Origin of the sequence: Mycobacterium sp. 852002-10029_SCH5224772 (genome assembly GCF_001667315.1) — a bacterium.
Lineage (GTDB): Bacteria > Actinomycetota > Actinomycetes > Mycobacteriales > Mycobacteriaceae > Mycobacterium.
In genome coordinates, this window is the sequence record NZ_LZHT01000123.1 from 1 (window position 1) to 48,655 (window position 48,655).

Here is a 48,655-nt window from a genome sequence, read left to right on the forward strand (position 1 = left end):
CCGGGGGGGGGCGCGGGGCGGGGCCCAGCTGGCCCTACGGGGGGGCGTCCGAGGGGCGGGGGGGGGGGGGGCGGCCCCCCCCCGCCGAGGGGGCGGCCCGGCCCGCGCGCGAGACGTGCGAAAACGAGCTGTCGGCCGCGCTGGCCGCCGTCGACCCGGCGTCGTTGCCGACCGGGCTGATCGCCGAGCTTGCCGACGCCGAGGCCCGGGTGGTGCTCGCCCGCCGCTTCCACAACGACGCGGTGCGCGACACCCTGGCGCTGGCCGAGCGGCCCCTGGTGCGGCTGTTCCACCTCGGCGGGACCGCCGCGCTGCCCAGCTATTTCGAGATCGTCGAGCGCCCGCACGCGCTGGCGCACGGCGATCACGGCGTGCTCAACCACCGCACGTCGGCGCGCGTCGTGCTGCTCGACGAGGGCGGGTCGGTGCTGCTGCTGCGCGGGTCGGATCCGGCGCTGGCCGGCCAGGACGCGCCCAAGTGGTGGATCACGGTCGGCGGTGAAGTGCAGCAGGGGGAGCGGCTGGCCGAGGCCGCCGCCCGCGAGCTCGCCGAGGAGACCGGCCTGCGGGTCGCGCCGGCCGACATGGTCGGGCCCGTGTGGCGCCGCGACCAGGTCTTCGAGTTCAACGGCAAGCTGATCGACAGCGAGGAGTTCTATTTCGTCCACCGCACCCGCCGGTTCGAGCCGTCGCGCGCGGGCCACACCGACCTGGAACGCAGCTACATCCACGGCCACCGCTGGTGTGACGCTGCCGACATCGCCCAACTCGTCGCCGCGGGGGAGACGGTGTACCCCATGCAACTATCCGGACTGCTCACCGACGCGGCCGCGCTGGCCGGCGGCCGGGCATCCGGCCCGCTGCTGTCCATCCGCTGACTCCGTCGTCAACGCGGGCCAAAGGGCCTCATTAGACTGGATCGACAACGGTTGAAGGAGATCAAGCAGTGACTAGCGCCCACCCACCGGACGGCAACGGGCGAACCGGAACCGCGCGCGTCAAGCGCGGCATGGCCGAGATGCTCAAGGGCGGCGTCATCATGGACGTCGTCACCCCCGAGCAGGCCAAGATCGCCGAGGGCGCCGGCGCCGTCGCGGTGATGGCGCTCGAGCGGGTGCCCGCCGACATCCGCGCCCAGGGCGGGGTGTCGCGGATGAGCGATCCGGACATGATCGAGGGCATCGTCGCCGCGGTGACCATCCCGGTGATGGCCAAGGCCCGCATCGGGCACTTCGTCGAGGCGCAGATCCTGCAGAGCCTCGGCGTGGACTACGTCGACGAGTCGGAGGTGCTCACCCCCGCCGACTACACCCACCACATCGACAAGTGGAAGTTCACCGTGCCGTTCGTGTGCGGGGCGACCAACCTCGGTGAGGCGCTGCGCCGCATCAACGAGGGCGCGGCCATGATCCGCTCCAAGGGCGAAGCCGGCACCGGGGACGTCTCCAACGCGACCACGCACATGCGGGCCATCGGCGGCGAGATCCGCCGCCTGACGTCGCTGTCCGAAGACGAATTGTATGTCGCCGCAAAGGAATTGCAGGCACCGTATGACCTCGTCGTCGAGGTGGCGCGAGCGGGCAAGCTGCCGGTCACCATGTTCACCGCGGGCGGTATCGCCACCCCCGCCGACGCGGCGATGATGATGCAACTCGGCGCCGAGGGTGTCTTCGTGGGCTCGGGCATCTTCAAGTCCGGCGACCCCGCGCAGCGCGCCGCCGCGATCGTCAAGGCCACCACCTTCTACGACGATCCCGACGTGCTGGCCAAGGTCTCGCGCGGGCTGGGCGAGGCGATGGTCGGCATCAACGTCGAGCAGATCGCGCAGCCCCATCGACTGGCTGAACGCGGCTGGTGACACGGGCGATGAGCGCTTGCGCGAAGAGCAGACAGTTATAGCGTGGCGATCGTAGAGATCCTCGATCTCGAGCAACTCGAGGTCAACATCTACCGCGGCAGCATCTTCAGCCCGGAATCGGGATTCCTTCAGCGCACCTTCGGCGGCCATGTGGCCGGCCAGTCGCTGGTGTCGGCGGTGCGCACCGTCGACCCGCGCTACCAGGTCCACTCGCTGCACGGATACTTCCTGCGGCCCGGGGACGCCAAGGAGCGCACGGTGTTCATCGTGGAGCGCACCCGCGACGGCGGCTCGTTTGCCACCCGGCGCGTCAACGCCATCCAGCACGGCGAAATCATCTTCAGCATGGGTGCGTCCTTTCAAAGCGAGCAGGAGGGCATCCACCACCAGGACCCCATGCCCGCCGCTCCGCCGCCCGACGGACTGCCCGGGCTGGACTCGATCAAGGTCTTCGACGACGCCGGGTTCAAGCAGTTCGAGGAGTGGGACGTCTGCATCGTGCCGCGCGAGCGCCTGCAGCTGTTGCCGGGCAAGGCCGCCCAGCAGCAGGTGTGGTTCCGCCACCGCGACCCGCTGCCCGACGACCCGGTGCTGCACATCTGCGCGCTGGCCTACATGAGCGACCTGACGCTGCTGGGATCGGCGCAGGTCACCCACCTCGACGTGCGGGAGCACCTGCAGGTGGCGTCGCTGGACCACGCGATGTGGTTCATGCGGGCGTTCCGGGCCGACGAATGGCTGCTGTACGACCAGTCCTCGCCGTCGGCCAACGGCGGTCGCGCGCTGTGCCAGGGCAAGATCTTCACCCAATCCGGTGAGATGGTCGCCGCGGTCATGCAGGAGGGGCTGACCCGCTTCAAGCGCGGCCACCAGCCGACCAACCAGTGAGCGCCCCCCGGATCGGGGTCCTCGCGCTGCAGGGCGATACCCGCGAGCACCTGGCGGCCCTGCGCGAAGCCGGGGCCGAGTCGATGCCGGTGCGCCGGCGCGGTGAGCTCGAGGCGGTCGACGGGCTGGTCATTCCCGGAGGGGAGTCCACCACCATGAGCCACCTGCTGGGAGACCTCGGCCTGCTGGAGCCGCTGCGTGGCCTCTTGGCCGACGGGCTGCCCGCCTACGGCGCGTGCGCCGGCATGATCCTGCTGGCCAGTGAAATCCTCGACGCCGGAATGGGGGGGCGCGAGGCGCTGCCCCTGAGTGCGATCGATATGACGGTGCGGCGCAACGCCTTTGGGCGCCAGGTCGATTCGTTCGAAGGGGACATCGCGTTCGCCGGGCTGGCGGACCCGGTGCGCGCGGTGTTCATCCGCGCGCCCTGGGTCGAGCGCGCCGGTGAGGGCGTGGAGGTGCTGGCCAGCGCCGCCGGTCACGTCGTCGCGGTGCGCCAGGGCCGCAAGCTGGCGACGGCGTTTCACCCCGAGGTGACCGGCGACCGGCGCATTCACCACATGTTCGTCGACCTCGTCATCGGCTGAGGTCCTTGCTCGGCGGCGTTCGAGGCGGAAGCGGGCGCCCACGTAGACTCGTCTGGCCACAAAAACAAGAGGACTTCCAGATAGGACACCGATGAGCGGCCATTCCAAGTGGGCCACCACCAAACACCAGAAGGCCGTCAAAGACGCGCGCCGTGGCAAGGAATTCGCCCGGCTGATCAAGAACATCGAAGTCGCCGCCCGCACCGGCGGTGGCGACCCGGCGGGCAACCCGACGCTTTACGACGCCATCCAGAAGGCGAAGAAGACCTCGGTGCCCAACGACAACATCGAGCGCGCGCGCAAGCGGGGCGCGGGCGAGGAAGCCGGCGGCGCGGAATACCAGACGATCATGTACGAGGGCTACGGACCCAACGGCGTCGCGGTGCTGATCGAATGTCTGACGGACAACCGCAACCGCGCGGCCGGTGAGGTCCGGGTGGCGGTGACCCGTAACGGCGGCAACATGGCCGACCCCGGCTCGGTGTCCTACCTGTTCACCCGCAAGGGCGTCGTCACGTTGGAGAAGAACGGCCTGACCGAGGACGACGTGCTGACCGCCGTGCTCGACGCCGGCGCCGAGGACGTCAACGACCTCGGTGAGAGCTTCGAGGTCATCTCCGAGCCGACCGACCTGGTCGCGGTGCGGACCGCGCTGCAGGACGCAGGCATCGACTACGCGTCGGCCGAGGCGAGTTTCCAGCCGTCGGTCAGCGTGCCGGTCGACGTCGACGGCGCCCGCAAGGTGTTCAAGCTGGTGGATGCGCTGGAAGACAGCGACGACGTGCAGAACGTCTGGACCAACGTCGACCTGTCGGATGAGGTGCTGGCCGCCCTCGACGAGGAATAGTTCGCTTTCGCCGAGCGTGCACTGGGGGCGAGATTTCGGCCGATTTTTCGCCATCAGTGCACGCTCGGCGCAAGCAAGCCATGTCAGGGACTAGTCGTACCCGTGCCGCATGTCCTCGACGATGCGCGGATTGTCCAGGGTCGACGGCTCCACGGGCCGCGGCGCGATGTCGCCGGAGAACACGCCGGCGGCCTCGAGCACCTGCTGGTTGAGAAAGCGCAGCGGCGGCGCGTCGGGCGGCAGCGTCGGCAGGGGCGCAACGGCGCCGCGCTGCGCCAGCGCGAATCCCCAGTCACCGAACGTCGGCACGTGCACGTGATACGGCGTGACCGCATAGCCCGCCGCCCGGATCGTCGACACCGTGCGCCAGTAGGCCGTCGGGGTGGAAAAGGGGCTGCCCGCCTGCACCGCCAGCAGCCCGCCGGGGGCCAGCGCGCGGGCGGCCAGCGTGTAGAACTCGGTCGAATACAGCCGGCCCAGCACGGGGGTGTCGGGATCGGGAAGGTCGACGATGATCGCGTCGAACCGGTCAATGTTGGCCCCGCGCAACCAATTCATCGCGTCCTCGGTCACCACGCTCACCCGCGGGTTGTCCAACGAACCGCCGTTGGCGCCGCGCAGCGTGGTGCGCGCGATGTCGATCACCGCGGGGTCGAGCTCGACCTGCACGATCTTGGAAATACCGGGCTGGCGCAGCAATTCGCGGGCCACCAGGCCGTCGCCACCGCCGAGCACCAGCACCGAATGCGCGCCTTTCCCAAGCGCGGGATAGACGAGGCTTTCGGTGTAGCGGTATTCGTCCCGGGTGGAGAATTGCAGCCCGCCGTCGAGGTACAGGCGGGTGTCGTTGCCGCGCCGGGTCACGACGATCTCCTGGTAGGGCGTATGCCGGTAGGTGATGATCGGATCGGCGTAAAGCCTTTGCCTGCTTGTGGTTTCGACGTCGGCCGAACGCAGCAAGAGGGTGGCGAGCAGCCCCAGCGCGGCAGCCAGCGCGCACAGCGCCGCGAGCAGTTGCCGTGTCGAAACCACCTGGCGCAGCAGGAATATCGCGACGATGGCCGCGGCGGCCAGGTTGATCATGCCGGTGGCCGCGGCGCCCCGAATCATCCCGAGCTGGGGCAGCAGCAGGAACGGCCAGACCAGCCCACCCAGCAGCGCGCCGAGGTAATCGGCGGCGTTGAGGTTGGCCAGCGTGCGCCCGGCATCGGCGGCTGGATTTTGTGCGGCCACACGCCCGCTTTGCAGCAGCGTCATTAACAGCGGTACCTCGGCGCCGACCAGGGCGCCGATCAGCGCGGTGCCCACCGCCAGCACCCACGTCGAACCGACCGAGCCGTCCAGAAACGCGAACACCACGTATAGCGCCGCCGCGGACAGCCCGCCGATGACGCCGAGGGCCGCCTCGACGCTGATGAAGGTGATCGCGGCGTGCGCGAGCAGCGGCTTGACCAGCAGGGCACCGACGCCCAGCGCGGCGATGTAGCCCGCGACGATCAGCGAGGTGGCGACGATGCCGCCGCCGTCGAGGCTGGCCGACAGCGTCAGCAACGCGAGTTCATAGATGATGCCGCAGGCCGCGCACGCCGCCACGGCGGCCAGCAGCAGCGCCCGCCACCGCCCCGTCGACGCCGCGGACGGCGGCGCCGGGGGCGTGGCCACGTCGACGGAGCTCATGACACCGCCGCGGCGGTCACCCCTCCCACGGCGAGCAGTATCAGCGCCACCGCGAACGATCCGGGATGCAGCACCTGCTCGTCGATGTGCTCGTGGAAACTGCCCGGTATCAGCAGATGCATGGTGAGCAGCGCTATCCCGAGCAGGATCACACCCATCAACCCGTACACCGCCACGCCGAGGAGCCCCTGGCCCAGCTTGCTGTAGCTGTTGGCGATGGCGGTGATGATCACGACGGTCAGCGCGATGTACATCGCGCCCGCGACGGCGTTGGGGCGGCGGTCGATGAACACCAGCTGGCGCAGCTTCCCCGGGGTCAGCACGTCGACCACGTAGAACCCGACGAGCAGGACGGCCATGCCGACCACGAAGTACAGGATCGTCGCAACTGCGCCTTTCAGGACGGGATTGACGTCGACGCTTCCGATCTCGACGGCGAGGTACATGGTTTTCTCCTTTGCGGTGGTGCCATCACTTGGTTCCGCCGGGGCCGCCCGGGCTGCCTCCGGAGCCGCCCGACGGGGAGCCGGGTGTGAATCCGGGGCCGAGGAAGATGAACGCGCCGTGGCTGTATCCGGCGCTCAGCGACTCGACGCGGATGCTGCACGGGTAAGTGCCGTCGGGGCCGACGATCACGATGTTGTTGCTGTAACGCAGGTACTCGCTGTTGCCGTTGTCGGCCCGCGCCTCGGGTCGTGCGTACCCGGCGAGCGCGTCGGCGGTCTGCCGTGGTGAACCGGTGCACTGGTATCGCGTGCCGTTCACGTCGTGGGCGTACTCGTGATAGTGGCTCGCGACATACGACGCGATGTTCTTCTGCAGCAAGATGATTCCGACCAACAGGCAGAGGACGGCGGCGGCCGCCAACAGGCCGGCGATCACGAACAGGCGGGTTCGGCTCACGGATGCCACCGGCTCGCCGTGTGAACCACGGTCCCGCCGGAGCCCGCCGGCTGCCCCGGATACAGATGCCATGTCTGCCAACGCCATCCGGGGCCGTCGGGTTCGGCGGCCAGCACGGTCAGCGCGGCGTCGTCGCCGGGGAACGTGCCGCCGAGCCAGCCCGCCTGGCGTGCGCAACGGCCGCGCAGGTCGTGCGCGAGGCGGCGAAAGGCCGGCTCGTCGCGGGTGTCGGTGACCGATTGCAGGCAGTAGCCGGGCGCGTCGGTGCGCGCGGGCAGGTCGGCCCCGTGGCTGCGGGCGGTGCAGGAGACCTGCTCGGAGAACCCGCCCGCGGCGTGCTCGACCGCGACGACGTGCGACGCCCCGAGCACCCCGAGCAGCAGCGCGCCCACGCCGTCAGGGTGGTCCAAGCGGCAGGTGGCCAGCGGTGGGGGGACGGGCGCGTTGAGCGCGAGGCCCAGCCTCTCCCCGGATACGTCGGCCGGGGTCACGGCGAGTCGATGAAGGGGCACCGGCCTGACCTCGTGCGCTAGGCCGGGCTGGGCGGCGGCGCCGCGTACACGATGAGTTCGCCGGGTGACACCGGCTTGCCCGTCGACACCTCCCAGGGCATGTCCGCGGCCCAGCGCTCGAAGGAGAGCAGGACCGTCTCGTCTTCGTTGGTGCAGTCGACGAATTCCATCTCGCCGCCGGCGGGCAGGCCGGTGTTGCCCTCGGTCGTGTAGGAGGCGCGGCCGCGCTCGGATTCGTGGAACATCACGCCGTCGACGACGTACGGGTCGCCGGGCCGCAGCGGCAGGTCCTTGCGGGTGACCCACATCGCCAGCTCCAGGCGGCCGTCGTCTTCTTCCACGCTGAACCAGATCGGCTGGTCGCCGCCTTCGAGCAGGTGTTCCCACCAGACGAACGGGCCCTCGCGGAAGGTCACCGACCCGCGCACGATGTAGTCGGTGCCGCCGTAGCTGACGATGGCGCCGGGGCCGAGCTGGCGGGGCCCGAACTGCGGCATCGCGTCCGACGCGAGCGGATCGGGCCGCCCGCTTCGCTGGGCCGGCTGCTTGGGCCGCCGCAAAGCGATGACGAGCACCACGATGGACGCGATGAACAGCACGATCGCGAGCATGACCAGCAGAGATCCCATGCGAACCCTCCCGTTGCCACAATGCTTGAGCGAACGTGGGCTAAAGCTAACAGCTTTTTCGCGGGTTCGGCGCGGTAACCCCGCGGCCCGGGAATCGGCCCGGAATCGGGGTAGCCGCCGCGTGTCGCACCCGGGCCCGTCGGTGCCGGCCGCTAGGGTATCGAACAGCTGTTCTACTAGGTGGGAGCGGGTAATGCGGGTGATGGGCGTCGACCCCGGCCTGACCCGGTGCGGGCTGTCGGTCGTCGAAAGCGGGCGCGGGCGCACCGTCGTCGCGCTGGACGTCGACGTGGTGCGCACGCCGTCGGACGCGCCGCTCGCCGAGCGGCTGCTGATGATCAGCGACGCGGTCGAGCACTGGCTGACCACCCACCAGCCGGACGTCGTGGCCGTCGAGCGGGTGTTCTCCCAGCTGAACGTGTCGACCGTGATGGGCACCGCCCAGGCCGGCGGTGTGGTCGCGTTGGCGGCGGCCAAGCGCGGCATCGACGTGCACTTCCACACCCCCAGCGAGGTCAAGGCCGCGGTCACCGGCAACGGTGCGGCCAACAAGGCGCAGGTCACCGCGATGGTCACCAGAATCCTTGCGCTGCAAGCCAAACCGACGCCGGCCGACGCCGCCGACGCGCTCGCATTGGCGATCTGTCATTGCTGGCGGGCGCCGATGATCGCCCGCATGGCGGCGGCCGAGGCGCTGGCCGCCGAGCAGCGGCAGAAGTACCAGGCCAAGCTGAAGGCCGCCCGATGATCGCCGCGGTGCGCGGGGAGGTGCTCGAGGTGGCGCTCGATCATGTGGTGATCGAGGCCGCGGGCGTCGGCTACCGGGTGAACGCGACACCGTCGACGCTGTCCACGCTGCGGACCGGGACGGAGGCGCGGCTGATCACCGCGATGATCGTCCGCGAGGATTCGATGACGCTGTACGGCTTCACCGACACCGACACCCGCGACCTGTTCCTGACCCTGCTGTCGGTGTCGGGCGTCGGGCCCCGGCTGGCGATGGCGACGCTGGCCGTGCACGACGCCGGCGCGCTCCGTCAAGCGCTGCATGACAGCGATGTCGCCGCGCTGACCCGGGTGCCCGGGATCGGCAAACGCAGCGCCGAACGGATGGTCTTGGAGCTGCGCGACAAGGTGGGCGTCGCTGCGGCGGGCGGGGGCCCGACCGCCGGCGCCGCGCTGAACGGCCACGCGATCCGCGGGCCGGTGGTGGAGGCCCTGGTCGGCCTCGGCTTCGCCGTCAAGCAGGCCGAAGAAGCCACCGACAAGGTGCTGGCCGCCGAACAGGACGCGACCACCTCCGGCGCGCTGCGCGCGGCCCTGTCGCTGCTGGGCAAGTCGCGATGACCCGCGCCGGTGACGATGCAGAGCGCAGCGATGAGGAGGAGCGGCGCCGATGACCCACGCCGGCGACGATGCAGAGCGCAGCGATGAGGAGGAGCGGCGCCGATGACCCACGCCGGCGACGACTGGTCCGACCGCGACGTCTCCGCCGCGCTGGCGCCCGGCGAAGGTGACATCGACGTCAGCCTGCGGCCGCGCACGCTGCGCGAATTCATCGGCCAGCCGCGGGTGCGCGAGCAGCTGCAGCTCGTCATCGAGGGGGCCAAAAACCGCGGCGGCACACCGGATCACATTCTGCTGTCCGGGCCGCCGGGGCTGGGCAAGACGTCGCTGGCCATGATCATCGCGGCCGAGCTCGGATCCTCGCTGCGGCTGACGTCCGGGCCCGCCCTGGAACGCGCCGGGGATCTGGCGGCGATGCTGTCCAATCTGGTCGAGCACGACGTGTTGTTCATCGACGAGATCCACCGCATCGCGCGGCCCGCCGAGGAAATGCTCTACCTGGCGATGGAGGACTTCCGGGTGGACGTCGTGGTCGGCAAGGGGCCGGGTGCAACGTCGATTCCCCTGGAGGTGGCGCCGTTCACCCTGGTCGGCGCGACCACCCGCTCGGGCGCGCTGACCGGCCCGCTGCGGGATCGATTCGGCTTCACCGCGCACATGGACTTCTACGAGCCCCCCGAGCTGGAGCGGGTGCTGGCCCGCTCCGCCGGAATTCTGGGCATCGAACTCGGCGCCGATGCGGCTGCGGAGATCGCCCGTCGCTCGCGCGGCACGCCGCGGATCGCCAACCGGCTGTTGCGCCGGGTGCGGGACTTCGCCGAGGTGCGCGCCGACGGCGTGATCACCCGCGACGTCGCCAAGGCCGCGCTGGCGGTCTACGACGTCGACGAACTGGGTCTGGACCGGCTGGACCGGGCGGTGCTCTCGGCGCTGACCCGCAGCTTCGGTGGCGGCCCGGTCGGGGTGTCGACGCTGGCTGTGGCGGTGGGCGAGGAGGCCACCACCGTCGAGGAAGTGTGTGAGCCGTTCCTGGTCCGCGCCGGCATGATGGCGCGGACACCGCGAGGCCGGGTGGCCACCGCCCAGGCCTGGACGCACCTGGGCATGGCGCCGCCGGCCGGGGCCGCCGGGCTCGGGCAGCCCGGCCTGTTCGAGTAACCACAGCAAACAATCGGCCGGTCCCCATCGGGTTACTTTGCCGCGCCGTGGGTAACCAACCTCACAGCAGCAACACCTCGTGAAGGAGACTGACGATGAGGAACAGGCGCCACGATGACGAACGCCCTCGCGCTCTGGACATGCCACGTACCCGCGGCGCGCTGACCGGGCTACTCCTGATTCTTTTGGGTGCTTGGGGCGCCTTGATCCCGTTCTTCGGACCCAACATCGACTGGGCATACGGCGCGGACCCGGCATGGACGTGGACCGCGGCCAAGGGCTGGCTGGAGGTCCTTCCTGGGGTGGCCGCGGCGGTGGGCGGCTTGCTGGTGCTCCTCTCCGGCAATCGCGCCAACGCCGTGCTCGGGGGCTGGCTGGCGGTCCTGGGCGGCGCCTGGTTCGTGGTGGGTCGCGCGTTCGCGCCGACGCTGGGTATCGGGGACGTCGGGCAACCGGCGGCGACCTCAACCGCAGCGGACCTGAAACGAGCCCTGCTCGAGATCACCTACTTCAGCGGTCTGGGTGCCCTGATCGTGTTCCTGGGCGGCGCGGCCGTGGCGCGCCTGGCGGTTCGGCATGCGCGCGACGTCGTGGCGACGCAACCGGCGCCCGTGGCAGAGGACGCGGTGCCTGCGGGCCAACCGGCCATGTACGACGAGACGGGCGGCCTGGCGCGGGCCCGGACGGACGCGGTGGCGGCCGAGCCGGAGCCTCGCGGGCGCACCGGGGGCGGCTTGTTCCGCCGGCGCACCGGCGGCGGCCTCTTCCGCCGGCATCACCACGCCGCTTAGCCGAGAACCGACAACCCGAAAGGCGCCGGTAGCCCTGGGCTATCGGCGCCTTCGCCGGGGTGGCCCGGGCACCCGCCGGTCGGTAAAGTTCACCGGCGCCAAGGCATGGACCGGGCAGACCGGGCGCCCCGACCGCGCAGGCCTCGCCCGGCGAGGAGGACGCGATGATCACGACCGCACTGGTGTTCGCCGCGCTGGCGGCGTTACTGCACGTCTACATCTTCGTGATGGAATCGTTGACCTGGACCTCGCCGCGCACCCGCGCCACCTTCGGCACCACCGCCGAGGAAGCCGAAACCACCACGCTGCTCGCCTTCAACCAAGGCTTCTACAACTTGTTCCTGGCCATCGTCACCGGCATCGGCATCGCCGCAATTGCTTTGGGGCACAGGGGCGTTGGGGCGGCACTCATTTTCGCCGGCGTCGGATCGATGGCCGCGGCCGCGGTGGTGCTGCTGGTGTCCGCGCCCGACAAGGCGCGCGCGGCGCTCACCCAGGGCACCTTCCCGGCGATGGCGATCGTGCTGTTGTTGCTGGGCCTTCAGTAGTAACACCAGTCTCACCAGCCTCAATAATCACGGCCAGCGGTTGGCTTTCGTTTTGCCGCGTGGGTTACTAGTAGAAGTCGCCGGGTACCCATCTCGAGCCGGAAATAGGCCCGGTATTCAACGAGGGGATGTCATGAAATACGCAGAAGACGGCCGAACCCGCGGGCTGAGCATGCCGCGCTCGCGAGGCGCGGTCAGCGGATTGCTCCTGGTCATTCTGGGAGCCTGGGGGGCGTTGATACCGTTTGTCGGTCCACACTTCAACTTCGCCTACACGCCGGACCGAAACTGGGCATGGAGTTCGGCCCGCGGCTGGCTGGAAGTCGCACCGGGAGCGGCCACCGCGCTAGGCGGCCTACTTTTGATCGTGGCCGGCAACCGCGTCGCCGCGATGCTCGGCGGGTGGCTGGCCGTGCTGGCCGGGGCCTGGTTCGTCGTGGGTGGCGAGGTCGCGCCGCTGCTGGGCATTGGCTCAGCCGGCGACCCGATCGCCGCAACCGACCGCAAGCGCGCGGTGCTCGAGGTCACCTATTTCTCGGGCCTGGGTGCACTGATCATCTTCGTGGGGGGTGTCGTGTTGGCCCGCACCGCCGCGCGCCTGGCGCGCGACGTGGCGCCGTTGGCGCCGGCAGCCTCGGGAGCACCGGCCGTCGAGCCGTATCGGGATTCGGTGTACGAGCAGCCGGCCGAGGTCTCCTCGGGTGCGCTGACCAAGCCGCGCACGTCGTCTGACCCCGAACCAAAGCGGGGATGGCGCCGCCAGCGGGCAGGTTCGGGGTCAGGGGGCAACGCCGCGTACTTGCGTTGGCCGCACCCGCAGCAGTAGTCAGCACACCAACAACAAGTCGCCCAGCCCCAAAAAGGGCTGGGCGACTTGTTGTTTGACTGAACTCAGAGCAGTCCGAGTAACTCCAGGTTAGTGATGTACTTGACGATCACCGGTGCCGACACATGCGGGATGTCTTTGTCAGGGCCGATTTTCGCTTCCTGCACCGCCGCACGGAACCGGTCGGTCGGTGCCATTGACCCGTTGATCGGCGTGTCCGGTGTCTGGTAGTTGTGCAGCAGCGGCAGCAGCGAGTACTGACGCTGCCGGTCCGGCAGGGCCCGCAGCGACGTCTCGAACCGCCGCAGCCACTCGGAGTAATCGGCGATGCGCTCGATCGAATACCCGGCCTCGACCAGCCAATCGATGTACTCGTCCAGGCCGATGCCGTCGTCGTACGGGTTCATCACGTGGTACGTCTGGAATCCGGTGTCGCTGTCCAGGATTCGGGTCCCCAGCGTCGAGATCGCCGCGGCGATGAACTCGACCGGCAGGCCGTCGTAGTGCGACCGCTGCCGGTTGCCGTCGGCGTCGAGCTCGTAGAACGAACCGGGCGCGATGCCGGTGGCGACCACGCTCAGCATCAGCCGGGTGAACATGTCCGGGAGGTTGAGCTGTCCGGCATAGGTGGTGTCGGCCAGGATCATGTCGCAGCGGAACACCGAGACCGGCAGGCCGCACAGGTCGTGCGCCTCACGCAGCAACACCTCGCCGGCCCACTTGCTGTTGCCGTAGCCGTTGGCGTAGTTGTCGTTGATCTCGCGGGTCGCGCTGATCGTCCGGACGTCGACGTCCTCGACGAACGTGCCCGGCCGGATCTGGTCACCGACGCCGATCGTCGACACGTACGTGTACGGCTTTTGCTTGGACGTCAACGCGATTCGGATCAGCTCCGCGGTGCCCACGGCGTTCGGCCCGAACAGCTCGCTGTACGGCAGCACGTGGTTGACCAGCGCGGCGGGGTCGACGATGACGTCGACGGTGTCGGCCAGTCGCTGCCAGGTCGCGTCGTCCAGGCCGAGGTTGGCCTCACCCTTGTCGCCCGCGATGACCTCCAGGTGGTCGGCAGCCAGCTGCTGGTAGTGCGCCAGCAGTGTGGGGTCGCCGCTGTCGAAGGTCTTGTCCAGACGACTCCTCGCCTCTTCATCTGTGCGGGCCCGCACCAGGGCGATGACCTTGCCGTCCACCATGTCCATGCGCTCGAGCCACTCCAGCGCCAGGTAGCGGCCCAAAAAGCCGGTGGCGCCGGTCAACAGCACCGTGCGCACCTCGGTGGCCGGCTTGGGCAGGCTCGGCGCGGCGGCCAGGGTCGCCTCGTCGAGGAACTTGTCCAGCGTGAGGTCGCTGGCGCGCACCGTCGTTGCGCCGCGCCCGTGCACGGCGGCGAACGTCGGTCGCTTGGAGCCCTGCCGTTCGGCCTCGATGTAGCCGGCGATGGCCGCCAGGTCGTTGGCCGGGCTGACGATGACACCCACCGGCACGTCGACGTCGAAGATCTCGCGCAACAGATTGCCGAAGGTCAACGCCGACAACGAGTCTCCACCCAGATCGGTGAAATGGGCGTCACCGGCCAGGTCGCGGGTCGAGGTCCCCAGCATGGCGGCCGCGGCCCGGCTCACGGTCTGCAGCACCGGCGCGTCGGCCCCGCTGCGACGCAGTTCGGCCAACTCGTTGGCCTGTCCGGCGGCCAGGTCGGCGTAGATCTGCTCGAGCTGTTCCCCGTAGTGCGCCTTGAGCTTTGGCCACGCCAGCTTGCGGATCCCGGTCAGCAGGCCGTTTTCCAGAGTGAACGGCGTGGTCTCGATGATGAAGTCGCGAGGCACCTCGTAGGACTGCAGGCCGGTCTCCTTCGCGACATGCTGCAGCGAGTCGGCGATCTTCGGCTTGAGCGAGTCAAGATCGTTGTCCGCCAAGGCTTCTTCGGTCGGCACGATGACCGCCAGCAGGTAGGGCTGCGCGCTGTTGCCGTAGACGTAGATCTGGCGGATCAGCGGGCTGTTGCCGAACAACGCCTCCAGCTTCGCCAGGGTCACGAACTCGCCCTGCGCGAGCTTGAGCACGTTGTTGCGGCGGTCGACGTACACGAGCCGGTCCGGGGCGATCTCGGCGAACACGTCACCGGTGCGGTAGTAGCCGTCGTCGTCGAAGACGTTGGCGGTGGTCTCGGCGCGCTTGTAGTAGCCGGGAAACATGTTCTCGGTCCGCAGTAGCAGTTCACCGCGCGGATGCGGGCGGTCGGTGCTGAAGTAGCCCAGATCCGGAACGTCGACCAGCTTGTAATCGATGACCGGCGGACGCTGAATTTCCCCGTCGAACAACACCATTCCGGCCTCGGTGGAGCCGTAGCCGTCCAACAGGTGCATCTGCAGCAGCGACTCGGCCCACTTCTTCAGCTCCGGCGAGGTGGGTGCGGAGCCCGTCATCGCGAAGATGAATCGCCCGCCCAGCAGGTACTGGCGCTGTTCGGCCAGCACCTCCTTCTCAATGGCCTCGCGGCCGGCGCGATCTCCGCCATCGGCCAGCCGCCGCTCGACCTGGCGCTGGAATTCGCCGAACAGCGTCTCCCAGATGCGGGGGACGAAGTTCATCTCGGTGGGCCGCACCAACTCGAGGTCCTCGAGCAGGGTGGACAGGTCGCTGCGGGCGGCGAAGTAGGCGGTGCCGCCATTGCCCAACGTGCCGTAGAGGATTCCGCGCCCCATGACGTGGCTCATCGGCATGAAATTGAGGGTGATCGACGCGGCGCTCTCGCCGAACCAGTTCTTGCTGCCGCGCCGCCACATCTTGCCGACGTTGCTCTGCGGGTACATCGCGCCCTTGGGGGCGCCGGTGCTGCCGGAGGTGTAGATCAGCAGGGCCAGTGAGTCCTCGTCGCTTTCCTGCTCCGCAACGGCCGGCAGCTCCTTGCCGTGCTGCAGCACGTCGGCGAGTGTCTCGACCACGACGCCGGCGTCGGCCAACCGCGCGGCGGCGCTTTCCACGGCCTCGCGCTGGTCGTCGACCTGGGGGTGGTAGTCGAACACGACGAGCTTGGCGGGCAGGTGGTCGCCGCTGAGGATCAACTCCACGGCGTCGGGCAGTTGGTTGACGCTCGAGGCGATCAGGCTGGGCTCGGTCTCGGCGACGATCGGCTGCAGCGACGAGGTCGCCGCGCTGGTCTGCAGCGGCACCGACACGGCGCCGATGGTGCCCAGCGCGATGTCGATGGTGGCGTAGTCGACGCTGTTGAAGCCGAGCACGCAGACGCGATCGCCGGGGTGCACCGAGTCACTGGCCCAGGCGCGGCCGAGGGCCGAAACTCGTTCGCCGAGTTCGCCATACGTCACGGTCTCGAAGCGGGGGAGCAACTCGGCCGACGTCCGTCCGGTTCTGGCGTCGGTGACGAACTCCACGACGCGCTGCGCCAGCGCCGGCCGGTCGGCATAGCCGTCCAGCACGGTCCGGATGATCTGCGGCAGTCGCAGCCCGGGCTGTTCGGTGGCGGCGGTGATCGACGGGTCGGGTTGGGCGGCGGCGAACTGGGGGTCGTTGGCGATGAGTTCCTCGATGCGACGGTCGAGGTGTTCGTCATGGATGGCAGTCGACATAAACACGTCCCTTGCGAATGAAAGATAGCGGGTCAATAGGCGCGTCGGCGCTGACACATAGAACGTTAGCTAAAGTAACGGTATTCCACCATGATACCGCCCCGGGCGTGCCTGTGACATTGCCCACGAGGACCGGTTTCTTACAGGTCGCGCAACAGCCCGCTCAGGATGTCGATGCCTTCGGCCAGCAGCTCGTCGCCGATGGTCAGCGGCGGCAACAACCGGATGACGTTGCCGAACATGCCGCAGGTCAGGACGATGACGCCGGCCGCCTGGGCGGCGACGGTCAGCTTCTGGGTGAGCTCCTTGTCCGGCTCGGCGGTCCCCGACTTCACCAACTCGATGGCGATCATCGCGCCCCGGCCGCGGACGTCGCCGATCCGGTCGTCGCCGGCCTGCAGCCGCAGCAGTGGTTCGGTGATCAGGCGTTCGAGCTGCTGGGCGCGTTCGACGAGCCCGTCGCTCTCGATCGTCTCGATGGTGGCCAGCGCGGCCGCGCAGGCCAGAGGGTTTCCGCCGAAGGTGCCCCCAAGGCCGCCGACCTGCGGTGCGTCCATGATCTGGGCCCGGCCGGTGACCGCCGACAGGGGCAGCCCGTCCGCGATGGCCTTTGCGGTGCAGATCAGGTCGGGCTCCAGACCGTCCGGGCCTTCGTGTTCGCAGGCGAACATGGCGCCCGAGCGCGCGAAACCGGTTTGCACCTCGTCGGCGATGAACACCACGTCGTTATTGCGGCACCAGTTCAGCAGGGCGGGCAGGAATCCCTCGGCGGGGACGATGAAGCCGCCTTCGCCCTGGATCGGCTCGATGAGGAGGGCGGCCAGGTTGTCGGCGCCGATCTGGCTGTCGATGACCTTGATGGCCCGTGCGGCGGCCTTTTCCCCGTCGGTGGCCAGTTCCTTGTCGATCAGGCCGTCTCGATACGGGTAGGACAGCGGCGCCCGGTAGACCTCCGGCGCGAACGGGCCGAAACCCGCCTTATAGGGCATCGACTTCGCGGTCAGCGCCATCGTGAGATTGGTGCGGCCGTGGTAGGCGTGGTTGAACGCCACGACTGCGGACTTGCGCGTGTAGGAGCGCGCGATCTTGACGGCGTTCTCGACGGCCTCAGCGCCGGAATTGAACAGCGCCGAGCGCTTCTCGCCGGAACCCGGCGTGATCCGGTTGAGCGTTTCGGCGACGGCGACGTAGGACTCGTACGGCGTCACCATGAAGCAGGTGTGGGTGAATTCGGCCACCTGCGCGCGTACCGCGTCGACCACCCGGGGCGCCGAGTTGCCGATGGTCGTCACCGCGATGCCGGAACCGAGGTCGATGAGCCGGTTGCCGTCGACGTCCTCGATGATGCCGCCGCCGGCGCGCGCCACGAAGACCGGGACGGAGACGTTCACCGCGTGCGACACCGCCGCCGCCCGCCGTTTGCTCAGTTCCAGCGATGCCGGACCGGGGATCTCGGTGACCAATTGGCGAGTCTGCTCGAGGCTGGCCACCACTTACTCCTCCCCGCGGCGCGCGTGTCACGTCGCGCTGAAAGCCTATCGAGCTTGCCGCCCGTGGGCACTCCGCGCACCGCGGGGGCCGGCGACGACCCGCTACCTGCCAGACTGAACGGGCACACTGGACCGTTATGAGGTGCGCGACGCTCGAGTCGGCCCGGCACCCACCCCCGAAATCGCAAGAAAGAAAGACACAGGCGCGCCCATGGAGAGTTTGATCCTGTTCCTGCCGTTCCTGCTCATCATGGGCGGGTTCATGTACTTCGCATCGCGGCGCCAGAAGCGCGCGATGCAGGCCACCATCGATCTGCACGAATCATTGAGCCCGGGCGACCACGTGTACACCACGTCGGGCCTGCAGGCCACCGTCGTCGCGATCGCCGAAGACACCGTGGACCTCGAGATCGCGGACGGCGTGGTGACCACCTGGATGAAGCTGGCGATTCGCGACCGGATCCTGCCCGAGGACGACGATGACCTGGTCGATGGCGACGAGTCCGCCGACCAGAGCTCGGTCACCAAGGATTCCTGACGCCAAATACTCCGGGGGAGGACCGCTTGCACGACGGGCTCCTCGGGGCCACGTAGGCTTTTCTAGGCTCTGTCCGGGCTAAGTAACCGATTCGCAAGGAGATAGAAGGAACGTGGCATCGTCTTCGGCGCCGGTGCACCCTGCCCGCTACCTGTCGGTCTTCTTGGTATTGCTCATCGGCGTCTACCTGCTGGTGTTCCTCACTGGCGACAAGCGGCCCGCCGCCAAGCTCGGGATCGATCTTCAGGGCGGCACCCGCGTCACGTTGACCGCGCGCACCCCGGACGGTTCGCGCCCCAGCCGTGAGGCGTTGGCGCAGGCGCAGCAGATCATCGGTTCCCGGGTCAACGGCCTTGGCGTTTCCGGTTCGGAGGTCGTGGTCGACGGCGACAACCTGATCATCACGGTCCCCGGGAACGACGGCAACGAGGCCCGCAACCTGGGCCAGACGGCCCGGCTCTACATCCGCCCGGTGCTCAACTCGATGCCGGCCCAGATCGCCGAGCCCAAGCCCGCGCCGCGCCAGCCCGCCCCCGGCCAGCCCGCTCCGGGCCAGCTGGCGCCGAACGGTCAACCCGCGCCCGGTGAACCGGCTCCAGGTCAACCGGCTCCGCCACCGGCGGGACAGCCGGCGCCGGGCGGCAAGCCGGGCGCCCAGCCCCGGCCCTACCCGCAAGAACCGCCGCCGACGCCCAGCCCCGCACCGGCGCCCGTGCCCGCCGCCCCGGCGCCCGCGCCCGGCGCACCGGCTGGGGAGGCGCCGCCCGCCGAGCAGCCCGCGTCGCCGGATCCGCGCAAGGACCTCGCCGATCGCATCGCCGACGAGAAGAAGTGGCGGCAAAGCACCCGGCAGGGCATTCAATTCCTGGCCCTACAGTTCCAGGCGACGCGCTGCGACAAAGAAGACATCCTGGCCGGCAACGACGACCCCGCCCAGCCACTGATCACCTGCTCGACCGACCACAAGGTGGCCTATCTGTTGGGCCCGTCGATCATCAGCGGTGACCAGATCCAGGACGCCACCTCGAGCCAGAACCAGCGCGGTATCGGCTACGTCGTCGACCTTCAGTTCAAGTCCGCCGCGGCGAACACCTGGGCGGACTTCACCGCGGCCCACATCGGTACCCAGACCGCGTTCACGCTGGACTCCCAGGTCGTCAGCGCACCGATGATCCAAGAGGCCATCCCCGGTGGCCGCACCCAGATCAGTGGTGGCGACCCGCCATTCACCGCGGCTACCGCCAAGCAGCTGGCCAACGTTCTGAAATACGGTTCGCTGCCGCTGTCGTTCGAAGCTTCGGAGGCCCAAACCGTCTCGGCGACACTGGGATTGACCTCGCTGCGGGCGGGGCTGATCGCCGGTGCGATCGGCTTGGTCCTGGTCCTGCTCTATTCGTTGCTCTACTACCGGGTGCTGGGACTGCTGACGGCGCTGTCGCTAGGCGCTTCCGGCGCAATGGTTTTCGCGATCCTGGTGATCTTGGGCCGGCAGATCAACTACACCCTCGACCTGGCGGGCATCGCGGGTTTGATCATCGGTATCGGTACCACCGCCGACTCGTTCGTCGTGTTCTTCGAGCGCATCAAAGACGAGATCCGCGAGGGGCGTTCGTTCCGGTCGGCGGTGCCTCGAGGCTGGGGGCGGGCGCGTAAGACGATCGTCTCGGGCAACGCGGTTACCTTCCTGGCCGCCGCGGTGCTGTACGCGCTGGCGATCGGCCAGGTGAAGGGCTTCGCATTCACGTTGGGGCTCACCACAATCCTTGACGTGGTAGTGGTGTTCCTGGTGACCTGGCCGCTGGTCTACCTGGCCTCCAAGTCGCCGACGTTGGCGAAACCCGCATACAACGGCCTGGGCGCGATCCAGCAGGTCGCCCGCGAACGCCGGGGTTCGTCGCAGGTCAAGACGGGACGGGGATAGCGTGATGGCCTCTAAAGACGCGACCGAGATCACCGAAACCTCGGAGGGCACAACCGAATTGACTGACAGCGCTGCCAGCACGGCCGAAGCGCCGCGCCACAGCTTCCTGTCGCGGCTCTACACCGGCACCGGTGCGTTCGAGGTGGTCGGACGGCGGCGGTTGTGGTTCGGCATCAGCGGCGGGATCGTCGCTGTCGCGCTCCTGTCGATCGCGTTGCGGGGCTTCAGTTTCGGCATCGACTTCAACGGTGGCACCACGGTGTCGATGCCCGCCGACGGGGCGAACGGCACGGTGCACACCTCCCAGGTCCAAGACGTGTTCCGCAAGACGCTGGGCAATGATCCCGAAACGGTGGTCGTCGTCGGCAACGGTGCCGCGGCGACCGTGCAGATTCGCTCCGAGACGCTGTCCAACGACGAGACGGCCAAGCTGCGCGACGCGTTGTTCGACGCGTTCGGGCCCAAAGGCCCCGACGGCAAGCCCAGCAAGCAGGCCATCAGCGACTCGGCGGTCTCCGAGACCTGGGGTGACCAGATCACCATGAAGGCGCTGATCGCCTTGGTGGTGTTCTTGGCGCTGGTCGGCGTGTACATCACGGTCCGCTACGAGCGGTACATGACCCTGGCTGCGATCGCGGCGATGTTCTTCGACCTCGCCGTGACGGCCGGTGTGTACTCGCTGGTGGGTTTCGAGGTCACCCCGGCCACCGTCATCGGCTTGCTGACGATCCTCGGTTTCTCCCTCTACGACACCGTCATCGTGTTCGACAAGGTCGAGGAGAACACCCACGGCTTCCAGCACAAACCCAAGCGCACCTTCGCCGAAGAGGCCAACCTGGCGATCAACCAGACGTTCATGCGCTCCATCAACACCAGCCTCATCGGTGTGCTGCCGGTGCTGGCGCTGATGGTGGTGGCGGTGTGGCTGCTGGGTGTGGGCACCCTGAAGGATCTGGCGCTGGTGCAGCTGATCGGCATCATCGTGGGCACCTACTCGTCGATCTTCTTCGCCACGCCGCTGCTGGTCAGCATGCGGGAGCGCACCGAGTTGGTGCGCACCCACACCCGCCGCGTGATGAGGCGGCGCACCGGCGGTTCGCGCGCCGGCGCCGAGAACGCCTCTGACACCAACGACGCTGACGACCAGGCCGCCGAGGACGCCAAGGCGACCGCCGGCGAATCGGCGTCGGCGCCGCCAGGGCCGTCCAAGCCGGCACCGAGCAAGCCCGCCCCCGGCGCCCGTCCCGTGCGGCCGACCGGGACGCGGCGTCCCACCGGCAAGCGGAACGTCGGCCGGCGGTAGACACCATGGCCACCAGGTACCGGGGAACTGGGGCCGATCGTGGAGTGCTAACCAGCCGGCGGAACATCGCGCTGTGGATCAGCGTCGGGCTGGCGGTGGTGCTGGCCGCGGCCTTCACGGTGACCGCGTGCGCCGGTAGCGCCGCCTCCGAGGTCGATTACGTGGTCGACGGCCCGCTGACCACCTACAACACCAACACCGTCGTCGGCGCCGCCTCGGCCGGGGCACAGGCCTTCGCCCGCACGCTCACGGGGTTCAGCTATCACGGCCCCGACGGGCAAATCGTCGCCGACCGCGACTTCGGCACCGTTTCGGTGGTCGGCGGCACACCCCTGGTGCTGGACTATCAGATCGCCGACAACGCCGTCTACTCCGATGGCAAGCCGTTGACCTGCGACGACATCGTCCTCGCCTGGGCGGCCCAGTCCGGTCGCTTCCCGGAATTCCATGCGGCCACCCAGGGCGGCTATATCGACATCGCCAACGTCGAGTGCATACCCGGGCAAAAGAAGGCGCGGGTGTCGTTCGTCCCGGACCGCGGCATCGTCGACTACGTGCAGCTGTTCACCGCGACCTCCCTGATGCCGTCGCACGTCATCGCCGACCAACTCAACGTCGACGTGACCGCGGCGCTGCTCAGCCGCAACGCGCCGCTGGTGCAACAGATCGCGAAGCTGTGGAACACCATCTGGGACCTCAAACCCGGGCTGCCCAAAGACGTGCTCGACAAGCGATTCCCGTCGTCGGGGCCCTACAAAATCGGCTCCGTCCTGGAAGGTGGGGCGGTGGTGCTCGTCGCCAACGACCGGTGGTGGGGGCCCAAGGCCATCACCAAGCGGATCACGGTGTGGCCGCAGGGGCCCGACATCCAGGACCGGGTCAACAACCGCACCGTCGACGTGGTCGACGTCGCCGCCGGTTCCTCGGGAACGCTGGCCACACCCGACAATTACGAGCGCTCCGACGCGCCGTCGGACGGCATCGAGCAGCTGATCTTCGCCCCGCAGGGACCGCTCTCCGCGCCCACGGCCCGCCGGGCGGTCGCGCTGTGCACGCCGCGCGACGCGTTGGCCCACGACGCGGGCACACCGATCGCCAATTCACGTCTGAGCCCGGCCGGCGATGACGCCGTGACGGCGGCCGACGGGGCCGCCGAGGCCGGCCCGTTCAGCAAGGCGGATCCGGTCGCCGCGCGCAACGCGCTGGGCGGTGCGCCGCTGACGGTACGGATCGGCTACCAGGGGCCTAACGCGCGGCTCGCGGTCAACGTCGGGGTCATCACCAAGTCGTGCGCCGCGGCCGGGATCACGGTCTCCGGCGTCACCCTGGACGTCCCGGGCCCGCAGGCGCTCCGGGACGGGAAGATCGACGTGCTGCTGGCCAGCACCGGCGGCGCCACCGGCAGCGGTTCGACGGGGTCCTCGGCGCTGGATGCCTACGCCCTGCACACCGGCAACGGCAACAACCTGTCCGGATACACGAATCCGCAGGTCGACAGCGCGATCGGGGCGCTGGCGGTGTCCGCCGACGCCGCCGAGCGAGTCAGGCTGCTGGCCGAAACCGCCCCGGTACTGTGGGGCGACATGCCCACCCTGCCCCTGTATCGGCAGCAGCGCACGTTGTTGATGTCCAAGAAGATGTACGCGGTGAGCAAGAACCCGACCCGTTGGGGCGTCGGCTGGAACATGGACCGATGGGCCCTGGTGCAGTGACGAGTGTCGGCGGGCGGACACCGGTGGCGGGGCTCATCGCGTCGCTGACGCGCAAGGTGCCCGACTTTCCCAAGCCGGGGATCCAGTTCAAGGACCTCACCCCGGTGTTCGCCGACGCGACGGCGATGACGGCGATCACCGGCGCGGTGGCCGAACTCGCGTCCGGCGCCGATCTGGTGGCCGGCATCGAAGCCCGGGGATTTCTGGTGGCCGCGGCTGTCGCCGACCGGCTGCACACCGGGGTGTTGGCCGTCCGCAAGGCCGGGAAATTGCCGCCACCCGTGCACGCCGAGCAGTACGACCTGGAATACGGCACCGCGACGTTGGAGATCCCCGCCGAGGGCATCAACCTGCGCGGACGCAACGTTGTGATCATCGACGACGTGCTGGCCACCGGCGGCACCCTGGCCGCGTCGGCGCGCCTGCTCGCGCGCGCCGGGGCGAACGTGGTGGCTGCGGTGGTGTTGTTCGAACTCGGCGGGCTGGGCGGCCGCGAAACGGTCGCGCCCGTACCGGTGCACAGCCTGATGTGCGAGTAACCCACCTGCCTCCGGCGACGATGCGCGCCGCGGAGCGGCGTGAGGAGGAGCCGGGTAATCGAATCCAGAGGAGATATCCTCGGAATCGGAGGTGACTAAACGTGGCGGATGACAACAGCGCGGCGCAAGCGCTCGACGCGCCCACTCAAGTCACAGAGTCGCCGGCCATCACGCAGCCGATGGAGGTTCCGGAGCCGCCGGCCGAATCCCTGAAGACGTCCAGCAGCGCGTCGCGGCGGGTCCGGGCCCGGCTGGCCAGGCGGATGACCGCGCAGCGCAGCACGCTCAACCCGGTGCTGGAACCGCTGGTGGCGGTGCACCGGGAGATCTACCCGAAGGCGAACGTGTCGCTGCTGCAGCGCGCCTTCGAGGTCGCCGACCAGCGCCACGCCACCCAGTTGCGTCACTCCGGGGACCCCTACATCACCCACCCGCTGGCCGTCGCCACCATTCTGGCCGAATTGGGCATGGACACCACGACTTTGGTGGCCGCGCTGTTGCACGACACCGTCGAGGACACCGGGTACACCCTGGACGCTTTGAGCGAAGAATTCGGTGAAGAGGTGGGCCATCTGGTCGATGGCGTCACCAAGCTGGACCGGGTGGTGCTGGGCAGCGCCGCCGAGGGCGAGACGATCCGCAAAATGATCACCGCGATGGCCCGGGACCCGCGGGTGCTGGTGATCAAGGTGGCCGACCGGCTGCACAACATGCGCACCATGCGGTTCCTGCCGCCGGAGAAGCAGGCGCGCAAGGCCCGCGAGACGCTGGAAGTCATTGCACCCCTTGCGCATCGGCTGGGTATGGCCAGTGTCAAGTGGGAGCTCGAAGACCTGTCGTTCGCGATCCTGCATCCCAAGAAATACGAGGAGATTGTCCGGCTGGTCGCCGGGCGCGCCCCGTCGCGGGACACCTACCTGGCCAAGGTTCGCGCCGAGATCGTCAACACCCTGGGCGCGTCGAAGATCAAGGCGACCGTGGAGGGCCGCCCCAAGCACTACTGGTCGATCTACCAGAAGATGATCGTCAAGGGCCGCGACTTCGACGACATCCACGACCTCGTCGGCATCCGCATCCTGTGCGACGAGATCCGGGACTGCTATGCCGCTGTGGGCGTGGTGCATTCGCTGTGGCAGCCGATGGCCGGGCGGTTCAAGGACTACATCGCCCAGCCCCGATACGGGGTCTACCAATCGTTGCACACCACCGTCGTCGGGCCCGAGGGCAAGCCGCTGGAAATCCAGATCCGCACCCGCGACATGCACCGCACCGCTGAATACGGTATCGCCGCGCACTGGCGCTACAAGGAAACCAAGGGCCGCAACGGCGTTCCGCATCCCCACAACACCGCCGAGATCGACGACATGGCCTGGATGCGCCAGCTGCTCGACTGGCAACGGGAGGCCGCCGACCCGGGTGAATTCCTCGAGTCGCTGCGGTATGACCTTGCGGTACAAGAAATCTTCGTCTTCACCCCCAAGGGTGATGTCATCACCCTGCCGACCGGCTCCACGCCGGTGGACTTCGCCTACGCGGTGCACACCGAGGTCGGCCACCGTTGCATCGGCGCGCGGGTCAACGGGCGGCTGGTGGCGCTGGAACGCAAGCTCGAAAACGGGGAAGTCGTCGAGGTTTTCACGTCCAAGGCGGCCAATGCCGGGCCGTCGCGGGACTGGCAGCAGTTCGTCGTCTCACCGCGCGCCAAGGCAAAGATCCGGCAGTGGTTTGCCAAGGAGCGCCGCGAGGAGGCTCTCGACTCCGGCAAGGACGCCATGGCCCGCGAGGTACGTCGCGGCGGACTTCCGTTGCAGCGCTTGGTCAATGGCGAGACCCTGGCCGCGGTGGCCCGCGAGCTGCACTACACCGACGTGTCCGCCCTCTACACCGCGATCGGTGAGGGGCACGTATCGGCTCGGCACGTCGTGCAGCGGCTGCTGGCCGAACTCGGCGGCATCGACCAGGCCGAAGAGGACCTCGCCGAGCGGTCCACCCCGACGACCATGCTGCGGCGCCCCCGCAGCAGCGACGACGTCGGGGTCTCGGTCCCCGGCGCCCCGGGTGTGCTGACCAAGCTGGCGAAATGCTGCACACCGGTGCCCGGCGACCAGATCATGGGATTCGTCACCCGCGGCGGCGGAGTCAGCGTGCACCGCACCGACTGCACCAACGCCGCGTCGTTGCAGCAGCAGTCCGAGCGCATCATCGAGGTGCATTGGGCGCCGTCGCCGTCGTCGGTGTTCCTGGTGGCCATTCAGGTCGAGGCGCTCGACCGGCACCGGCTGCTGTCGGACGTCACGCGAGTGCTGGCCGACGAGAAGGTCGACATCCTGTCCGCGTCGGTGACCACCTCTGGCGACCGAGTTGCCATCAGCCGGTTCACCTTTGAGATGGGTGATCCCAAGCACCTCGGTCATCTTCTGAACGTGGTGCGCAACGTCGAGGGCGTCTACGACGTCTACCGCGTGACGTCCGCGGCCTGAGGGGCCTGAGTCAGTCGAGCAGCACCGAGGTGATGGTGACCTCAGTGGCGGGTGCCCCGTCCTCGCCGCCGCCGGCGACGCCGGCCTTGGCGATCTTGTCCAGGGTGGCCAGTCCGTCGGGCTGAATCGTGCCGAAGACGGTGTATTGCGGCGGCAGCTGGGAGTCCTTGTAGACCATGAAGAATTGGCTGCCGTTGGTGCCGGGCCCGGCATTGGCCATGGCCAGGGTGCCGCGCGGGTAGAGGACGGGCTCCCGCGCCTTGGGGTCATTCGGCGGGTACTGGTCGGTCGGGTATTCGTTGGCGAATTGATAGCCCGGGCCACCCGTGCCCTCACCCTTGGGGTCACCACACTGCAACACGCCCAGCCCCGGCGAGGTGGTCAGCCGGTGGCACTTGGTGTTGTCGAAGTACTTCTGGCCGATCAGGCTCGCGAAACTGTTGACCGTGCAAGGTGATTGGTTGTTGGCCAGCATCAGACCGATGTGGCCCTCGTTGGTCACCATGCTGACACTGACCTGAGCCGGATCGGTCGGCACTTTGCCGGTCCGGGGCGGCTTGACCTCCTTGGCCGCCGGCTCGGGCGACGGCGGATACTGACAGTTGGCACCCACCTCGGCCGACGGCTTGAACGCGGGCAACGGCGGCGCGGACGGCGCCGGCCCGGCGGGCGTCGTGGACTCCGGGGACCCGCTGGCGGCTGTCGTGCTGCTCGTCGCCGCGGTGTTGCTCTTCTGTTCGTTCTTGGTGTTGACGATCGTCAGGACCACCGCCACGACCACGGCCACGGCCACGATCGAGGCGGCCGCGATCAGCACGATCCGGCGCGTCTTGGCTTGCTTCGCGCGGCGCTCCAGCTGGCGTTCGAGCTTGCGTTTGGCGTTGGCACGTCGTTGTTCGTTGGTCGGCACGGCCGCTCTGCCTCCATGCTTGGTGAAGTCGGAGTTCCCTGAACCCGTGGGGTGGCCAGCTCAGGCTAATGTGGGCGCCGCGACTCGTGTCAAGTGGGCCCCGTGGGAAAATGGGAGCCGTGTTGATCACCGGATTTCCCGCGGGCATGTTGCAGTGCAACTGCTACGTGCTGGCCGAGCGGCCCGGAACAGACGCCGTCATCGTGGATCCGGGACAGCGGGTGATGGCCCCGCTGCGGCGCATCCTGGACGAGAACCGGCTGACGCCGGCCGCGGTGCTGCTGACCCACGGGCACATCGACCACATGTGGTCGGCGCAGAAGGTGTCCGACACCTATGGTTGCCCGACCTACATCCATCCCGAGGACAGGTTCATGCTCAAAGACCCGATCTACGGCCTAGGCCCGCGCCTGGCGCAGATGGTGGCGGGCGCTTTCTGGCGGGAGCCCAAGCAGGTCGTCGAGCTGGACCGCGACGGCGACAAGCTCGACCTGGGCAGCGTGACGGTCAACGTCGATCACACCCCCGGGCACACCCGCGGATCGGTGGTGTTCCGCGTGTCGTCCGACAAGGACGACAAAGACTATGTGTTCACCGGCGACACGCTGTTCGAGCGTTCGGTCGGGCGCACCGACCTGTTCGGCGGCAGCGGACGCGACTTGCTGACCTCGATCGTCGACAAGCTGCTGGTGCTCGACGACACGACTGTGGTGTTGCCGGGGCACGGCAACGCGACCACCATCGGCGCCGAGCGCCGCCTCAACCCCTTCCTCGAAGGCCTGTAGCCCGTGGCGGATCACTCAGCCTTCGCGGCGCCCAAGGGGGTCCCGGACTACGTCCCGCCCGACTCGGCGCAGTTCGTCGCGGTGCGCGACGGCCTGCTCGGCGCCGCCCGCCGCGCCGGTTACGGGGACATCGAGCTGCCCATCTTCGAAGACACCGCCCTGTTCGCCCGCGGTGTCGGCGAATCCACCGATGTCGTGTCCAAGGAGATGTACACGTTCGCCGACCGTGGCGACCGCTCGGTGACGCTGCGGCCCGAGGGAACCGCCGGCGTGGTCCGCGCGGTGATCGAACACGGACTGGACCGCGGCGCGTTGCCGATCAAACTCTGTTATGCGGGGCCGTTTTTCCGCTACGAACGTCCGCAGGCCGGCCGGTATCGCCAGCTGCAGCAGGTCGGGGTGGAGGCGATCGGCGTCGACGATCCGGCCCTCGATGCCGAGGTCATCGCCGTCGCCGACGCCGGGTTCCGAGCCCTGGGGCTCGATGGATTCCGCTTGGAGATCACCTCGCTGGGAGACGACAGCTGCCGGCCGCAATACCGGGAATTGTTGCAGGACTTCCTGTTTGGCCTCGACCTCGATGAGGAGACGCGACGGCGGGCCGAGATCAACCCGTTGCGCGTGCTCGACGACAAGCGGCCACAGGTGAAAGCCATGACGGCCGATGCCCCAGTGCTGCTCGATCACCTGTCCGATGCGGCCAAGCAGCACTTCGACACCGTGCTGGCGCATCTGGACGCGCTCGGGATCCCGTACGTCATCAACCCGCGAATGGTGCGCGGGCTGGACTACTACACCAAGACCACCTTCGAGTTCGTGCACGACGGGCTGGGCGCGCAGTCGGGCATCGGGGGCGGCGGCCGCTACGACGGCCTGATGCGCGAGCTCGGCGGACAAGACCTGTCCGGCATCGGATTTGGGCTCGGCGTGGACCGCACCCTGCTGGCGCTGCGGGCCGAGGGCAAGAGCGTGGGGGAGACCACCCGCTGCGACGTGTTCGGGGTGCCGCTGAGCGAGCAGGCCAAGCTGCGGCTGGCGGTGCTGGCCGGCCGGCTGCGGGCCGCCGGTGTGCGCGCCGACCTGGCCTACGGGGACCGCGGGCTCAAAGGCGCGATGCGCGCGGCCGACCGGTCCGGTGCCCGGATCGCGCTGGTGCTCGGCGATCGCGATATCGAGGCCGGGACCGTCGGGGTCAAAGACCTCGGTACCGGGGATCAAGTTCCCGTCGCGGCGGATGCCGTGGTCGCCGAGGTGCTTGCGCGGCTCGGCCGGTAGTCCGTTTCGGGCGGCGTGACGGCTGTCCCCGACCCCTGTCGGTCGAAGCGGGCACGCGCAGCATGGATATCGGAGTAACGGGTGTCGGCCCAATCGATGAGGCTCGCCATCGGCTCCAGCAGGGATTGGCCGAGCGGGGAAAGGCGATATTCAACGCTCGGCGGCTTTGTGGGAAAGACATGGCGGGTGATCAGTCCGTCACGCTCCAAATCGCGCAGGGTCTGGGTGAGCATGCGCTTGGAGATGTCGCGAATAGCTCGGTGAAGCTCGCTGAAGCGCTGTGGTCGCGCCGCGAGGGTCATGATCATGAGGATGCTCCATTTGTCGCCGATGCGGTCGAGCACGTCGCGCACCGGGCAATACACAGGTCCTACCGACTGGGCGTCCTCGGATTGGTATCGGCTGAAACGCTCGTTCGCGCTCGCTGCGGAGCTCACGGAGTTCATACGGGTCCCCTCGATCCCACCTGGTTACAAATAACTGCCTCCTTATGGCGCAGCCACATGGTCTATATCGTAGACCTGGTCTAGAACATAGACCATTTAGCGGTAGGAGAAAAGGCATGAAGATATTGGTTTTGGGCGCAACCGGCGCAACCGGTCAGCTCATCGTCCGCGACGCCACTGCGAGCGGTCACTACGTAGTGGCGCTGGTTCGTGCCAAAGCGCGCGCTGATCTGCCAGGAGCCGAGGTGATCGAGGGCGATGTGCGCGACGAGGGGACCCTGGCGCGCGCGTTGAACGGCTGCGATGCCGTCGTCAGCGCGCTGGGCACCGGTATGGGCGTGCGCGAGGTCGACCTGCTGACCGTCGCGACCCGTGCCCTCGTCGCGGCGATGACCCGCGCCGGCGTTCGCCGGCTGATCAGCATCTCCGCGCTCGGAGTCGGCGATAGTCGCAACCACGGCGGCTTCGTCTTCGACCGGCTGTTCCAGCCCTTGCTGCTCGGCCCCGCCTACAAGGACAAGGAGCGCCAAGAAGCCGCGATCCGCGCCAGTTCGCTCGACTGGATTGTCGTTCGCCCCGCCATGCTCACCAACGGTGCACCGCGTGGCCGCATCAGGGCCACCACCGACCTCGCAGGCGTCAACGGCGGCAAGATAGCGCGCGCCGAAGTCGCTCAGTTCGTGGTCGAGCAACTGACGACCGACACCTGGTTACGGCGCACACCCGTCATCCTCTGGTGAAAGGCGGTTTAGCGCCCTGGTGTGGGACGGCGCGGCCGGGTCATTTTTTACTGGGAATGACGATCACCACGATCAACGTGAGGATGGAGAAGAACAGCCCAAGGATTCCCCATCCCAGTGGATTGCGGCCCTTCATCATGGCGATGACTCCGCAGACTATCGCGGCGATGATGCTGCCGATCGCGACGAAAATCCCTTTGATGCCACGCAGAATGAGGCCGGCCGCGACGGGGTCCGAACTCGCCAGAAACACCGAATGCAACATGTCGGGTCCTTTCAGCTGTCGGGCCTACAGCACTATTCCACGCGGATAACCGCGGCGGACGGTGCGATCGAGAATTCCCAGGGTCGCGCGCAGCGCCCCCTCGGACAGGATCGGGAAGATTCCGGCGTCCCGCCACTTGGGGTCGATGTCCGACCAGTCGTAGAACGAGGTGACCACGGTGGCGGCGCCGTCGTCGGTGGGTGCCAGCGCATAGCCGTACACATGGCCGATCGGCGGCTGAATCTGGCCGAGGACCGTCCACGCGATCAGCCGATCCTGCTCGAACTCCTTGATGTCGACGGTGACGTCGTATTTGCCCAATTGCGGAAAGTCATTCAAGGACTCGCGGTCCATGTGCACGACGAAGTTGTCGCCGACGCCGCGCACCGGATCGCCTTCGGCGTCTTGGAGCATCCCGGACGAATCGATCGCCACGTGGCCCTGCGGGTCACACAGCACGGCGAAGATGGCCTGCGCGGGCGCGGCGATGGTGCGGGAGGTCTCGATGCGATCGGTCATATCTCCTCGCGGCGGCCAACGTAGGGACGATGATCCGAAGCCTAGCGGTGGGCCAGAAGAGGGCGTGCGGTGCCGAGGGTATATGGGCTAGTGCGGTGAGTTGACCAGATAACACTGCACGCGGCGAACGGCGTCCTCGGGCTTGACTCCCATGTTCACCAACCTCTGGACCACTTCGGCGGCCGGCACACCCGAAATGATGTCGCGGTCAATCACATGGACGCTGGGAAACCACACGTCTGCACTCACCCCCGGCGGCGGGGGTTTCGTGTCGCCTCCGACGCATTGTGCGTAACCAATGGAGCCGGTCTCCGCGCGAGCCGGCGACGCCCCCAGCAGCACCACGACGGGAATGCCCACCGCCACCGCGACATGGATCAAACGCATGCCTGAATACCCCGCCTTCGCATCGGTTAACCGAAACTAATCTGGTTTGCTACCGGGCACAAGCCCGACCTTCGAAGGTGCCCAAGGGGCTAACGGAGGCTGTCGAGATGGCAAGCCCGCCTGCGCCGGCACTTGACTCGAGCTCGAACTGATGTTCGAATAGCGGGATGCGGTGGGCGCACCAGGCCGTCGCGGTCAACGGGAAGCCGGTGGAGGACGGGGCGCTGCCGGGGCTGCAGCGCATCGGCTTCATCCGCAGCGTGCGCGCGCCGCAGTTCGAGGGGATCACCTTTCACGAGGTGCTGTGCAAGTCCGCGCTGAACAAGGTGCCGAACGCTTCGGCCCTGCCGTTTCGCTACACCGTCAACAGCTACCGTGGTTGCTCGCACGCCTGCCGGTACTGCTTTGCCCGTCCCACCCACGAATACCTGGAGCTGGACTGCGGCAACGACTTTGACACCCAGGTCGTCGTCAAGACCAACGTGGTCGAGGTGCTGCGCCGGGAGCTGCAGAGGCCGTCGTGGCAGCGCGAGACCGTAGCCCTGGGCACCAACACCGACCCCTACCAGCGGGCCGAGGGGCGCTACGCATTGATGCCCGGCATCATCGGCGCCCTGGCCGATTCGGGCACCCCGCTCTCGATCCTGACCAAGGGCACACTGTTGCGGCGCGACCTGCCGCTGATCGCCGACGCCGCGGCGCAGGTCCCGGTGTCGGTCGCGGTGTCGCTGGCGGTGGGGGATGCCGAGCTGCACCGCGACGTCGAGCCCGGCACGCCCACGCCGCAGGCGCGGCTGGGCCTGATCGGCGCGATCCGCGCGGCCGGGCTGGACTGTCATGTGATGGTCGCGCCGGTCCTGCCGCATCTCACCGATTCCGTCGAGCAGCTCGACGGGCTGCTCGGGCAGATCGCGGCGGCCGGCGCCGGCAGCGTGACGGTTTTCGGGCTGCATCTGCGCGGCTCCACCCGCGGCTGGTTCATGGCGTGGCTGGGGCGCTCGCATCCCGAACTGGTCGGCCGTTATCGGGAGCTGTACCGGCGGGGCGCCTACCTGCCGCAGGGCTATCGGGACATGCTGCGCGAGCGGGCCGCCCCGCTGATCGCCAAGTACCGGCTGGCCGGCGATCACCGCCCGTTCTCGCAAGCGGTTTCGGCCGCCCGCGCACCGGAACCCGTACAGCAGACGTTGTTTTGAGCTAGCCCTTGTCGCCGCGCGGCTTGGTCAGCGTGAATTCGTCGATCACGACCATCTCGCCGAGCGGGCCCCGCAACGCGTAATGCGTCGCCTTGATCGACGTGTTGCCGCCGGGCCGGCCCGGGTCAACGTCGAAAGCCGCGAAACCGTAGGGATTGTCGCGGTCGCGGAACGCCGACCACGGCGCGTCCTCGAGGACGTAGATCGGCACCTTGCGCCGCAGCGCGGGGTCGAATCGCCCCACGCCGGTCACCACGCGGCACCGGGGCTCGGGAAAGAACATCCCGTTGCTCGGCGCCGAGGTGCCGCCGCCGCCGATGACCAGGTGCACCGTGCCCCGCGTGGAGTCGATGAGATCGTGTCGGGTGTCGACGGGTATCGGCGTTCGGGTGTCGGTCCCCAGCGTGCCGCGCAACGGGTGCGAGCGCTCGTAGTGATGTTCGTGGCCGCACACCACCAGATCGACCTGGTACTGGTCGAACAGTGGCAGCCATTCCTCACGCACGCCCAGGTCGGCCCCGTTGGTCTTGTCGGCGGTGGAGATCGCCGTCTGGTGCATGCACACGACCAGCCAGTCGATATCCGGATCGCGCCGGGCTGCCGCGAGTTCGGCTGCCAGCCAACGTTTTTGCTCTCCGCCAGAGTAGCCGTGCACGTAGGAGTTGCCGCCGTCCTGGTAGGCCACGTCGTCGTTGTTGAGGCTGATCACCCGCACCGAGCCGGCGGTGAACGAATACCACAGGCCGCGGGTCTGCGGGCTCGACCCGGAATCGGGCACCGCGAAGTACGTCTGGTAGGCGCCGTAACCGATTGGCCCGTTACCCAGTTCGTTCTCGTGATTGCCGGCCGCCGGCATCCAGGGCCGGTGGCGCGCCGAGCGGGTGTTGTTCTCGAACCAGTTCGACCAGGTGCGGATCCGGTTCTGGGCCAGGTTCGCGTAGCACAGGTCGCCGTTGACGAGGTTGAACAGCGGGCCGAGGCGCTCGATGGCCATGGTGGTGTCGGCGGCCGCCGGTGAGCCGATGTTGTCGGTGGCGTAACGGCCGTCGGGCATCTTGGCGAGCGCCGGGGTGGACTGGTCGCCGAAGCTGGTGAAACGCAAGGGCTTTCGCCCCGACGGCGCCGTCCGCACGGTTCCCTCTTCCGGTTCGGCACCGTCGTGCACCGCGGCGTACACATAGTCGGTGTCCGGCGTGAGGTTCGTCAGCCGGGCGTGGTTGACGCGAACCTCGGTGCTGGACTTCGCGTCCCGGTAGGTCCGGGTCTCGGCGGCCACGGTGCGGCCGAACCCGGATGTCGGCGTCCCCAGCATGACGCGCGGATTGCGCACGGCGTCGGTGGTGTGCCAGGACACCACCACCTCCGTGCCGGCGTTCTGCCCGAACTGTAGGTGCAGCCCGCCCACCGGCGGTGCCCCGTTGCGATCGGGCTGCAGCCACGCCGCGGGACCGCGGGAGGTCGCGGACTGCGACCACAGCAGCGCGGCGCCACCCACCCCGACGCCGCCGAGAACGGCGGAGGCCGCGCTCGATGTGAGTAACCGGCGGCGGCTGATGCCGGCATGCTCCGAATCGTTGCCCACTCATGCTTCATACCGGAGCCGAGCAACCTGAAGGTGAACACCCCGCCGGGAAGGGCGAATGCCGTGGGCACAGATTTGCGTGCTGGAAGCCGTTTTCCGGGTACGGCCGTAACGGATTCGGTAGCGTTTCAGATATGACGAACGTGCGAATAGTGACCACGGGAATCGCCGCGGCGACGTTTGTCGCGGCCACCGCGATGACTGCGACGTCCGCGATCTCCCATGCGGATCCCACCGGCCACCAGGTGACGTACACCGTCACCGCCACCGGCAACCTGACCGGCAACGTCAGGTACATGAACAGCGATCCGCCCAGCCAGGCGGCCTTCAACGCGAACTCGTCGCAGTTCCTGAACACGGTGCAAACGCCGTTCGCCGCCGGGCAGCCGCTCGTCTACAACGTCACGCTGGCGGACCCCAACCAGTGGGCGTTCGTCAACGCCAGCGGCGGATGCCACTGGCCGGACTGCGACGCGTCGAACACGCCGCAGATTCAGTGCCAGATCGCGGTGGACGGCCAGGTTGTGGTGACCCAGAGCGCCACCACCGGCGTCACCTGCTCGACCCGTCCCTGGTAGCCACCACGACGACTTCGGCGGATTCGGCGCCGACGGCCCGGATCTTGTGGCTGATCGAGGCGTCGAAATAGGCGCTGTCACCGGGCCCGAGCGTGAACGTCTGATCCCCGTAGTCGAGTTCGACGGTCCCGGCGTGCACGAACATGAATTCCTGGCCGTCGTGCTCCGGATGTGGATCGTCGGCCAGCTTCTCCGTCGGGCGAACCACGAACGGCGACATCGATTTTCCCAGCAGCGACGTGGCCAGCACCCGGTAGCGCTCGCCCTGCGCGACGGCGGCACGTTCGACGGTGATCTTCTCGTGCGCGGCCTCGTCTGAGAACAACCGGCCGACGTCGACATCCAGGGCCTTGGCGACCTTGAGGGCCACCGCGATCGACGGGGTGCTGTGGCGGCGTTCGATCTTGGACAGGTAGCTCTTGGTCAGCCCGGTCTGCTGAGCCAGGGCTTCCAGGGTCAGGCCGCGTTGCTTGCGGACCGCGCGCAGCAGTGCGGTCATCGGCGGCCCCTCTCATGACACAAGGTTTCCTAAAGTGATACTATTGTGTCATACGTTCGCGCCGAGGGAGCTCGTTATGGCCAGCACGTTCACCGATTCGAAGTCCGATTTGATGCGCCGGGCCGCCGAGCAGTTGACGGCATTCCAAACCAAAGACACCACCGATTCGCAGCTGAGCACGCGCCAGAAGCTGGCCCTGACGTGCCGCGCCCTGTTCGACGCCGGGCATGACTCCGGATTGGCCGGCCAGATCACCGCCCGCGCCGAGGCGGACGGCACCTACTACACCCAGCGGCTCGGCCTGGGCTTCGACGAGATCACCGACGCCAACCTGCTCTTGGTCGACGAGGACCTCAATGTCCTCGATGGTGACGGAATGGCCAACCCCGCCAACCGTTTTCACAGCTGGATCTACCGCGCCCGCCCCGATGTGCAATGTATCGTGCACACCCACGCGTTCCATGTGGCGGCGCTGTCGATGCTGGAAGTTCCGCTGATCGTGTCCCACATGGACACCACACCGCTCTACGGTGACTGCGCGTTTCTGGCGAAATGGCCGGGCGTGCCGGTCGGCAACGAAGAGGGGGAGATCATCTCCGCCGCCCTCGGTGACAAGAAGGCGATCCTGCTGGCCCACCACGGCCACGTCATCGCCGGCGCCAGCATCGAGGAGGCGTGCTCGTTGGGAATCCTCATCGAGCGCGCCGCCAAACTGCAGCTGACCGCCATGGCCGCCGGCACCGTCAAAGAGCTGCCCGAAGAACTGGCCCGCGAGGCCCACGACTGGACGCTGTCGCCGCAGCGCAGCCGCGCCAACTTCGCGTACTACGCCCGCCGGGCCCTGGCCCGGCACCCGGATGTGCTGACCAGCTAAACCGTTATCTGCCAACCGAATCCGAGGAGCCAGCCTGTGGCGCAATCGTCTGAGCCCAAGATCCACGGCATCATCGCCTACCCGGTGACCCCGTTCGCCGGCGACGGCATCAACACGAAACGTCTCGCCGCGCTGGTCGACAGGCTGGTGTCCGCCGACGTCCATGCCATCGCGCCCTTGGGCAGCACCGGTGAACTGGCCTATCTCGACGAGCCCGAATTCGACACCGTGGTCGACACCACCATCGCCACCGTCGCGGGTCGGGTGCCGGTGGTCGTCGGCGTGTCAGATGTGACCACCGCCAAGACCATTCGGCGCGCCACCTACGCGCAGCAGGCCGGGGCCGCCGCCGTGATGATCCTGCCCGTGTCCTACTGGAAGCTCACCGAGCGCGAGATCTTCCAGCACTACCGCAGCATCAGCGACGCCATCTCGATCCCGATCATGGCCTACAACAACCCGGCCACCAGCGGCGTCGACATGCCCCCCGAGTTGCTGGTGCGCATGTTCGAATCCATCGACAACGTCACCATGGTCAAGGAGTCCACCGGCGACCTGACCCGGATGCAGCGCATCGCGGAGCTGTCCGGCAACCGGTTGCCCTTCTACAACGGCAGCAACCCGCTGGTGCTCGAAGCGCTGAAGGCCGGGGCGTCCGGATGGTGCACGGCCGCACCGTGTTTGCGGCCGCAGCCGTGCATCGACCTGTACGAGGCGGTGCGCGCGAACGACCTCGACACGGCACAGAAGCTCTACGACGATCTCAAGCCGCTGCTGCAGTTCATCGTCGCGGGCGGCCTGGCCACCACGGTGAAGGCCGGCCTGGAGCTGCTCGACTTCCCGGTCGGAGACCCGCGTGCGCCGCTGCTGCCGCTCGACGAGCAGGGCCGCGCCGAGTTGAAAGGCCTGCTGGCTTAACCCGATTGCCCTACTCCTCCTCACCCCGCTGCGCGGGCTGCATCGTGGTAGGGCTAGCCCAAATCGGGTGCGGAGAAGGTATCGCACTGGTTCGGGTCACCGGTCTGATAGCCCACGGTGAACCAGTGCTGGCGCTGCTCGGCCGAACCGTGGGTCCAGCTTTCGCGGTTGACATGCCCGGTCGCCTGTTTCTGGATGCGGTCGTCGCCGACCGATGCGGCGGCCGATAGCGCGTCGCGAATGTCGTCGTCGGTCAACGGATTCAGGAATGGCGTGCCGTCCTTCTGGTTGACCGTTGCGGCGTAGTGCGCCCAGATGCCGGCGTAGCAGTCGGCCTGCAGCTCGGTGCGTACGCCGTTGCCGCCGGCACCCTTGGCTCCCTGTTGGGAGCGCCCCAGGTTGCCTTGCAGCTGTTGCACGTGATGGCCGTATTCGTGGGCGACGACGTATTCCTGGGCAAAAGCCCCGTTGCTGGAATGAAGTTGCCTGACGAGAACGTCCTGAAAGAAGCTGGTGTCGAAGTACGCCGTCTGGTCCATCGGGCAGTAGAACGGCCCGACGTCGGTGGTGGCCGGTCCGCAACCGGTGCTCACCTGGTCGCTGAACAGCCGGACATGCGGGCGGGTGTAACCCGTCATCAGCTGATGCCACACCGCGTCCACGGAGTTGCCGGTGGCGACCACGCGGCACTGCACGTACTTGTTGGCGTCCGCACCCGTCTTGCACTGGCTCAGGTCGAAACCGGGTGCCGAATAGCCGCCGGTGTTCGTCTGCGGCTGGTTCATGACGCGGCCCGGATCGACGCCCAAGAACAGCGCCCCGAGCAGGATAATCAGCCCGAGCCCGCCGCCCCCGACGGCCATTCCCATCCCGCCGCCGCCCGACGACGACGCGTTGCTGGTGTCGATCTGCATGCCCTCGTTGAAGGTCATGAGGCGCTCCTAACGTTGCCGGGTCGCAAGGGAGTCGGTGTAGCTGCGCAGGTTGCGCAGGTAGCGGCGCAGGGCGATGTTCACCAGCGGCCCGACCACCACCATCGCCAGCTTCGCCGGGCCGGCCGGCTTCTGGGCCATGGTCCACGTCAGCCGGCAGCCGCCCGGGATGACCTGGACCCGGTAGTCCTCGGCGAAGGCGGCCACGGACTTGGTCGAGCATTCATTGAAGCGAAAAGCCATGTGCGTGAAGGGTTCCCACGCAAGGAATTCCTCGTTGCCGACCATGCCGCCGCGCATCTCGACGACGCGGGTGGTACCTACTCCGCGCGGCTCGGGGCTGGTCCAGGTCACCTTGGTGATCACCTTCGCCCAGCGCGGCCAGGATTCGGCGTCGGAGAGTACCTCGAACAGTTGCTCGGGGGTGATGGCCAGGTCCACGCTGTTGCGGAAGGCAAATGGCGCCGAGTCGATGAAGTCCACGTCGACGCGCTCGCAGGGAAACATGGCACCAATTTAGCCGGGGCCGTCGCTGGCCGCGGCCAGTAAGGGCACCACGACGTCGCTGATCGGTGTGGCCAGGCCGTGGGCGCGGCCCTTGCGGACGATCACCCCGTTGCGGATATCCCATTCCATCGGGCGGTGATGCTCCGCGTCGGTCAGGATCGACGTGCTCATGTCTTCGGGAACGTTGCGAAACATGTCGACCAGCTCATCGATGACGCCGTCGGCAAGACGGGCGCCTTCGGCGCGCGCGACGGCCAGGCATTCGGCGACATAGCGGCGCGACAGCGCGGCGACGTCGTCGCGGCGGAACATCCCGGACCGGCGCCGCGACAGCGCCATGAACCCGGCCAGCGCGTTGGTGAGCAGCTTGTGCCAGGCCGCGGTGATGATGTCGGGGTCGCAGTCCACCCGGCAACCGGCGCCGCGCAGCAGCTCGGCGATCACCTCCGCCGACGGGCCGCTGGGCAGCACCAGGGCCGGCTCGCCGCGCAACCGCACCCAGCCTTCGGGCTGGGTTTCGGCCGAATACCACACGATTCCGGGGATGACGGGGGATTGCGGGCAGTGCGGCCGCACCTGCTCGACCTGCTCCACGCCGTTTTGCAGCACCACCACGATGGTGTGCACATCGCAGAGCCGGGACAGCCAGGCGGCCGCCTGATCGTTCTGGGTGGCCTTGACGGCCAACAGCACCACGTCCACCGGCCCTGGCGTCTCGCTGGGGTCGGTGCGCACGGGGCCGGGGACGACGATCGGGTCCGCGCCGTCGGGCCGCAGTTCGATGCTCTCGCGCGGGCTGCGGCCGCACACCTCGACCGAGTGTCCGGCCCGATACAGCAACGCGGCGGCCGTCGTACCGACGGCGCCGGGACCGACGAGGGCGATGTTCGTGGCGATAGGAGCGAAATTACACCGCCCCTTAGACTGATCAGTCGTTCAACGTGAAGGGGAGTGTTTTTGTGCTGCGCAGCCACGCCGCCGGTTCGCTGAGAAGTAGCGACGCCGGGCAGCAGGTGACGCTCGCGGGCTGGGTGGCCCGCCGCCGCGACCACGGTGGCGTCATCTTCATCGACCTGCGCGACGCCTCCGGAATCGCCCAGGTGGTGTTCCGCGCCGAAGACGTGCTGGCCCAGGCGCACCGGCTGCGCGCCGAGTTCTGTGTCGCGGTCTCCGGTGTGGTCGAGATCCGCCCGGAGGGCAACGCCAACCCCGAGATCGCCACCGGCGAGATCGAGGTCAACGCCACGTCGCTGACCGTGCTCGGCGAGAGCGCGCCGCTGCCCTTCCAGCTCGACGAGCCCGCCGGCGAGGAACTGCGGCTCAAATACCGTTACCTGGATCTGCGGCGCGACGGCCCGGCGGACGCACTTCGCTTGCGCTCCAAGGTGAATGCCGCCGCGCGGGCCGTCCTCGCGCAGCACGACTTCGTCGAGATCGAAACGCCGACGATCACCCGCTCGACCCCGGAAGGGGCGCGCGACTTCCTGGTGCCGGCCCGGCTGCACCCCGGCTCGTTCTACGCCCTGCCGCAGAGCCCGCAGCTGTTCAAGCAGCTGCTGATGGTGGCCGGGATGGAGCGTTACTACCAGATCGCCCGCTGTTACCGCGACGAGGATTTCCGCGCCGACCGCCAGCCGGAGTTCACTCAGCTCGACATGGAGATGAGCTTCGTGGACGCCGAGGACATCCTCGCCATCTCCGAGGAGATCCTCTCGGCGCTGTGGGCGCTCATCGGGTATGAGCTTCCGACGCCCATCCCGCGGATCAGCTACGCCGAGGCGATGCGACGGTTCGGCTCCGACAAGCCCGACATGCGTTTCGGGCTCGAGCTCGTCGACTGCACAGAGTTCTTCAAAGACACCACATTTCGCGTCTTCCAGGCACCGTACGTCGGCGCGGTGGTGATGCCCGGCGGCGCATCGCAGCCGCGCCGCACGCTGGACGGCTGGCAGGAGTGGGCCAAGCAGCGCGGCCACCGCGGGCTGGCCTACGTGCTGATCGCGGACGACGGCACGCTGGGAGGCCCGGTCGCCAAGAACCTGTCCGACGCCGAACGCGACGGCCTCGCCGGGCACGTTGGCGCCAAGCCGGGGGATTGCGTCTTCTTTTCCGCGGGCCCGCCGAAGCCGTCGCGGGCGCTGCTGGGGGCGGCGCGCGGTGAGATCGCCCACCGGCTGGGCATGATCGATCCCGACGCCTGGGCGTTCGTCTGGGTCGTGGACCCGCCCCTGTTCGAGCCCGCAGATGACGCGACCGCCGCCGGTGACGTGGCCGTCGGCTCGGGGGCGTGGACCGCGGTGCATCACGCGTTCACCTCGCCCAAGGCCGGCCACGAGGACGCCCTGGGGACACCCGACACCGATCTCGGCAACGTCCTCGCCGACGCCTACGACATCGTCTGCAACGGCAACGAGATCGGCGGCGGCTCGATTCGTATCCACCGCCGCGACATCCAGGAGCGGGTGTTCGCGGTGATGGGCCTGGACCGCGCCGAGGCCGAAGAAAAGTTCGGATTCCTGTTGGAGGCGTTCACCTTTGGCGCGCCCCCACACGGCGGGATCGCGTTCGGCTGGGACCGCATCAACGCCCTGTTGTCCGGGGTCGACTCGATCCGCGAGGTGATCGCGTTCCCGAAGACCGGCGGCGGCGTCGACCCGCTCACCGATGCGCCGGCGCCGATCACCGCCCAGCAGCGCAAGGAGTCCGGAATAGACGCCAAGCCGGACAAGGTTGACCGGGTATGACCGAAACCCCGGACACCGAGACGATCAACGCGTTCAACAAGGCCATCACCGACGAATTCCGTGCCCACGGCGGCAAGGTCGGCGGCCAGTTCGAGGGCGCCAACCTGCTGCTGCTGCACACGACCGGAGCCAAGTCCGGTCAGCCCCGGGTGTCTCCGCTGGCCTACTTCCGCATCGACGGCAAGCTCGTCATCATCGGCTCCTTTGCCGGAGCCCCCGTCAGCCCGGCCTGGGTGCACAACCTGCGGGCCAACCCGAAGGCCCGCGTCGAGGTCCGTGCCGAACCGGGGATAGCGGCGTTCGACGTGACGGCGCGCGAGCTGCCGACCGACGAGCGCGACGACCTCTTCGACAAGGTCACCGCCGCGGCGCCCGGCTTCGCCGAGTACCAGGCCAAGACCAGCAGGCGGATTCCGCTGTTCGAGCTCATCCGGACCTAGCAACGGGTCATCGAGCTTCGACACGCATGAATGTCACCGCGACTCGGCCAGGAATTCCTGCACCAGTTTCCGCGGCGCCTGCGTCAGCCAGGCCTCGGTGATGAGCTCCTGGAGGTCGCGCACCGAGATCTCGGCCAGGTTGACCAACACCACGGGATAGCCGTCGAAATGCGGGGTGGTGAAGTACGTTTGCGGCTCGTCGTCGATCAGCGCGAACTTGACGCCCTCGTCGGACACCCGAACACCGAGGATGTCGCCCCGCGGGGGTTCCGGGCCGGCCTGCGCCAGGGCCTCGCGTTCCGAGGGCCGCAGCGGCCGCTCCCAGGCCAGCAGCTTCTTGCCGACCCGCCAGTCGTGCGGTGACGGCTCGGAGGTGAGGGCCAGCTCGCCGACGATGCGGGCGACCTCGTCCCACGTGGCCACCACTCGATTGTGCTCCCGTTTCTTCGCCGTTGCCGTCATATCGGCGAACGGCCGACGACCGGGCAGCGGTGGGGCGCGCAACGGCCCCGTGTGTGATGTGATCAGCCTTGTGTCTGAAGCTGACGCCGGGCTCGCCCGCCGGTATCGAGTCACCCATCGCACCGAGTACCGCTACTCCGACGTCGTGACCAGTTCATACGGTCGCGGCTTCCTGACCCCGCGTGACTCGCTGCGGCAGCGCCGCGTCGCGCACCAGCTGACCATCGAGCCGGCCCCCGCCGACAGCTCCACCAGCACGGACACCTACGGGAACATCAGCTCCTACTTCCATGTGACCGAGCCGCACAGCGCCCTGAGGGTGGTCAGCGATTCCGTCGTCGACGTCTATCCGCCGGCGCCGGGCCTCTACGGCGGCGGGGCGGCGCTCCAGCCGTGGGAGGACGCCCGGCCGGCCGGGCGCAGCGGAGCGCTGGCGGCCGAGTTCACCCTGGACCTGAACCCGCCGGAAATCACCGACGAGGTCCGCGAGTACGCGGCGCCCAGCTTCACTCCCGGGCGCCCGCTGATCGAGGTGCTGCGCGATCTGGGGTCGCGGATTTTCACCGACTTCACCTACCGGTCGGGGTCGACGACGATTTCCACCGGGGTCAAGGAGGTTCTGGCGGCGCGGGAGGGGGTATGTCAAGACTTTGCCAGGCTGGCGATCGCCTGCCTGCGCGCCAACGGTTTGGCGGCCAGCTACGTGTCGGGCTACCTGGCCACCGACCCGCCGCCCGGAAAGGATCGGATGATCGGCATCGACGCCACGCACGCCTGGGCCGCGGTGTGGACTCCGCAGGATCCCGGCCGATTCGAGTGGCTGGGGCTCGATCCCACCAACGACCAGATGGTCGACGAGCGCTACATCGTGGTGGGACGCGGCCGCGATTACGCGGACGTCCCGCCGCTGCGCGGCATCATCTACACCGACTCGCAGCACAGCGTGATCGACGTCGCCGTCGACGTGGTGCCCTACGCAGAACCCGTTGAAGGCGACTTCTCGCATGCGTGACTTCACCTGCCCCAAGTGCGGCCAGCGCCTGACGTTCGAGAACTCGACCTGCCTGAATTGCGGCAGCGCCCTGGGGTTTTCGCTCGAGCAGATGGCCCTGCTGGTGATCTCCGGCGACGAGGCGACCGAGCACGCCGGCTTCGTGCCCGCCCGCGAGTATCAGCTGTGCGCCAATCTGCAGCTGGCCGAATGTAATTGGCTGGTGCCGGTCAACACCCCCCGGTTGCTGTGCACGTCGTGTGCGCTGACCGCCGAACGGCCCAACGACGCCGACGCCGTCGGGCTAGCCGAGTTCGCCCGGGCCGAGGCGGCCAAACGACGCCTGATCGTCGAACTGCACGAGCTGAAGCTGCCGATCGTCGGCCGCGACAAGGATCCCGATTACGGGCTGGCCTTCCGGCTCCTGTCCAGCGCGCACGAGAACGTGATGACCGGGCACGAGAACGGGATCATCACAATCGATTTGGCCGAGGGCGACGACTTACACCGCGAGCAGCTGCGCATCGAGATGGACGAGCCGTACCGGACCCTGCTGGGGCACTTCCGCCACGAGATCGGGCATTACTACTTCTACCGGCTGATCGCTCCGTCCCGCGACCGCGTGGAGCGGTTCAACGAACTGTTCGGCGACCCCGACGCCGACTACCAAGAGGCGCTCGACCGCCACTACAGCGAGGGCGCTCCCGAGGGATGGCGGGGCGACTTCGTGTCGTCCTACGCCACCATGCATGCGAGCGAGGATTGGGCCGAGACGTTCGCCCACTACCTGCACATCCGGGACGCGCTGGACACCTCGGCGTGGTGCGGGCTGGCGGCGGCGTCGGCCACCTTCGACCGGCCGGCCCTGGGCCCCAGCGCCTTTCAGACGATCATCGACATGTGGCTGCCGTTGTCGTGGTCGCTGAACATGGTGAACCGGTCGATGGGACACGACGACCTGTACCCGTTCGTGCTGCCGGCCACGGTGCTGAAGAAAATGAAGTTCATCCACACCGTCGTCGACGAGGCGACGTCGGAGTCCCGGGGCCCCGCGTCTGTGGCGGGTTAGCGATGTGCTTCTCGATAACGGCGGATCTGGTGGTGGGCACCGCCCTCGTGCCGGTCGCCGTGGCGACCCTGCGCGAGGTGAAGCACTGGCGCGAAGTGCCATTTGCCTTGTTGCCGACGGTGTTCGCGGCCCACCAGTTCATCGAGGCGGCCGTGTGGCCCAACAACGTTGTCTCGCCCGGGATGGCCCACCTGGCGATGCTTGCCTATGTCTTCATCGCACTGCCGCTGCTTCCCACACTGGTCCCGTGGGCGATCTTGATGCTGGAACCGCGGGGCGCCCGGCTACGAGTGGCGCCGTTCGCGGTGCTCGGAACCGTAGTGTCCGCGTATCTGGCCGTCGTCGTGCTCACCGAACCAGTCGCGGTGACGAGAGGCCCCCATGCGCTGCAATACCAGACCGGTGTCCAGGGCGGCTATGTGTGGGCGGTGCTCTACGTCATCGCTGTCATCGGGCCGGCATTGATGTCGGGCTATCGCTCCATCGTGGTGTTCGGGATCGCGAACCTGGTGGGGCTGGCCGTGGTCGCGGTCCTCTACACGCAGGCGTTCGCGTCGCTATGGTGCATCTACGCCGCCACGCTGTCGATCCTGGCGCTGGTGCACATGGTGCGGCGTCGGCGACTGCGCGACCCACATCGCTACCACGGCCTCGCCGAGGATCGGGCGACATCGAACGCGTGACAGTCGCGGGCCGCATCGTCGTACGGCTAGGCGGAATTGCCGCACTCCTCCGCACCCCGCTTCGCGGGCTGCATCGTCGTACGGCTAGGTGGGATTGCCGCACTCCTCCGCACCCCGCTTCGCGGGCTGCATCGTCGTACGGCTAGGCGGGCATCACGCGGCGCACGTCGGGGCCCCACAGCGGTTGCATCCCACCGGGCAGGGCCAGCTGCGTGGTGGTGATGACCTCGGCCAGGTTGCGCAGCTCGGCGTGTACCGCACCGAGCAGGTTCGCCAGCTCGGCGCGCCGCCCGTCGCCGCTGACCCGTTCCAGCGCGGCGGGATGCGAGCGGCGCAGCAGGGTGCCGATCTCGTCCACCAGCCGCTCCGGGCGCGAGGATCCCGACGAACCGGGCAGGTCCTTGAGGTTGGCGCGCAGCCGGTCCAATTGGTACAGCAGCGACCGCGGGTTCTGCGCGTCGAACAGCATCAGCTCGACCATGGCGGCCACGCTGATCTTGCCCGCCGTGCGGCGCCGGTAGATGACCGAGGACTCGCACGCCACCAGCGTCGACTCGATGACGGTTTGTTCGGCGGCGGCGCCGCGCGCCACGGTCAGCGTCGCCCGCAGCAACGCGGTCAGCCACAAGCCGCGTTCGATCCGCTTGCCGATGTCCATCATCGTCCAGCCCACGTCGCGCACCATCGACTCACTGGCCACCCCGGACAGGGTCAGCATCCCGGCCAGTGTCTGGGCCTGCGCCCGGCTCAGCGCGGCGTCGGCCTCGGCGAGCGAGTCCGGCGGTTCGCTGTCGAGTGCCAGTGCGCGCTCCACCGCGGCCAGCACCATCCAGGTGTCGTTGGACATCTGGTCGCGTACCGCCCGGGCGGCCAGCGCCAGCCCTTCCACGGACTGCACCAGGGAGCCGGGCCGGTGCGGGTCGACGGTGAGCGACCACAGCGTCGAGGGTGCGACGGCGATCATTTCGGCCCCATCGCTGGCACCGTCGGAGTCGGCCGCGGTGTCGGTTCCGGTGATCAGGCCGAGCGCGGCCATCAGCACTGGCACACACTCGCTTTCCTCGCTGTGCTGGTGGTGCCGGTACACGTGGAACCTGTCCCGGGCGACGATGAGCAACCGCGCCATGCTCTCGGCGCGCTCGCCGTAGCGGCCGATCCAGAAGAGGTCGGACAGCACGCGTGGGGAACTGACGCCCCAGGTGCCCGCGGCCGTCTTCGCCGGCGGTTCCACGCTCGGGAGGCTGATCGCCTCGGCCCGCGCCCGCTCGGTGGGACGCACCCAAACATCTTTTGCCGCAACCGTTTTCAGCGTATAGGCGGCGTCCCCGGGCGCCAGCACGTAGCCGATGCCGCCGATCATCGGCGCGTAGCCGCCCCGCTGGGCGACGGTGAACAGCCGAATCCCGACGCCCGCCGAGGACAACACACCGCCGTGGTCGGTCGGCGCGGACGAGAACTGCGGCAGCTCCTGGCCGACCCACTGCCACGGCATCGCCTCGATCTGGTCCGCCAACTGCGACAGCTGCCGAGACGAAAGTGCCGGTCCAACGAGGGTTTTCTCGCCGACGGTCGACCTCACCAACAGCGACGACAGATTGGCCAGCAAGTGCGAACGCTCGGCGGCGATGCCCCCCCAGTACGTCGGCGCGCTGGGCAGCAGCAGGGTCTCCGACAACAGGTGCTCGGCCATCGCGGGCAGGAAACGCTGCAGCCCAGGGTTTTCCAGAATCCCGCTGCCCAACGTGTTGACGACGGTCACCGTCCCGCGGTGTTGGGCCTCCACGAGGCCGACGACCCCGAGGCGGGAATCGGCGCGCAGATCCAGCGGGTCCGAATAGTCCGCGTCGACCCGGCGCAAAACCACGTCAACGCGCTTCAGGGTGCCCAGCGAGCGCATCCACAACATGCCGTCGCGCACCACCAGGTCCGCGCTCTCCACCATCGGAAAGCCCAGCAGGGTGGCCAGATAGGCCTGGTCGAAAGCGGTTTCGGAGTAGATACCCGGGGACAGGACCACCACCACCGGGTCCCGGGCGTCGTCGGGAGCCGCGTCGATCAGCGCCAACCGTAGAGCCTGGGCGAACGGGGTGGTCGGCCGCGGCGCGATCCTCTCGTAGAGGTCGGGAACCGCGTGCGCGACGACGCGCCGGTCGGCCAGCGCGTAGCCGCCGCCCGAGGGCGCCTGGGTCCGGTCGCCGTTGACGACAAAGGCGCCGTCCGGACGGCGGCTGACGTCGCAGGCGTGCATGAAAAGCTGGTGGCGCCCGGGGATCTCGATTCCGTTGGCGGCACGCACGTAACCGGGGTGGGCGAACAGCAGCTCGGGGGGAAGGACGCCATCGGTGAGCAGGCTGCGCGGCCCGTAAAGGTCGGCGAGCACGGCGTCGAGCACCCGGGACCGCTGCAGCAGCCCCGCCTCGAGCGCCTCCCAGTCGGCGGCAGACAGCACGATCGGCAGGGTGTCCAGCTGCCAAGGCCTCGGCTCCTGACCGCGGCCGCCGGGCACGACGTCGGTGTAGGTGATGCCGTCGTTGTCGATCAGGCCGTGCACCACCGAGCGCAGCCGGTCCAGCCCGGCGCGGCCGCGCTCCGCGATGGCGTCGGCCACCTCCGCCCACGCCGGGCGCACGTTGCCGTCGTGGTCGACGAATTCGTCGTAGCCGCTCGCAGGGCCGCGCCGCAGATCGAAGAGTGCTTCCTGCGCCCGGGCGGCGCGGTAGCCGGCCAGCAGCCGGTCGGCGTCGTACCCGGCACCCGCCGAGGCCGCGCCGGTGCCGAATGTCATGTCCGCAAACGCCATTACTGCTGCACGGTACGCACGCGGCGCGGGCCGCGGACGCCCGGCGCGCCGGATCCGCGCCGAGCTATGCCGGTGGCGGCCCGGTCTGGTAACCCGCCTGCTGCGGCGGGACAACCTGTCCGCCGGAGAGCTTGCGGTAGGCATAGGTCAGGATTAGCCCGCCGAGGGGAGCCGCCACCAGCGCGCCGAGGCCGCACGTCAGCAGGCCGGCGAGGGTCGCAGCGAGCAGCACCAGCCACACCAGCAGTGCGTTGGCGAAGTTCGAGCCGACGAGCGACACGCTGGAATTGAAGCCTTTGATCGCCGACTCCGAACGGTCGACCACGAACAGGATGGTGAACTGCACGAACAGGCTCACGATGAGGCCGGGGACGACGCAGAGGGATAAGCCGATCGAGGTGAGAACGCCGACGATCAACGCGGCAACATACGCCATCGCGAAGTTGCGCGGCTTGAAGAACGAGCCAATGGTCACCGGGCGTCCGTCGGCCAGATCCAGACAGCCGGACAGGAAGGCGGAGTGGGCGAACGCGGACACGAGGTACGCCGCCAGGTAGCCGACGATGAGCAGCGCCAGCCCGCCGCCATTGAGGTTCGCCGTGAAGGTGAAGTAGTCGTCGTCGGAGCCGGTCGTCGTCGTGCCCACGCTTTGACTCAGGCCGATCAGGACCGAGGCAACGCCGATCAGCACCACGTACAGCAGGGCCGAAATGACCAGCGTCGCTGCGTGTTTGGTGAACGTGTTCCAGGCCCAGCCGAACGCGTCACCGATGCTGAACGCGGGCGTGGGCGGGCCGCCGTAGCCGGGCGGGGGCCCATAGCCGGGCGGGGGACCATAGCCGGGAGGCGGGGCGCCGTAGCCCGGTGGCGGACCGTAACCCGGGGGAGGCCCGCCATAGCCCGGGGGTGGGC

The 48,655-nt window shown here is 68.4% G+C and carries 49 protein-coding genes and 1 pseudogene; 30 read left to right on the top strand and 20 right to left on the bottom strand.

The features are described 5' to 3' along the window. From A5775_RS21660 to A5775_RS21680, 5 genes are all read left to right on the top strand, one after another. Window positions 1-878 (top strand): NUDIX hydrolase (locus A5775_RS21660; RefSeq protein ID WP_067256935.1); only part of this gene is annotated, 878 nt, incomplete at its 5' end. Between the two features lie 68 nt (window positions 879-946). Then, entirely contained in the window at window positions 947-1,858 is a 912-nt protein-coding gene (gene pdxS, locus A5775_RS21665) for a pyridoxal 5'-phosphate synthase lyase subunit PdxS (RefSeq protein ID WP_067256937.1), read from the top strand. 42 nt (window positions 1,859-1,900) lie between these two features. Next, entirely contained in the window at window positions 1,901-2,746 is an 846-nt protein-coding gene (gene tesB, locus A5775_RS21670) for an acyl-CoA thioesterase II (RefSeq protein WP_067256941.1), read from the top strand. Next, a complete protein-coding gene (pdxT, locus tag A5775_RS21675) occupies window positions 2,743-3,333 on the top strand; it encodes a pyridoxal 5'-phosphate synthase glutaminase subunit PdxT (RefSeq protein WP_067256942.1) in 591 nt (196 codons plus the stop codon). Before tesB ends, pdxT begins: the two co-directional genes overlap by 4 nt. A gap of 91 nt (window positions 3,334-3,424) precedes the next feature. Further along, window positions 3,425-4,180, top strand: a complete 756-nt coding sequence (locus A5775_RS21680) for a YebC/PmpR family DNA-binding transcriptional regulator (RefSeq protein WP_067256943.1) — start codon at window positions 3,425-3,427, stop codon at window positions 4,178-4,180. 90 nt (window positions 4,181-4,270) lie between these two features. On the opposite strand, the gene A5775_RS21685 is transcribed toward A5775_RS21680, so the two are convergent. Genes A5775_RS21685 through A5775_RS21705 form a run of 5 tightly spaced genes read right to left on the bottom strand, consistent with a single transcriptional unit; the run spans window position 4,271 to window position 7,901 of the window. Next, window positions 4,271-5,857, bottom strand: a complete 1,587-nt coding sequence (locus tag A5775_RS21685; RefSeq protein ID WP_067256944.1) for a polyamine aminopropyltransferase — start codon at window positions 5,855-5,857, stop codon at window positions 4,271-4,273. Continuing rightward, on the bottom strand, window positions 5,854-6,303 hold the full coding sequence (locus A5775_RS21690; RefSeq protein WP_067256945.1) for a DUF350 domain-containing protein: 450 nt from the start codon (window positions 6,301-6,303) through the stop codon (window positions 5,854-5,856). Before A5775_RS21690 ends, A5775_RS21685 begins: the two co-directional genes overlap by 4 nt. 25 nt (window positions 6,304-6,328) lie before the next feature. Further along, window positions 6,329-6,760, bottom strand: a complete 432-nt coding sequence (locus tag A5775_RS21695) for a DUF4247 domain-containing protein (RefSeq protein ID WP_067256946.1) — start codon at window positions 6,758-6,760, stop codon at window positions 6,329-6,331. Beyond that, window positions 6,757-7,272, bottom strand: a complete 516-nt coding sequence (locus tag A5775_RS21700; protein WP_067256947.1) for a DUF2617 family protein — start codon at window positions 7,270-7,272, stop codon at window positions 6,757-6,759. Before A5775_RS21700 ends, A5775_RS21695 begins: the two co-directional genes overlap by 4 nt. 17 nt (window positions 7,273-7,289) lie before the next feature. Next, the gene (locus tag A5775_RS21705) at window positions 7,290-7,901 is read right to left on the bottom strand and encodes a DUF4178 domain-containing protein (protein WP_067256948.1); all 612 of its coding nucleotides are present in this window, start codon (window positions 7,899-7,901) and stop codon (window positions 7,290-7,292) included. A 193-nt stretch (window positions 7,902-8,094) separates the two neighbouring features. On the opposite strand from A5775_RS21705, the gene ruvC reads away from it, so the two are divergent. From ruvC to A5775_RS21735, 7 genes and pseudogenes are all read left to right on the top strand, one after another. Further along, a complete protein-coding gene (ruvC, locus tag A5775_RS21710; protein WP_067256950.1) occupies window positions 8,095-8,649 on the top strand; it encodes a crossover junction endodeoxyribonuclease RuvC in 555 nt (184 codons plus the stop codon). Next, entirely contained in the window at window positions 8,646-9,248 is a 603-nt protein-coding gene (gene ruvA / locus A5775_RS21715) for a Holliday junction branch migration protein RuvA (protein ID WP_067256957.1), read from the top strand. The genes ruvC and ruvA overlap by 4 nt, the downstream gene beginning before the upstream one ends. Window positions 9,249-9,263: 15 nt before the next feature. Next, window positions 9,264-9,337: pseudogene (locus A5775_RS26330) on the top strand (hypothetical protein); the annotation flags it as partial. Window positions 9,338-9,350: 13 nt separating this feature from the next. Continuing rightward, window positions 9,351-10,406, top strand: coding sequence for a Holliday junction branch migration DNA helicase RuvB (gene ruvB, locus A5775_RS21720; protein ID WP_067256959.1), 1,056 nt, complete (start codon window positions 9,351-9,353; stop codon window positions 10,404-10,406). A gap of 95 nt (window positions 10,407-10,501) precedes the next feature. Further along, window positions 10,502-11,197, top strand: coding sequence for a hypothetical protein (locus A5775_RS21725; protein WP_067256966.1), 696 nt, complete (start codon window positions 10,502-10,504; stop codon window positions 11,195-11,197). A 164-nt stretch (window positions 11,198-11,361) separates the two neighbouring features. Beyond that, window positions 11,362-11,745, top strand: a complete 384-nt coding sequence (locus A5775_RS21730; protein WP_067256970.1) for a DUF1304 domain-containing protein — start codon at window positions 11,362-11,364, stop codon at window positions 11,743-11,745. A 133-nt stretch (window positions 11,746-11,878) separates the two neighbouring features. Continuing rightward, on the top strand, window positions 11,879-12,571 hold the full coding sequence (locus A5775_RS21735; protein WP_067256971.1) for a hypothetical protein: 693 nt from the start codon (window positions 11,879-11,881) through the stop codon (window positions 12,569-12,571). Between the two features lie 65 nt (window positions 12,572-12,636). Here A5775_RS21735 and car read toward each other — a convergent pair whose 3' ends face one another. Next, window positions 12,637-16,158, bottom strand: a complete 3,522-nt coding sequence (gene car / locus A5775_RS21740; protein WP_067256972.1) for a carboxylic acid reductase — start codon at window positions 16,156-16,158, stop codon at window positions 12,637-12,639. Window positions 16,159-16,298: 140 nt separating this feature from the next. Continuing rightward, the gene (gene gabT / locus A5775_RS21745) at window positions 16,299-17,648 is read right to left on the bottom strand and encodes a 4-aminobutyrate--2-oxoglutarate transaminase (RefSeq protein ID WP_067257038.1); all 1,350 of its coding nucleotides are present in this window, start codon (window positions 17,646-17,648) and stop codon (window positions 16,299-16,301) included. A 211-nt stretch (window positions 17,649-17,859) separates the two neighbouring features. Between gabT and yajC the strand changes: the two genes are divergently transcribed. From yajC to A5775_RS21775, 6 genes are all read left to right on the top strand, one after another. After that, a complete protein-coding gene (gene yajC / locus A5775_RS21750; protein ID WP_067256979.1) occupies window positions 17,860-18,186 on the top strand; it encodes a preprotein translocase subunit YajC in 327 nt (108 codons plus the stop codon). A 112-nt stretch (window positions 18,187-18,298) separates the two neighbouring features. Next, window positions 18,299-20,107, top strand: coding sequence for a protein translocase subunit SecD (gene secD / locus A5775_RS21755; protein ID WP_067256982.1), 1,809 nt, complete (start codon window positions 18,299-18,301; stop codon window positions 20,105-20,107). Window positions 20,108-20,111: 4 nt separating this feature from the next. After that, window positions 20,112-21,410 (top strand): protein translocase subunit SecF, encoded by a 1,299-nt coding sequence (gene secF, locus A5775_RS21760; RefSeq protein WP_067257039.1) that lies wholly within the window; start codon window positions 20,112-20,114, stop codon window positions 21,408-21,410. A 5-nt stretch (window positions 21,411-21,415) separates the two neighbouring features. After that, the gene (locus tag A5775_RS21765; RefSeq protein WP_067256984.1) at window positions 21,416-23,122 is read left to right on the top strand and encodes an ABC transporter substrate-binding protein; all 1,707 of its coding nucleotides are present in this window, start codon (window positions 21,416-21,418) and stop codon (window positions 23,120-23,122) included. Continuing rightward, window positions 23,104-23,661 (top strand): adenine phosphoribosyltransferase, encoded by a 558-nt coding sequence (locus A5775_RS21770; protein WP_067256986.1) that lies wholly within the window; start codon window positions 23,104-23,106, stop codon window positions 23,659-23,661. The genes A5775_RS21765 and A5775_RS21770 overlap by 19 nt, the downstream gene beginning before the upstream one ends. Window positions 23,662-23,762: 101 nt before the next feature. Then, the gene (locus tag A5775_RS21775; RefSeq protein WP_067256987.1) at window positions 23,763-26,141 is read left to right on the top strand and encodes a bifunctional (p)ppGpp synthetase/guanosine-3',5'-bis(diphosphate) 3'-pyrophosphohydrolase; all 2,379 of its coding nucleotides are present in this window, start codon (window positions 23,763-23,765) and stop codon (window positions 26,139-26,141) included. A 10-nt stretch (window positions 26,142-26,151) separates the two neighbouring features. Here the strand turns inward: A5775_RS21775 and A5775_RS21780 are convergent, their stop codons facing one another. Further along, on the bottom strand, window positions 26,152-27,051 hold the full coding sequence (locus A5775_RS21780; protein ID WP_067256988.1) for a peptidylprolyl isomerase: 900 nt from the start codon (window positions 27,049-27,051) through the stop codon (window positions 26,152-26,154). Window positions 27,052-27,170: 119 nt separating this feature from the next. On the opposite strand from A5775_RS21780, the gene A5775_RS21785 reads away from it, so the two are divergent. Together A5775_RS21785 and hisS are read left to right on the top strand one after the other, a co-directional pair. Beyond that, a complete protein-coding gene (locus A5775_RS21785) occupies window positions 27,171-27,836 on the top strand; it encodes an MBL fold metallo-hydrolase (protein WP_067257040.1) in 666 nt (221 codons plus the stop codon). Window positions 27,837-27,839: 3 nt separating this feature from the next. Further along, window positions 27,840-29,111, top strand: coding sequence for a histidine--tRNA ligase (gene hisS, locus A5775_RS21790; protein ID WP_067256989.1), 1,272 nt, complete (start codon window positions 27,840-27,842; stop codon window positions 29,109-29,111). On the opposite strand, the gene A5775_RS21795 is transcribed toward hisS, so the two are convergent. After that, window positions 29,051-29,557: a helix-turn-helix domain-containing protein gene (locus A5775_RS21795; protein WP_067256990.1), complete on the bottom strand. Its 507-nt coding sequence runs from the start codon at window positions 29,555-29,557 to the stop codon at window positions 29,051-29,053. The two genes, hisS and A5775_RS21795, sit on opposite strands and share 61 nt — an antisense overlap. A gap of 131 nt (window positions 29,558-29,688) precedes the next feature. Here A5775_RS21795 and A5775_RS21800 point away from each other — a divergent pair, with 131 nt between their 5' ends. Beyond that, window positions 29,689-30,297, top strand: a complete 609-nt coding sequence (locus A5775_RS21800; RefSeq protein WP_197512825.1) for an SDR family oxidoreductase — start codon at window positions 29,689-29,691, stop codon at window positions 30,295-30,297. Between the two features lie 40 nt (window positions 30,298-30,337). Here A5775_RS21800 and A5775_RS21805 read toward each other — a convergent pair whose 3' ends face one another. The 3 genes from A5775_RS21805 to A5775_RS21815 form a co-directional block, all read right to left on the bottom strand. Continuing rightward, window positions 30,338-30,562, bottom strand: coding sequence for a deoxyribodipyrimidine photolyase (locus A5775_RS21805; protein ID WP_067257000.1), 225 nt, complete (start codon window positions 30,560-30,562; stop codon window positions 30,338-30,340). Window positions 30,563-30,586: 24 nt separating this feature from the next. After that, on the bottom strand, window positions 30,587-31,081 hold the full coding sequence (locus A5775_RS21810; RefSeq protein ID WP_067257001.1) for an SRPBCC family protein: 495 nt from the start codon (window positions 31,079-31,081) through the stop codon (window positions 30,587-30,589). An 87-nt stretch (window positions 31,082-31,168) separates the two neighbouring features. After that, window positions 31,169-31,468, bottom strand: coding sequence for a hypothetical protein (locus tag A5775_RS21815; protein ID WP_067257002.1), 300 nt, complete (start codon window positions 31,466-31,468; stop codon window positions 31,169-31,171). A gap of 167 nt (window positions 31,469-31,635) precedes the next feature. Between A5775_RS21815 and A5775_RS21820 the strand changes: the two genes are divergently transcribed. Further along, entirely contained in the window at window positions 31,636-32,664 is a 1,029-nt protein-coding gene (locus tag A5775_RS21820; RefSeq protein WP_067257004.1) for an Rv2578c family radical SAM protein, read from the top strand. Between the two features lies 1 nt (window position 32,665). Here A5775_RS21820 and A5775_RS21825 read toward each other — a convergent pair whose 3' ends face one another. Beyond that, window positions 32,666-34,246 (bottom strand): metallophosphoesterase family protein, encoded by a 1,581-nt coding sequence (locus tag A5775_RS21825; RefSeq protein ID WP_067257006.1) that lies wholly within the window; start codon window positions 34,244-34,246, stop codon window positions 32,666-32,668. Window positions 34,247-34,380: 134 nt separating this feature from the next. Between A5775_RS21825 and A5775_RS21830 the strand changes: the two genes are divergently transcribed. Beyond that, window positions 34,381-34,824: a hypothetical protein gene (locus A5775_RS21830; RefSeq protein ID WP_067257009.1), complete on the top strand. Its 444-nt coding sequence runs from the start codon at window positions 34,381-34,383 to the stop codon at window positions 34,822-34,824. Here the strand turns inward: A5775_RS21830 and A5775_RS21835 are convergent. Continuing rightward, the gene (locus A5775_RS21835) at window positions 34,799-35,323 is read right to left on the bottom strand and encodes a helix-turn-helix domain-containing protein (RefSeq protein WP_067257011.1); all 525 of its coding nucleotides are present in this window, start codon (window positions 35,321-35,323) and stop codon (window positions 34,799-34,801) included. The two genes, A5775_RS21830 and A5775_RS21835, sit on opposite strands and share 26 nt — an antisense overlap. A 76-nt stretch (window positions 35,324-35,399) precedes the next feature. Between A5775_RS21835 and A5775_RS21840 the strand changes: the two genes are divergently transcribed. Next, on the top strand, window positions 35,400-36,197 hold the full coding sequence (locus A5775_RS21840) for an aldolase (RefSeq protein WP_067257013.1): 798 nt from the start codon (window positions 35,400-35,402) through the stop codon (window positions 36,195-36,197). A 36-nt stretch (window positions 36,198-36,233) separates the two neighbouring features. Continuing rightward, window positions 36,234-37,115, top strand: coding sequence for a dihydrodipicolinate synthase family protein (locus A5775_RS21845; protein ID WP_067257015.1), 882 nt, complete (start codon window positions 36,234-36,236; stop codon window positions 37,113-37,115). Window positions 37,116-37,168: 53 nt separating this feature from the next. Here A5775_RS21845 and A5775_RS21850 read toward each other — a convergent pair whose 3' ends face one another. Genes A5775_RS21850 through A5775_RS21860 form a run of 3 tightly spaced genes read right to left on the bottom strand, consistent with a single transcriptional unit; the run spans window position 37,169 to window position 39,451 of the window. Continuing rightward, entirely contained in the window at window positions 37,169-38,047 is an 879-nt protein-coding gene (locus A5775_RS21850; protein WP_067257018.1) for a neutral zinc metallopeptidase, read from the bottom strand. Between the two features lie 9 nt (window positions 38,048-38,056). Further along, a complete protein-coding gene (locus A5775_RS21855) occupies window positions 38,057-38,554 on the bottom strand; it encodes an SRPBCC family protein (RefSeq protein WP_067257024.1) in 498 nt (165 codons plus the stop codon). 9 nt (window positions 38,555-38,563) lie between these two features. Further along, window positions 38,564-39,451, bottom strand: coding sequence for an oxidoreductase (locus A5775_RS21860; RefSeq protein ID WP_197512833.1), 888 nt, complete (start codon window positions 39,449-39,451; stop codon window positions 38,564-38,566). A gap of 44 nt (window positions 39,452-39,495) precedes the next feature. On the opposite strand from A5775_RS21860, the gene aspS reads away from it, so the two are divergent. Both aspS and A5775_RS21870 read left to right on the top strand, forming a co-directional pair. Then, window positions 39,496-41,298 (top strand): aspartate--tRNA ligase, encoded by a 1,803-nt coding sequence (gene aspS / locus A5775_RS21865; protein WP_197512827.1) that lies wholly within the window; start codon window positions 39,496-39,498, stop codon window positions 41,296-41,298. Continuing rightward, on the top strand, window positions 41,295-41,738 hold the full coding sequence (locus A5775_RS21870) for a nitroreductase family deazaflavin-dependent oxidoreductase (RefSeq protein ID WP_067257027.1): 444 nt from the start codon (window positions 41,295-41,297) through the stop codon (window positions 41,736-41,738). The genes aspS and A5775_RS21870 overlap by 4 nt, the downstream gene beginning before the upstream one ends. A 33-nt stretch (window positions 41,739-41,771) precedes the next feature. On the opposite strand, the gene A5775_RS21875 is transcribed toward A5775_RS21870, so the two are convergent. Next, entirely contained in the window at window positions 41,772-42,161 is a 390-nt protein-coding gene (locus tag A5775_RS21875) for an MmcQ/YjbR family DNA-binding protein (protein WP_067257042.1), read from the bottom strand. Between the two features lie 97 nt (window positions 42,162-42,258). On the opposite strand from A5775_RS21875, the gene A5775_RS21880 reads away from it, so the two are divergent. From A5775_RS21880 to A5775_RS21890, 3 genes are read left to right on the top strand one after another with little or no spacing between them, the layout of a single operon-like run. Then, window positions 42,259-43,212 (top strand): transglutaminase family protein, encoded by a 954-nt coding sequence (locus A5775_RS21880; RefSeq protein WP_197512828.1) that lies wholly within the window; start codon window positions 42,259-42,261, stop codon window positions 43,210-43,212. After that, entirely contained in the window at window positions 43,205-44,260 is a 1,056-nt protein-coding gene (locus tag A5775_RS21885; RefSeq protein WP_067257029.1) for a putative zinc-binding metallopeptidase, read from the top strand. The genes A5775_RS21880 and A5775_RS21885 overlap by 8 nt, the downstream gene beginning before the upstream one ends. A 2-nt stretch (window positions 44,261-44,262) precedes the next feature. Continuing rightward, complete coding sequence (locus A5775_RS21890) at window positions 44,263-44,943, top strand: DUF6629 family protein (RefSeq protein ID WP_067257034.1); 681 nt, start codon at window positions 44,263-44,265, stop codon at window positions 44,941-44,943. 142 nt (window positions 44,944-45,085) lie between these two features. On the opposite strand, the gene A5775_RS21895 is transcribed toward A5775_RS21890, so the two are convergent. Together A5775_RS21895 and A5775_RS21900 are read right to left on the bottom strand one after the other, a co-directional pair. Continuing rightward, a complete protein-coding gene (locus A5775_RS21895) occupies window positions 45,086-47,743 on the bottom strand; it encodes a circularly permuted type 2 ATP-grasp protein (protein WP_067257036.1) in 2,658 nt (885 codons plus the stop codon). A 64-nt stretch (window positions 47,744-47,807) separates the two neighbouring features. Continuing rightward, a partial coding sequence (locus A5775_RS21900; protein ID WP_197512831.1) for a hypothetical protein occupies window positions 47,808-48,655 on the bottom strand: 848 nt, incomplete at its 5' end.

Bases quoted from the DNA above. Each gene is read 5' to 3' on its own strand.
- ruvA (WP_067256957.1), top strand. From the start codon at position 8,646: ATGATCGCCGCGGTGCGCGGGGAGGTGCTCGAGGTGGCGCTCGATCAT.
- A5775_RS21815 (WP_067257002.1), bottom strand. From the start codon at position 31,468: ATGCGTTTGATCCATGTCGCGGTGGCGGTGGGCATTCCCGTCGTGGTG.
- A5775_RS21735 (WP_067256971.1), top strand. From the start codon at position 11,879: ATGAAATACGCAGAAGACGGCCGAACCCGCGGGCTGAGCATGCCGCGC.
- A5775_RS21885 (WP_067257029.1), top strand. From the start codon at position 43,205: ATGCGTGACTTCACCTGCCCCAAGTGCGGCCAGCGCCTGACGTTCGAG.
- A5775_RS21870 (WP_067257027.1), top strand. From the start codon at position 41,295: ATGACCGAAACCCCGGACACCGAGACGATCAACGCGTTCAACAAGGCC.
- A5775_RS21850 (WP_067257018.1), bottom strand. From the start codon at position 38,047: ATGACCTTCAACGAGGGCATGCAGATCGACACCAGCAACGCGTCGTCG.
- A5775_RS21820 (WP_067257004.1), top strand. From the start codon at position 31,636: ATGCGGTGGGCGCACCAGGCCGTCGCGGTCAACGGGAAGCCGGTGGAG.
- yajC (WP_067256979.1), top strand. From the start codon at position 17,860: ATGGAGAGTTTGATCCTGTTCCTGCCGTTCCTGCTCATCATGGGCGGG.
- A5775_RS21725 (WP_067256966.1), top strand. From the start codon at position 10,502: ATGAGGAACAGGCGCCACGATGACGAACGCCCTCGCGCTCTGGACATG.
- ruvB (WP_067256959.1), top strand. From the start codon at position 9,351: ATGACCCACGCCGGCGACGACTGGTCCGACCGCGACGTCTCCGCCGCG.
- A5775_RS21835 (WP_067257011.1), bottom strand. From the start codon at position 35,323: ATGACCGCACTGCTGCGCGCGGTCCGCAAGCAACGCGGCCTGACCCTG.
- A5775_RS21890 (WP_067257034.1), top strand. From the start codon at position 44,263: ATGTGCTTCTCGATAACGGCGGATCTGGTGGTGGGCACCGCCCTCGTG.
- A5775_RS21895 (WP_067257036.1), bottom strand. From the start codon at position 47,743: ATGGCGTTTGCGGACATGACATTCGGCACCGGCGCGGCCTCGGCGGGT.
- secF (WP_067257039.1), top strand. From the start codon at position 20,112: ATGGCCTCTAAAGACGCGACCGAGATCACCGAAACCTCGGAGGGCACA.
- A5775_RS21830 (WP_067257009.1), top strand. From the start codon at position 34,381: ATGACGAACGTGCGAATAGTGACCACGGGAATCGCCGCGGCGACGTTT.
- A5775_RS21705 (WP_067256948.1), bottom strand. From the start codon at position 7,901: ATGGGATCTCTGCTGGTCATGCTCGCGATCGTGCTGTTCATCGCGTCC.
- A5775_RS21685 (WP_067256944.1), bottom strand. From the start codon at position 5,857: ATGAGCTCCGTCGACGTGGCCACGCCCCCGGCGCCGCCGTCCGCGGCG.
- car (WP_067256972.1), bottom strand. From the start codon at position 16,158: ATGTCGACTGCCATCCATGACGAACACCTCGACCGTCGCATCGAGGAA.
- A5775_RS21810 (WP_067257001.1), bottom strand. From the start codon at position 31,081: ATGACCGATCGCATCGAGACCTCCCGCACCATCGCCGCGCCCGCGCAG.
- A5775_RS21690 (WP_067256945.1), bottom strand. From the start codon at position 6,303: ATGTACCTCGCCGTCGAGATCGGAAGCGTCGACGTCAATCCCGTCCTG.
- A5775_RS21805 (WP_067257000.1), bottom strand. From the start codon at position 30,562: ATGTTGCATTCGGTGTTTCTGGCGAGTTCGGACCCCGTCGCGGCCGGC.
- ruvC (WP_067256950.1), top strand. From the start codon at position 8,095: ATGCGGGTGATGGGCGTCGACCCCGGCCTGACCCGGTGCGGGCTGTCG.
- A5775_RS21855 (WP_067257024.1), bottom strand. From the start codon at position 38,554: ATGTTTCCCTGCGAGCGCGTCGACGTGGACTTCATCGACTCGGCGCCA.
- A5775_RS21765 (WP_067256984.1), top strand. From the start codon at position 21,416: ATGGCCACCAGGTACCGGGGAACTGGGGCCGATCGTGGAGTGCTAACC.
- A5775_RS21840 (WP_067257013.1), top strand. From the start codon at position 35,400: ATGGCCAGCACGTTCACCGATTCGAAGTCCGATTTGATGCGCCGGGCC.
- A5775_RS21730 (WP_067256970.1), top strand. From the start codon at position 11,362: ATGATCACGACCGCACTGGTGTTCGCCGCGCTGGCGGCGTTACTGCAC.
- A5775_RS21795 (WP_067256990.1), bottom strand. From the start codon at position 29,557: ATGAACTCCGTGAGCTCCGCAGCGAGCGCGAACGAGCGTTTCAGCCGA.
- A5775_RS21770 (WP_067256986.1), top strand. From the start codon at position 23,104: ATGGGCCCTGGTGCAGTGACGAGTGTCGGCGGGCGGACACCGGTGGCG.
- A5775_RS21680 (WP_067256943.1), top strand. From the start codon at position 3,425: ATGAGCGGCCATTCCAAGTGGGCCACCACCAAACACCAGAAGGCCGTC.